Source organism: Adhaeribacter terrigena (assembly GCF_016623615.1).
GTDB classification, from domain to species: Bacteria; Bacteroidota; Bacteroidia; order Cytophagales; family Hymenobacteraceae; genus Adhaeribacter_A; species Adhaeribacter_A terrigena.
Genome location: NZ_JAEHFX010000004.1, coordinates 1 through 57,671 on the forward strand (window position 1 = coordinate 1; position 57,671 = coordinate 57,671).

The window sequence follows — 57,671 nt, forward strand, 5'->3', positions numbered from 1 at the left end:
CAAAGAACGGATCTTCAATTGTGTCGTTTTTAAATAAATTCATCAATTCTTGTTCATTTAAATTCCCTATAACGTACTTGGCTATGCGGCGGCGAAGCTGCCGTATAGGTGTGGTTAGGTAAAGTAATTTATTCTTTTATTTGTTTATAAAAACGAGAACTAAATATATAGTCCTTATAATCAGCTTCATTAAATTTAACCAGCAAAGGTGTTGGAACTTCAATAATAACTCTATCTAATTCCACAAAATAAATTGTAAATTTTGTTTTATCGTATCTAATTTTCTTAGAGGAAATATTCTTGAAAGCATTATTAACTATATTAAAAGTATTGCCATTAAATTTTGCCTTTAATAGACTTACTGCTGTTTCAACTAACTCGGCATTTTCGCTAAAGTTCTCTTGAAAAATATGAGGTAATAAAACCTTTAAGGCTGAATCTGGTTGATTTAATCCAATAAAACTTTTTGCTTTCCTATATGCTAAAAAAGGCCTCCGTGTGCTATATGCATTCACACAAAAATGTTGGAAGGAGCTTTTTTCAGCTAATCGGATATAGTCCAACGCAAGTCCATATTCTTTTTTATTTAAGCTTATTTCATTTAATTGTTCGTAAACAAACCTATAATAATAATTAGGGTCAAGTTCTGAAACAAATTCGTCCTTATACCGGAATTCCTGATATTGCTTCGGAGGTTTTAAGTCAAGAAATAATTTTAAGAGTTTCTCAGCTTTATTAAATTCTTCTTTATCAAAATAGAATTGTGAAGCGTAAAAAACTCCTAATCCAAAATTTGGGTCATTCTTATTAACGTTTGTTAGGAAATTTTCAAAATAGAATTTGGCTGAATCTGATGCAATAAGGTTATCATTACTAAAACTGTTACTCTTATAATGAAACAAAATAGCTCTTTTCAAACTTTCAAAAGGTGCTAAGACTTGTCCTTGAGTAAAGGATGAAATAAAGAAGAGACCAAAAAATAGAAAAACTTGTTTCAAATTCATTAATTTTTATTGTACCTAACGTTTAGTATAAATGGTGAACGAGGCAAAGCCGAAGTTTAATTTTTATACCTTGTTGTATGATGCTTTTTTTATTTTTAAATCCTGCTCTTTCCGAAAATCACCTTTATTATCAAGCTGATTAAGTTTAGCAGAGCAATCACTGGTAAATACATAAATAATCCGATTACATTAAATGTATAGGCCATTCCTACCACATTATATGCAACCATTTCTACATTATTATCTACATAATCTATTTTATCTAATGAAAATGCTGTAAGAAATAATGTTAAACCTAAAACAAACTGTATGAGCAATGCTTTATTGAAAATTCTTAAAATTTTTTGAAAGGTTAACGGCTTTTGCAAACCTTGATTCTTTGCCACAATCAAAATTGGGATTAAAAAAAGAAGGATTGTTGATATCGTTACTATTCCAACATCACCAGGAATCATTTTAAGATTTTTAAATTTAATTTAAGTTACATACAACGTCTCTGCTTTGCGGCGGGCGGGAAAATTTCTTGCATAACAGTTCCTGCCGCCCGCAGCTTGCAGAAAGTTAAACAATTTACACCTGGCACCAAAACCCGCCTGGCGTAAAGCTTTGGTTAGGCAAAGGCTTTCTTATTCTTTTATTTCTACTGGCTTAAAGTTGAATATTTTAAAAATCTGGTCAAGATCCAACTTTGAATTCTTTGGTAAATTTATTACAGCTACGCTGCCAAATCCAACTTCCCAATGTCCGCCTTGTTTTTCTATTTCATCACCGAGTAACTGGTACTCAGATTCTTTAAATTGTGAATTGAGCAGAAATCTTCTTGTCACGAATTTTGACTCTTTTACAATTCTTACAAATTCATTTTTCCCTTCACTATTAATCCTTATTTCAATTTCTGTTCCTAAATTATAGCGGCTATTGAAAAAGTCATTATCAAGCAACTTGAATTTATTTTCTGAAATTTTTTCTACAAGGAAAGTTGTCGTTGAATTTTCCTCCTTATCATAGATTTCTATTTCAATTTGCTTTTCCTTCATACTTTTAGGTTATGCCTAACGGCTGGGCTATACGGCGGCGAAGCTGGCGTATAGGTGTGGTTAGCGATAGTTATTCTTTTAAATTTATTTACCAAGTTTTTTAGAAGAAAGGTAACTAAAATCCAATTTTAATACCTGTTGATCTCTTGTCAGAATTTCCGGTTAAACTCAATTAGCATATTTATGGTCAAATCTTCCCTCGGTAATGCGAACAGTATCGCACCCAGGAGTGGAAACAGTAAAGTGGAAACGGCCAGAGACAATGTAAGGCGAAATGGAATCGAAGCGCGTGATTTCTAAAATCCCAATGTTAAGAGAATCCGTAATATATTCGCAAGCATCTGAATGACTGTAAAGTGCATATTGTGTACCGTTAGTGTTAAAATTGGCACTCAATTGATATAAACCAACGCCATGAAAGTGCTTTGAAATATGAATGGCTATACCTTCACTTAATGGTTCTATTATCTTGTCGGCTGAAATAGAAAATGCCCCTTGATGATATCCTCCTTGCAGATCGCGCGGGCCCCAGACCTCCTCTCCTTGATTTCGCCATACTTGCCCATTTACCAAACAGCCAAATGTGTCTTTACCTTCCTGAGTTTCTGGCGGTAGTTGCGTCAGATCGTCTTGGGGGGGGACCGGTTTAAACCAGTTACAGGAATAAAGAAATAGGGGAAAAACAAATATGAGGTACCTTTTCATTTCTTGTAATTATGGCTAACGTTTAGTATTTGCAAAGCCTGCAGCGTAGCAAAGGTTTTGTAAATACCTTGTTATGAGCGGTTATTTTCGTTTTTATATTATTCCCCAGGCTCTTACTATATAAGTTAATGATGCTCCTTTTACAAATTCCCTAATATCCACATAAGAATCTACTTTTAGGTTAGTAATTTCAACCAAAACTACATCATAACCATAACCTCCTTCTGTTGTATCAACCCAAAGCTTAAATCTCCTACGTTGAGGTGAAATTTTTAATTGCTCCGGTTCTTCAATTAATCCTACATTGATATAATTCTTATAAGTTTTTCCCTTATATCGCTTCACGATCTCACCAGTCTTGGCATCTCTCATTTGCATTGGAGAAGGAGGCCTGCATAAACTATCCAAAGTGCAGTATAAAATTTCACTATTTAAAATTCCACTTGAGAAAATTTCAATAAATTTTATAGCATTAGGCGCAATTCCAACTCTTACAGTATCAAATTGTACTTCAGGAAAATTATCTTCATTTACTATAATGATCTCACCTGAATAACGAGAATATACTTTAGGTTTATATTTCTTTTTGAACACCAACTTTGCAAAGTATGCATCTTTGTCATCATAATCCTTATAATCTCTAATAAGAAATCTTTTATTACCCTCAGTAATTATAGCCCACTTGTAGCTACAAGAAGTGGAGAGTAATGTAAGGACTATTATTATTAAAAATTTCATTATTTATTACTCATAACGGTTAGGTATAAACAACGTGCTAGGCCGTCGGCCGTAGCATGTTGTTTATACAGTGTTAGCCACTGCTCTTATTTCTTTTTATCGCCGTTTTAATTTTTCATGACTTTATCATAGTCGGCAACAGAACCGAAGTATTTAAATCCCTCTAAAGAGTTTATCCTCCATTTGTCGCCTGACTTTACCGCAGTCACTCTAACTTTATGCTGTTCAGGACTTGGCTCCTTGTCCCAAGTCCAATAAAAACTGGCAGTGGAATTTTTAATATTTAGGCTGTCAATGGTAATTAATTCCCAATAATTGTCTGAATTGTCTGGATAGTCTTGGCAGACACACCAATCGTCTGCGCCTGTGTCCCATATAGGTATTCCATCCCGTATATTTCTCCAAGTGATGTCCGATTTCCTAATCGAGGAATCAATGGTTATGGCGATGGCTTTGTGATTAAAAAGAAATTTATCCGTAAAAAATCCAGTCTTCCTGAATTCTTCTATATTCTTATTGTACTTCTCCCAATCAAGGCCAGTGAAAATACTGTCATTTTGTTTTCTGAATTTATAGGGGAAGTCACCGATGCGTTTAGCCGCGTGCCATTCATACACCTCCCTAACCAAAGAAGTAAGTTCCATACTCTCCTTGGTCGTACTGGTAGAAAAAGTCTTCTTTTCAATGGGTTCTAATTTGGATGAGGTGTCTCTAAAGTTCTCGCTTTCTTTGACAGTAACAACTGCCTCTACGCTGGAATCTAATTTGGTTGATTCGTTGCAGGCTGTAAGAGAAGCCAATGTAGTGAGAAGGATAGATAAGCGATATTTTAAATTCATTTTTTGGTGATTAAATGCAATACTCTATCAATTGCAATTCATGATTTGAGTTGTGGCTAACGTGCTAGGCTATGCGGCGGCGAAGCTGCCGTATAGGTGTGGTTAGCGGCTGACGTTTTATTTAAAAAACTGCTTAATTAATTATTTTTCCGCTTTTAAATTCAACTTTTTTTTCAAATTCTCCATCGCGTGTGAAGTATTCCCATGTACCATCTTTGATAAATTTCTTATTCTTTGCCAAGATATTCATCCCTTTGCTTTGAAGCTTGTCTGAATAAAGATGATAAACATTAGTATTGTAGTACAAAAAGTTGTTTTGATTGCTAACTTCCTTTTTTAAAGTTGATTCAACTAAAGGATTTCCATCAGGTCCATAAATAATTTCCTTCAAAACAGTTTCGGATTCGTCATAAAACACAATTGTTTGAATACTATTATCTAATCTCTTTATTTCTTTCCATTCTCCAAACTTGATAATTTTATAACCATCTTTTGAATTTCTAATTATAAGATTTCCAGTTTGATAGAGTTGCTTTGAATTTGAAGGTCCTTGGAAAGATTTGACTAAGGAATCATTTTTAGCTAAATAATTTTTTTCTTCAATTGTAATAGATCTTTTAAATGTTCCTTTTTCAGAAATACAACCATAAAGAAGGAATAATAATAACCCGAATAAAACTTTATTCATTTTCATTTATTTATTCGATTACCGCTAACGTACGTGGCTAAGGCACGTTTTAATGTGCTTTAGGTGTGGTTAAGCTAAGTTATTCTTCTTTTTCTGTAATTTATAAATAACAAAAGAGCTAAAATTCCATTTAAAGTTAAACTCCCAATAAAGAGCGGATTATAAGTTCTTGTTGTTTTTTCCTTTACTTTAAGTTCATTCCTGGGATTAATACCGGTATCGTAATTATAAGCAGGTTTATTAGAAGAAATGGTATCTAAATATGCTAAAAAAGTCTTAGCTTCTGAAAGTGAAGAAGTTCCCATACACAAATCAGTAGTAATAATATCTGAAGGATTGTCAGGCTTATCAACTACTAAATAAGTCGAATCTAAAGAAAAACCAGGACTACAAGTAGTAAAACGATGAACTGAAGTAAGAAGGCTTGCTTTATTTGAATGATCAGTTCTTCTATAACCTTTCCAATACTTCTGAACTTCAAATTCAACAATTGCTAATCCACCTTGACCAAACTTATCAATTAGAGTAGAGTCTTCTCTTATTGATATCACCTTTCCTATAAAGATAAATGGTGATTTCTTATAAATTTCTTGTGGCTTCGGCCAACACCTACATGCAAAACAATTACTTGCCAAAAGAACTATAGCGCAAATAATTGATAATCTCTTCATTTATAATTTTAATTAAGCTTAACGGATTAGGCTATGCGGCGGCGGAGCTGCCGTATAGGTGTGGTTAGCCTAAGTAATTCTTTTATTTTCCAGAATTTTCTTTATCGTGATTTATGGTTTCACGAAGCTTTCCGTTAATGTCGTAATACCTCCAAATGCCTACTTTTTTTCCCATTGAATAATTTCCTTCATATTTTTTTACTCCTGTTTCATAGTAAGCTTCTCCTTTCCCATTAGTAAGACCGTCTTGATATTCGGTAATTTCCCATAGTTTCCCATTAGGATGCCAAAAAGTAGCTTTCCCTTCTTCCTTGTCATTTACAAAACGGCCTTCTGCCTTTTTCTGACCATTTGGGTGCCAATGTTTCCAGATACCTACTCTTTTATCCATTTCATAAGTACCTTCGTGCTTTTTGACACCTGTATCATAGAAAGTTTCGATTTTCCCATTAGCAAGGCCGTTTTTATTTTCAGTTGTCTCCTTAATCTTGCCATTTGGGTACCAAATAATAACCTTTCCGTCTTGTTCGCCATTCAGAAAATTCCCTTCTGACTTTTTCGGACCTTCAGGATACCATATGGTAGAAGGACCATTTCTTAAACCATTCTTAAATTGAGAAACCTGCTGTTTGTTTCCATTATCATAATATGCCCAAGTTTCCCCTTCTTGTTTACCATTTATAAAAGTTCCATTACCTGCTAATTTGCCATTTTCATGATAAAGTTTAAACTCACCATCTTGTACACCATTTTTGAAATAAGCTTCAGTTTTCTTTTTGCCATTTTTATGAAAGTATGTTACTAATCCTTCAAACTGGCCATTTATAATTGTTCCTTTTGATTCAATTTCACCTGTATCATAATAGTTAACCACTTCTTGGGAAGATTGAGCTGTACAGCTACCAAAAGAAACAAAGAAAAAGAAGGGAAGAGTAATTCTTAAAAATTTAAACATTGATAAATAGATTTTTATTTGGGCTAACGGACTTGTGTATGATGTGAGTGAGGCGGAGCCGAAACTTAAATTATACACTTGGTTGGGCTATGGTTTTTTACTTTTTATTCTTCACAACCTTAACCTGAAGCCCTTCAGTTGATTGCTTTATATTAAAACGAATATGTTTTATATCCCAAATACTATCATTTGTTTGCCTATAAAATTTTAAACCATATAAAATGCTATCATAGAACTTAAAGTCTTCTAGAGAAAATTTTACAGGATAATAAAATTGGACAGGTTGATGACTAAGGAATATTGTCTTATACATATCACTATTATAGGTATTCGAATATGAACCCCCAGTGTATTCGCCTTTATTAAAAAGCTCAACACCAATATCAATGCAAGAAGAATCTTTGAACGTTCTTAAAGAGTAAGGATTAGGTGAGATTTGAGCTGCCTGAAATTTGATTAAAAAATTACTATTTTCATTTGAAGGAGATGTAATTCTTTGGTTTTCAAATTTTTCAATTATTACATCAGTAATTATTATTTCATCAGGATCGATTTTTTTCTCCTTTTCATTCCCTTCCTTTTCAATAGGCTTGTTACAGCCAAACCAACTTGCTGATAAAAAGTGTATAACCAAGAGAATTCCTAATCTTCTATTCATAAGTTTTCTGACTGAGTTTACACCTGTTCAAATTTATTAATTTAACTATTGCCCAACGGTTGGGCTAAAAAACGTTTTAATGATTTTTAGCTTTTGTTGTAGTATCGTTATTTTTATTCCAGATTTCTTGCATCAAAGGGGTAATTCTAAATCCTTCAGTTGCCGGATCTTCATTTTCCCCACCTTCATATAAACCCCAATAAAAAATTGTGTATTCGTGAATTTTGAAATCTTTTATTAATAATTCAGATATTTCTTTCCAGTAATATTCAAGTTCACTATTAGTTGTTTCTTCATCTAAGGCATATAAAATGCCCTGCATTAAGACAAATTTTTCATCATCGCTTTGTAGGTTTTTATATTCTTGAAGACAATCCTTTATGTTAATTTCTTGGGAAATTTCTAATGGCCAATCCTGCATCCATTCTTCATATCTCCAATTTAATTTTGAAATTATTCCATCTGCTGCTTGACGTGTGATGTATCTTGGATTAGGTCCTTTTTTCTCCATAATTTTAATGCACTACAACTACTGTATATCCGTAGGAACTACGGTTATCCCCGCTATATCTGTAGGTTATTTGACCGGCTTTTTAACCAAAATCGATGCCTTTGAGGAAATAGCTTTTGTTTCGTTTATAATTCAAGATAATAAATATTCAGAAAACGGCAATTTTTTCCTGTGTTTAAAATTCTGATATCCGTTGTTTGGTTAAAACTGCTCCTCTAATACGAATAATCGGGTTAGCGGTGCCGCCTTTTGTCAGTAAATGGTAAGTTTGAAAGAAGCCTAAGCGTTCTTCTTGCCATGCCTTCCTGATTCCAGAGCTGGCCGATTTATAAAACGGTTTCTTTTTACGCTATAAAAACACCATTTCAATTCTGGAACACCACTTTATCCGTGTTTATATCCGTTTATAAACGGATATAAACACGGATAGACATATCGTAAAACGTTAGTCTTACAACTCCAAAAACTCAGCGTTTCGCCAGGCCAGCATTAGCCGCACGCTCGAACCAGCGCATGCGGTAAGCATTCATAGCGGTAACGCCCAGCTTATTGGTGAGTTTATAATTAGCCACCACGCCCACCGGCGCGCCAATAATGGGAATTAGTTGCGCCATTTTAGCCAGGTCTATGTAATCGCGGTATTCCTGCTGAAAGCTCCGCCAGTCGAACTGGTGAATATCGGCGGGCAGGTTGTGCTTTTGCGTTTCCCAGTTTACCATTTGCAGGTACACTTCGCGGCGTTTTTCGGCACTGCTGAACGCTAACTGAAAAATGTAAAGCAAATAGATGCGTTCGCGGTAATCGTCGGCCGAATAACCGTATAAAGCCGAGATCTCAAACAGCAGTTTCAGTTTTAAACTCAGGAAGATCGGGAAATCGGCCAGGCCCAGTAAAATGCCGCCTGCTCCCGTAATGCCTCCTTCGGCAGCCGCGGCCGTGCGGTAAAAATTTATCCGCTCCAGCACTTTCATTTCCTTTTCCGCCAGCGAAATGCCCGTAACCGGTTTCCGCGAAACGAATTCTGCGCCGAACAACACGCCCCGGATCATTTGCTTCATGGTAGCCGTAATGGCCCGGTGGATCTTTTCAGGAATGAAGCTGTTCATTTTCTGCTGCATTCTGCGCGAAAGCCGGTCGGTAAGCGAAGGCGGGCGCAGCATTTTTTCCTGCCAGGCAGCCAATTCCCGGCGCGCGTTTTCTTCGGAAGCAGCAAAAAGATCGGTCATGGTTCAGCAATTCAGGAGTACCCCAAAAGATACGCAATTCAGCCGGAAGGTTTGTCACACCTGAAAAACGCTATGCTTTTGGCCCGGAAAACTGCCTGACTACTCAATCAGGAACGGCGCAAAACCGGCTGGCTGCTACCAGAAAACCTGGCGCTGCAGCAAACTCAGGGGAATAAAAATGGTAGGGTTTTAAAGTGAAAAAGTGCCCCCGTAGACTTGCCACTCAATTATAGTAGAGTTTAAACTGGTAAACCACGCTGCCGTGCGAGGTAGTGGCAATGTAATACGTGGGGGTTTTGTTTACCAGGCGGTATTTATATTGGTCGCCGGGCGCGCTGTTTTGGTTTATGCCGGGGCTGGTGCTGCCCTGAAAGATGAGCACAAATTCACCGTTGTTTTTCGGTTTAAAAGTGAGCAGGGAAAGGTGTTTCTTTTTTCCTACGGTTTCCTTCCAGGTGCCATTCGCTAAATTCACCCAGGTTGTATCGCCGTTGTCTTCCAGATAATACAACTTCCGATGGCTGGCCAGTTGCTTACACGCATCTTTGGGCAGACAGGATCTCGGGTTCATTTTAATGATCTCCCAGTCGCCTCTGGGCGGGTTCCGTTTATCGTGCAGACGCACGTAGGCAGCGCAGGTCTTTTGCAAGTCTGACTCAATGATAGCGGCCAGTTCCAGCTTTTCATGTTCATTCCTTATTTTTCTGAATTCCGCCGCCAGTATTTTTTCAAAGCAATTATTCAGTTTCGCCGCGTCTGCATTGGCATCAGCTTCCAGGCACTGGCAATACTTACTGCTTATCGTTAAGCGTTGCCCCATTACCGGACTAAATAAAAGGCAGCAAGCCGCCAGAAGCAGAATAGGTTTCATAATTCAGGGATATCAAGTTTTTAGTGCAAAAAATTCTTGATATATGAATATAAAACGAGGCTGTTGAAAATTGAGCCTGCCCCCGATGGCTTTTTTACGTGAAGGGGGCTTTTATTGGAAGTGTACTACAAGCTGCCAGCAGTTAATGCCTCGCATGTTTAAGCCCAAGGAGTAGCCCGCTTTCAGAACCGAAAAAATATTGCCACGGAAAAGGGTATAAAACCGGCGGCCAGTATTCCGGTTTTGCTTAGAATAAGATCGCTGCCGGCGGCCGGTTTTATTAAGTCCGGTCCTCTTTAATTGCTTTCATATGCGTAGGCTGAAACAAGCGTTCGGCCAGGCAATAACGGTAGCCTTCTACCAGGAAATGCATAGCCAGGTTCTCTACCGCCACCGGCGCGCCGAATTCCACTTCGTTCAGGTTGGTGGAAATTATTTTGCTGCCGTCTATAATGGTTACCACGCCCACGCCAAACGCTTCTATCTGGTCGCCCTCTCTGATGATCACGCCCGTGCCTTCGCCTAAACCCACGCCAATGTAATCGGGCCATTTGGCAACCGCCATGGCCAGCCTGCCAAAGCGCCCGCGCTCGGTAAAATGCGAATCGATGTAAACACCGTGAATAAACGAAAGCGCAGTGCTGGTTTTGGTGCGTCCTTTTTCGAGCGAATAAGAACCGTAACCTTCGTAGATCATACGATCCGATAAGGCTACGGCTCCGGCACTAGTTCCGGCAATCACAATTTCGTCGGTTATATAGCGTTCGCGCATAATCTGCAGCACCTGGGTGCCGCGCAGGAAATCGGCAATACGCCGCTGGTCGCCGCCGGTAAAAAAGAACACATCGGCCCGGCGGATGCGCTCCAGGTTTTCGGGCGTATCGGCTTCGTTCTCTTCGTCTATGCGCAGATAATGGGCATTACACAAACCAAGTTCCCGGAAAGCATCTTTGTAAGCCTGCCCCGATTCGTCGGGCTCGGGTGCGGCGGTGGTAATTACTTCCACGTAAGAATCGGTGTGGCAATATGAAGAATGAATGAGTTGCAGCAGGGCATCGTCGCCGCCGCCACCAAGCGCAATCAAAGTACCTTTTATTTTCAGTTGATTCATGTAAGCTGTTTTACTGTTGCATTGCTTCAGCCCGAATACGTAATTATCGTGCTGAAAGTGGTATTCCGGTAAAAATAAGCCTTTTCGCGCGAATTCGCTCAGAAACAAAAAGCCCGCAGACCAATAGTTTGCGGGCTAATAAGCTTTAAAAAGGGCAATATGAAGCTCGTTGCTTAGCCGTTTCCCTGGCGTACCAGCGTTGGAATACCGGCTTTGGAGAGTTCGTCTTTCACGCGGTCAGCAAGCTGGCGGTCGTTAAAACGGCCGGCTAAAACGCGGTGTACGGTTTTGCCGTTCACATTTTCCTGCGTAAGCGTAACCTGCATGTCGTTTTGCAGCGCTTTGATTTTTTGCGATTGCAGTTCCGCATTCTTCAGATCGGCGAAAGAACCGGCCTGGATCACGTAATATACTTCTGCAAGCACTGAATCTGGCAGGGCAGCGGTAGTGGCCACTTCGGAAGCCGGCTGCGAAAGAATCTCCATCTCTACCTTCGCCGTGCCGCTCCTGATCATGTCGATCTTGCGGGCAGCCGCTTCAGAAAGGTCTATCAGGCGACGGCCTTTGAACGGGCCACGATCTGTAATGCGAACAATTACCGATTGGTTGTTAGCCAGGTTCGTAACTTTTACCTGGGTACCAAAAGGCAAAGAAGGATGCGCGGCAGTGAGCTTGTTTTTGTTGTAAACCTCGCCGTTGCTGCTTTTGCGACCGTGGTATTTGGTGCCGTACCACGAGGCGGTTCCGGTTTGCGTTTTGCCTTTACCGGTAGCAAACGCTGAAATATTCAGCGCAAAAAAGATGATAAGAATAAAGCTGAAAACATAATTTAGTCTTCGTAAATCCATGTGTTCCTTTATTGGTGAACCGCAAATCTACGAACCATTTTTTAAAAAACTAATTTTAAAGCCCTACAAGCTCTTGTGCGGGGTAGTTCGGCGGGGGATACGCACTTTGAAAGCCGACGTTTATAAACGTTATAATTCAAAAAAGATGTTTCCATACGGCGCATGAGCGTACATTTTTCCGGTTGTGGTGCAAAACAAGGCGTGAACTAAAAAAGGGCAAAAAAAACTGGAACTTTTTTTCAGAATTTTCTGTCGGAAGCCGTTTTTATTAGTTTTTTAGTAAAAAATGATAGCGCTTTTAGCAAAGTTGTAGTTTCCTGTTTTGGCTGAACGACACCTTCCTTGCCCGGATCAGGATCTTTGTCTGAACACGATTTCAGGGATTTATGGGATTGACAGGATTTTTGTCTGAATCAGAATTTTCAGAAACGATGTTCGGCGTAGCCAATTAAAGAATTATCAGAATCAACAAATAGAATTTGCTGTAAGGATTTCTTTGTAATAGCACTTCTTGAGGGGGCCCTTTCACATTATTGTTTGAACACGATTTTCAGGATTGAAGAGATTATAAGGATTAAGAAGGCAGGATTTAATAAACAAGATTTCACACGCCTATCGCCAGCGCAGCGTACCCTGAAAATTACGTTATCCGGAAAACTAAACTAAAAAGACGCGAGCTACGAAGGGAAGCTGACACTAGTTTCTGTGAGAGCGGCCTCCAAGACTTCCGGTGCCACAGGCAGCCCGCAAGGGCAGGAAGGGTTGCAGCCGCGAACGCAGAAATCGGAGATTCAGCGTAGCTAAATGAAGCCACCCGGCTGGAGGGAGAAAGCTTAATTGAAAGCAAAAGGGAATTAGGTAAAAAAGAAGCAAGCTATAAAAACGATATGCTTTCAAGCTCAAAAACTCATTAATAAACTTTCTTATTAACTTAAATAGATCTCTCCTTTCGTCGAAATGACGATAAAAAAACGGTATCCCTTTGCACTTAAAAACTGCTTTAAAACAACCCATCAATACATTTTCGGCAGCGAGATCCCTTTAATCTTCCTATACAGCGTAATCGCGGCCTGGTCGGTTAAGCCCGAAATGAAATCGGTAACGTTCAGGATCTTTTCGTAATCGGAAGCACTGATCTTGCGGTCCGGCCCAACGAACTGATCGGGAATAAGGTCGAGCATTTTCTGGTTGCGGCGCGATTGCGGAAAGAAAACTGCGTGCAGGAAAACGTCGAGCAAGCCGCCTAAGACTTCAAAACCAGCCGCTTCAATTTCCAGCACCGGCCGGTTCTGATAGATCTTCTGAATGGAAAGTTTCTTGATCTCATCCAGGGCTGGTTTGCAGCTTAATTCCCCGATCAGGGCTTTGTCGAAATTCCCGGCTAAAATGGCCTTTTCCTCGCGCAAAAAGATCTCCGCCGATTCGGCAATCAATTTTCCGATGATCCGGGCCCGCAAGAAGCCTATTTCCTCGCGCCAATCCGAAAAATTGATGCGGGAAACTTTGCCTTCCGGTTCTTCCAGCAGGTCTTTTAACAGTTTTTTGCCTTCCGTAGCCGGAATTAAACCCAGTTTGCAGCCATCTTCAAAGTCTACAATGCGGTAGCAAATATCGTCGGCGGCTTCTACTAAAAATGCCAGCGGATGGCGGTGAAAGAATACGCCCGATTCGGAGCTTTTCCGGAGCAGACCCAGTTCGGTGGCAATGTGGCTGAAACGCTCTTTCTCTGATTGGAAAAAACCGTACTTCTTTTCAGAGCAAAACCGCGAACCCGGAAAATGCGGCACGCTTTCTTTCGGGTATTTGGTGAAGGTGGCCAGTGTGGTGTAGGTTAAGCGCAAACCGCCGGGCGTGTCGCACTGCGCCGGGTAGGTATGCGTCAGGATCCGGAAACCGGCGGCGTTGCCTTCAAAGCGCTGCAGATCGGCTTTTTCAGCTTCCGATAAATTGCGCAGAAAAGGCGCCGATTCCGAACTCTGGAAATAAGCCGAGATAGCATCTTCGCCGGAATGTCCGAAAGGCGGGTTGCCGATGTCGTGCGCCAGGCAGGCGGCAGCCACCGCATCGCCGAAATCGTTATCGGAAATGTTTTTCTGCTGCGTAAGTTCCGGGTGGCGTTCTACGATGCTTTTGCCAGCAATGCGGCCCAGGCTCCGGCCTACGCAGCTGGTTTCTAAACTATGCGTGAGGCGGGTGTGCACAAAATCGCTTTCGGGCAGGGGCATTACCTGGGTTTTGTTTTGCAGCCGCCGGAACGCCGAAGAAAAAACGATGCGGTCGTAATCGCGCTGAAATTCCCCCCGCACCGATTCGTCGGCTTCGTGGTGTTTGGCTTGGTCTTCGAAACGTTTTTTTGAAAGCAGTTTTTCCCAGTGCATTGGCTCCATACGCGCAGATTTTCAGAAATATGCTCCGAAGCTACGGCAAGCCACGCAAAGCTGCAAACCTGCGGCTGTTTTTCCGTAAAAAGGGCAGTAAACTTTCCGGTTTTGGGCTGGTTTACTTTTTGCGCCCCTAACCCTACCGTTTTTAGCCCCGAATTTTATGCGAAACCGCCTTTTAGTTTTTCTGCCCGTTTTCATAGCGTTTTTAAGTTGCAGCAAGCCCGCCGCCAAAAGCAACGACATGCAACCCGCTTCCGCCACTGCCGCCGAAGCTGTTTCGCAAACCTGTCCCGAATTCTTCTATTACTACAACCAGGAGAAAATTACCATGCAGGTGAACCCTACCGTTTTACTGGTAAGTTTTGCCGAAGGACAAACGGCTGAAAACCAGCGGAAAATACTGAGCCGGTTTAAAGAATTTGCGGAACTTGGTTCTGAGCAGCGTTCGGTGGCCGGCACATTTACCATCGTGAAACTCAAGCCCGCCACTTCCTGTCCGCAGGCCCTGGCCACGGCTAAAAAACTGCAGCAGCTTCCCGAAGTTACTTTTGCCAATCCAACTTTTAAATCGCCAGCTACCCTGGGAAATGCTTATGCCTGGGTGGGCATTACGTCGGAATTTATTGTAACCCTGAAACGTGTGGAAGACAAAGCGATGTTTGAAAAAACACTGGCAGAAACCAAAACCAAAATGCTCGACCCGCTGGGTGAAACCACTTTCCTGGTGCAGGCTACCAAAACCGCCCAGGGCAATACCCTGGAAATGGCTAATTACTTTCACGAGCAGCCTTACGTGCAAAGTTCCGAGCCCGATTTTTACCTGGCAAATCCGCAAAATTAAGAACACAACCAGCTTTTTTTCTTTGTTAAAACGCTATGGTAAAGCATGCTAAAACTGATTGCTTGGCGTATAACTGACTGATAATCTATATATTAAAATTAACATGGAGTAAAAATAATTCCGAAATTTTCAGCCATTTCGGAGCCGGTCGCCGTAAAATGGGTAGTATCTCACCAGTAACTGCCCTATACCTATGAAACGACTTATCTACTTAGCCTACCTGGGCCTTTTGGCGCTCATACTTATTTCATGTCAGAAAGAAACCATTGCGCCAGACGGTGCGCTCGCCGCTACCCCGGCTGATGAAGCCCGCACCAACGGCTGTGTTTCTCAGTTTTATTTAACCAAAACCGGAATTGTGCAATTAGGCAATGTGCGCACCGATTATGTGCTCATCGGTTTTAATAGTAACGTAACGCTGGCGCAGCAGCAGGCCATGCTTTCGCAATACAACATTTTCGAGCAGCTGGACGGCGATTTTTTTTCCGATTCCGGGATCATCACCATTGTAAAGCTCAACAGCACCGCTACCTGCGCTTCGGTATCCAGTATGATCAACAGCCTCGAGAGAAAACGGCAGGTTAATTTTGCCGGCCCGGTTTTCGACGATCCGAACGGAATTCTGGCCTGGATCGGGCAAACCAATGAGATCATGGTAACCCTCAAAGACGCTTCTTATTATCCGCAATTGCAGCGACTGGCCCGCATGACCCGCACCACCATTGTTACCAATCTGTGGGATGAAACCTACTTATTAAGCGCCGATAAGCATTCAGCCGGCAACGCGCTGCAAATGACCAGTATATTAAACGTTTCGCCTTTTATAGCGCTGGCCGAACCGAATTTTCTGGCCCAGTCTCCGGCGCTGAGAACCGGCGACAAACCGGAACGGAAGCTGACCAAAGCATTTTTGCCTATGCAGGCTGCGCTTTAAAACGCCAGGCTTTCAGGCATAAAAAGTCAGATATGCGTATTATCCGGCTTACAGAATCATAACCTCGGAAGGGTTAATAACGAAAAGACAGGGTATTTTATCCTGTCTTTTCTTTTGCAGCTACTTTGCCTTCTAATCTAAATCGAACAGGTAACAGGATAACTTTATTTTGAATAATAAGGCCCTTTTTGTCATTCCGGAAGAAACCTGTGCGTTCAGTGCTAGTAAATCATAAGCTTCTGCGGGAATTATAAGGTTGGCAGTTTAAAACGAATGTGGTTTTATTCCTTGCCAGCAATAAAACTACAAGCTCAGAAATAAAAAAGGGAAGCACCATTTATGCCTCCCTTTTTAAAACACCCAAAACAAACTGAATACTAATCTTCGCTTATATTATAAACTTCACTGAATTTTCCACTCTTTTCCAGGCCCGGGTGAAACCGCTTTTTATATTTCTCGAACGTAGCTTGCGGTTGCTTTTTGCCATTAATATAGAGGCCATCGTTGCTGATCCGGTAATTAAACTTCTTGTCTTTTTCTCCTATCAGTTTGTCTTTCCGGAGTTCGGTTTTAATCTGCTCCAGTTTCTGGCTTCGTTCTTTAGCGGCTTTGGCTCTGGTTTCAGCCGCCTTGGCTCTTGCTTCGGATGCTTTGGCTCTTGCTTCGGCCGCTTTTTCCCGTTCTTTCGCGCTTCGTTCTAAAGCCCTGCTGCGGTCCCGGGCGGCAATTTCGCGGTCTTTGGCAGCATGGTTTCTGATTTCCACAGTTCTTTCGCGGGCATCTCTGCGGAGGTTTTCCAATTCTTCGTTGTCCGGAACTGATACGTAAACCTGCTTGCGGATATTTTTAGCCAGGTCTTTGCCGTAAACCGACATCTCCCGGCTGAATTTCTCCATTTCCCGGCCGTATTCTTCCATTTCTTTCTCGTATTCCTTCCATTCGTCGCCGCTGTTTTCAGAATACGCTTTCATTTCAACTTCATATTCCTTTATTTCCTGTTCATACTCCTTCATTTCAGCCTCGTATTCCTTCAGTTCCTGTTCGTATTCCTTTTTATCTTCGGCGGAAGCATTGGGTAACGGGGCTACTGGGGCCATAGGTGCCATAGGCGCCAGCGGGGCTAACGGCACGGGAGGAGCAGGCGGTGCAAGCGGGGCGTGCGGAGCAGGCGGCGAAGGTACATAATTGCGGTGCCGGGAATTGAACTGCGGCCTGGTATGAATTTCCGGGGTGCCATACACGTAAACGCGGGGCTGCGGGGCAGAATAAACCTGCACGTCCGGCATATTCTTGAGCGCTTTGCGGGCTTCCTTCACTTCCTCTTTCGAGGCATATTCTTTTTTCTTCCGTTTATCTTTTCCACCCAGCATCTGGCGCTCATCAATTATTTTCTGAAACGAGGCCATGTCTTTTTTGCGTACTTTTTTGCCGTTCACGTACAGTTTCGCAATGTTGCCTTTCCGGTCCTTCACAATAATAATGTCTTCGCCGTCGCCCTCCGGGGCCACCGAAACCGAAAGACTGTAGCCCTGGGCTTCCAGGTCGCTGGCAAATTCGGGGGCAGTGCGCCTGGCCGGTTCTGCCGAAACTTCCTGCACACCTTTATTTATAGGAGTGGCTTTTGCTTCCAGGTCTGCGGCTGGTTTTTGCGCCGGAATGCTGCCTACGTAATATGGAAACTCTTCGAAGGATGGGTTCAGTTGCGCCATGGCACTTAAGGAAATAGCGCTGATGCTCACCATTAAAATGCAGGCAGCAATAAAGCCTTCGGAAAAACTGGCACTGCGGCGCGGCTGGTGCAGCAGGCGTTTGATGCGACCGAGCAAGGTGCCGCGCTTGCCGTTAAAAGCCATGGCCATAGCCGGACCGGCGGCAAAATTCATTTCTTCCAGTTCGGCCAAAGCCCCCGCAAATGCAATGGAATCGCCGCACAGATTCAGGGCAATATCGTCGCAGCAGTTTTCGCGTTCGGCCCGCACGCTGGCACTGATCCACCACATGGCCGGATGATAGAAAAAGATGGTTTCCACTACCGACTGCACCAGGTTGAAAACGTAATCGTGGCGGTAAATATGGGCCAGTTCGTGCGCTAAAATGGCTTCCACCTGCTTTTCGGTTAACCCGTTTACCGCGCCTATCGGCACCAGAATTACGGGTTTCAGGTAACCAATGGCCACCGGTACTTTTACCTGCAACGATTCCAGCAAGGCCACCGGTTTGGGGAAGTTGAGTTTTCCCTGCAATTCGCTTAGTTTATTCTGCCAGCGCAAGCCCAGCGGTTTTGCCTGGTAATGTTTTAAACGCTGCACGTAAGCCAGGCCACCCAGCATTTTCAGCGCCATTATAAGCAAACCCATAAACCAGATGGTAACGATCAGCGGCAAATGTTTTTCGAAATACGTGGCAAAAAAATCGGCAAACGGCAGGCTTTCGTACCAGGCTTCTGAAGCGATAGCAGCGGTTGAAACGGCAGGGTTTGGGGATGAAAAAGTGCTTAGCGGGGCGGTTTCGGTAATTTTTACGGGCTCGCGGTAAAGGCTGAAGAACGTAAAAATGGCCAGCGCCAGCGTGGTAAAAAGCGCCGTAACCGAAATAAAATACCGCACCTGTGCCGAATGCCGGTTCAGGAAAACCAGCACCACCGAAAGCGCCAGCGCTACGAGTGCCCCTTGCCAGAGCGAATGCAGCAGCGTCCAGCCCAAAGCCTGGGTAAGCTCCTGCGAAAGAAAAGTGTCTGCGTATTTCATTTTTCTTCTTTTTTAAGGTTATCCAATAAATTCCGTATTTCATTTAAGTCCTGCTGCGAGGTTTTTTTATTGCCCAGCGCCTGCATTACCAGTTTTAAAGCCGAACCCCGGAAAGCGGTGTCTAAAAACCGGTCGAGGAGTTGTTTCTGGGTAGCGGTTTCGGTAATGGCGGCGCTGTAAATGTGCGAACGGCCACTTTCATCGCGGTTTACCATACCCTTTTCGTGCATGATCTGCATCAGCTTTAAGGTAGTAGTATAACCGGTTTCCTTGCTTTTTGATAGTTCGTCGTTCACGAAACGCACCGTATTGGGCCCGTGTTGCCAGAGTACCTGCAAAATTTCGAGCTCCGACTCGGTAGGTTTGATATGGGTTGTTTTCTCAGCCATCAGAAAGGTATGTTTAAAGCGTACGAATGTTTTCGTATGCAATTGTACGAAGCTTTTCGTAAAAGGTCAAATGTTTATACGAAAAATTTCGTAAATAAAATCCGGGCTGGTTTAGCCGCAACGGTTCGCAAGTAAATTCCGGAGGGAAGAATCTGAGTAGAAAGGTTGTTTTAGCGCTGCCGAGAATTTTTAAGGGCAAAAGCATAGCGTTTTCGAACGCATTATTTTGCGGGAACGGGGATCTGCGTTTGCGGTTTCCGGCGGAAATATATTTTCATCCGCGGATCATCATGGAATAGAAAGTAACCGGAAAGACCGAATGGTACCGGAGCAGGATTTTCAGTTCCTACAATAACCACGTCGTATTGGCGGCCGGGCTTTGGTGTATTTTCATCGAAAACGTAATCGCCTTCCCCGGAGTAAAGGAATTCGTAGATCACGTTCATGCCATAGGCATTACAATTCGAGAAAACGGTGCGGTAGCCATAGGGATGGATGTTCCGGAGTGCGTTTTCTACTATTTTGCTTTGGGAATGATCCGTACCCGCGTCGCGCTGCTGTTTTGCTAGCTGATAGCCTGCAAAGAGCGCCATGAAAGCCACGGTAAATACCGGTGCGGTTTTTTGGTATTTTGCGGAAAGAAAACTTACAGTTACCTGAAACAATATGCCCAGCATCAGAAAATCAGCAAAAACCAGAAACAACCAGATCCTTTCCGGCGGCATCACGCCATGGAGGACCAGAAACAGAAATGGCAGCAGCGAACCGCAAACCACCCAGCCGAGAATGACCGGCTCGATTGCCGCCTTCTCATAAACTGCGGTCAGCCGGCGCCGGAAAAGGAGCAGGAAAAGGAATACACCTATGCCCAAGAGCCAGACATATTTGCCCAGCGTTTCCTGCCCGAGCATGGCGCCGTGCATATAGCTTATGTAAAACGGCAGTTTCGCAAGAACCGTTTGCCGGTCGCCTGCCTGCACGTAATCGTTGCCGTAAAGCTGGCTGCCGCCACTCACGAGCATGGCTGGCAGGTATAGGAGCGCGGTAACACTGCCGATAAAAAGGCAGGCAATTATTAAATGCTGAAACCCGCAAAAATTCCTGACGAAAAGAAAATACGTAGCTCCAAAAAGAACCAGCGACGCAAACGGATACAGAAAAACCGGAATGGTTAGGAAACCGGCAACGCTGGCCAGCATAAAAATAAACCAGTAAACCGGTGCTCTTTGCTGCACAATTTTGAGCATAGCCAGCGAAGCGATTGCAGTGCAGAAAAGTAAAAGCGTATACCCGCGGCCATGCACGGCATAATAGAGTGCATAATTGGAAAATGCGCAGCCCACTGCCGCAATAAAAGCCACCGGAAATTTAAAAACCGAACGCAGCCCTAAATACACCACCGGAAACAAGGCTAAACTGATCAGCAAAGCGGGCAATTTTAAAACCCAATACGCTTTCCCGATAATAAGATCAAAGGGCAGGCATAAAACTGAATACAAAATGTGGTTATTCGGCAGCGGGTAATACGTAAGGCTTCCTTTCAGGCCTTTGGAAACAAAAAGCAAATACGTAGCGGCTTCGTCGGTAATTACCGGGTGCAGGCGGAGCAGGTAAATTCGGGTTGCTACCAATAAAACGCCAGTAACCAGCAATACTTTTTTTTCCCAGGTGGGCAGTAAAGTCCATTGCTGCCGGAGTTTTTTAAGCGGAAACCCTAGCGTTTTTAAATGCAGGCCAAAGGCTTCAGCAAGATTCAGTACGGCCGGCGGCCGGAAAAAGTAAAATAAAAACCAACTGCCCAGCGTGAGAAAGGCCAACGAACTTATAACGATCTGGTAGGTACGGAAAGAAAAACCAAATGGGTAAGGGTTGCCGGTAAATCTTATTTCATAGCGGAAGACTTCGAAAAGCTGCTCAAACGTGAGAAATGCATTTGCCGCAAAGAAAACCAGTAGCAAGCCGGCTACCGCTGATAGTATTCCAAAACCATAACGTAAGAGCTGTCGGTATTCAGGCTGCATGGGTAACAAAACTACAGAAATTTATGCAGGCGCCGTAATGTAAGAAGCAGTTAAAACGCTATGCTTTTTGGTTGAAAAAGTGCCACTCCACATTGCTGTATAATTTCCTGATTTGTTCTGAAATTTAGTGCTCAGATAAATTACTTCGGACGTTTCAGAAAATAGACCTGCACAAAATTATCCTCATGGATCAGGCGGAAACGCGCAAGATCCAGGTTCGTTTTTACCGGATTGGTACGGCTTAAGATCAGCACGTTGTAGTTTTTTCCGGGCTCTGTCTGAAACTCATCCATTACCGGCGGGCGCTTTGCGTGGGCTAAAAAATCGTAACGGATAAAGAAACTGTAGTAGCCATCGGAAGTGTAAATAACCGGGTCGGGTTGCTGCCGGATAGCCGTAAGAATTTCGTAGAATGGAGCGCTGCTGGTGTGCGGCACCTGGTGGTTGCGCCAGTGTTTAACGGTTTCGTAGGTTCCGTAAAAGGCCATAAAAAGCACCACCATTACAGCAGTTAGTTTCTTGCGCTTCCGCAGGGAAAAGTAAAACAGAATTTGCAGCAAAACGGCAACGGCCAGAAAATCGGAGAAGGCTTTGTAGGTCCAGGTGCGTTCCGGCGGTAAAACACCCTGCACAAAGATCAGCATCCAGGGTACCAGCGCGCCGCATAAAATCCAAATGAGGTAAACCGGTTGCAGGCCGGTATATTGCCAGAAACCTGTCGCTTTCCTGCGGAAGATCAATAACAGAAACAGGCTTAAAATCGCCAGCAGCCACAAATACGCGCTCTTGCTTTCCTGCCCCAGAACCGAGCCCTGGGTAAACGGAAAGAAAAAGCTGAGTTTGCTGAACATAACCGCGTAGGGTTGCCGCACCACATAAACATTGCTGAACAGCAGTTCCGGGCTGCTTACCAGAATTACCGGCAGGTAAAGCAAAAGGGTAGTAATTCCGGCAAAAAAAGCAACGATCATGAACTGCCGTAAGGCCCGGTAATTTTTCGAATAAATAAAAGCCAGAAAGGCGAACACCGAAATGCCGGCAAACGGATACAGGAAAACCGGAACGGTGTAAAAGCCAGTTACGGTGCAAACCAGGAAAGCCAGCCAGTAATCATTTTGCCGGCCTTCGTATAATTTCAGGATGGCAATAAAAGCAAAAGCGGTACATAAGAGCAGCAGGGAATACCCCCGGCCATGCACGGCATAATACAGCAAGTGGTACGAAAAACTAAGCCCCGTTACGGCAAAAAAAGTAATGCCGAATTTAAAAACCGACCGCACCGCCAGATACAAAACCGGAAACCCCAGGGTGCTGATAAGGAGCGTCGGTAATTTATAGGCCCAGTACGGATCCTGAAAAACCGAAAGCAAAGGCAGGCACAGCAGGGAATAAAAAATGTGATTGTTCGGGATGGCATAATAGGTAATTACGCCGGGCCAGCCGCGGTACAGAAATAAAAAATAAGCCGAAGCTTCGTCTATTTCATATTCGTAGAGGTGAAGCAGGTACAGGCGCACGGCGGTAAGCGTTAAAATGGTAACGAGCAGCAGCTTTTTTTCAAAAGCGGGTAATTGCTGCCATTGCTTCCGCAGTTTTTGCCCGAAAAAAGCTACCGTTTCTGAAGGAAGGAAAGCTGAAAAAAAAGAGGCGTGCGAAGTGGATCGTAAGCGGTAAAGCAAAAAAATGCAGCCCGCAAACAAAACTGCCACGCCGGCTTTGGTCATGGTATAAACCGTTTCCGAAATTCCGAACGTATGTTTTATTTCTACCAGGCCTTCGGCCAGCCAGGGTTTGTCGGAATTGAAAGCGGCAAAAACCGGCTGCAGTTCCTGGTAGCTCCAGCTTAAAAAGAATAGCAGCAGAAACCCGGCCGCCACTGCCAGCATTCCCAAACCATAGCGTAAAACCTGTCTGTAATCGTTCTGCATCAAAAGCAAAACTACTCAAATTCCTTTACCCAAATTGCTTCGGTTCACAGTTTGCCAAAACGCCAGGCTTTCAGGTGGAAAAAGTAAAAGCACCCGGCAAGTAAAGCCAGGTGCTTTAAACCAATGCGGCCTTAAATTAAAAACGCTATGGTTTCGGGTGTGAAAAGTGTGAAAGCAAAAATCGTTTATTTCAGGGCAAAAATTTATTCCCACTTCAGGCTTTTTACCGGGTTGGTATAGGCCGCTTTTATGGCCTGGTAACTTACGGTAAGCACGGCAATGAGCAAACCCAGAAAACCAGCCAGCACGAAAACCCAGACCGGGATCGGTACGCGGTACGCAAAATTCCGGAGCCAGTGGTGCATGCCAAAATAAGCCACCGGAAAGGCGATTAAAGCCGCCAGCATCACCAGTTTTACAAAATCTTTGGTAAGCAGGTACACAATGCTCCGCACCGAAGCGCCCATCACTTTTCGGATACCGATCTCTTTGGTGCGCTGCTGCGCGGTAAAAGAAGCCAGCGCAAACAACCCTAAACACGCGATCATAATAGCCAGAATAGAAAAATAACCCACCAGTTTGCCCAGGTTTTCCTGCGTCCGATATTGCTGGTTCAGGCGCTGGTCGAGGAAGAAATATTCCAGCGGGAATTGCGGCGAGAATTTGCCCCAAACCTGTTCCACGTGCGCCATGGTTTGTTCGTGATTTTCCGGGGAAATGCGCAGCGCTAAATACTTTTTCCAGAAGAAAGAATGTCTGCGGTGCGGCAGATCCAGCACGAACGGCCCGATATTATTGGCTACCGAAACGAAATTGAAATCCTTTACCACCCCGATCACTTTTTCCGAGCCGCCCGGCGTATCGAAGCGTTTGCCGATTGCGTTTTCCGGCGTGCCCCAGCCCAGGTGTTTTACCATGGCTTCGTTTATAAGCAAACCTAAAGAGTCGTCGCGCTGGTGGGTTTTGCTGAAATCGCGGCCGGCTACGAGTTGCAGGCCCAAGGTCTTTACGAAATCTTCGTTAATAATCAGCGCCGGGAAATAGATCCATTTGCCGCGTTCCATGCCTTCGTAATTAAATTCGTGGGTGTTGTGGTTTTCGCCCAGAATTTCGTTCATGGTGGTTACGCTCGTAATGTTCTTGTTGCGCAGCAGTTCGTCGGTCAGGGCCTGGGTTTTAGGCGCCAGTGGCGGCCGGAGCGGCAAAATCAATACCTGTTCTTTCTTAAAGCCCAGGTCTACGGAACGCATGTATTGCAGCTGCCGGTTTATTACGAACGTGCCCACGATCAAACCAAGCGAAATGGCGAACTGCAAAACTACCAGGCTCTTGCGCAAAACCGCACTTCCCGAACCCGCTTTGGCAGCGCTGCCTTTCAATACTTTTACCGGCTCAAAGGCCGACAGGAAAAATGCCGGATACAAGCCCGAAACCAAACCCGTAAGCAACCCGATCAGCAATAAGCCAACGAGTAAGGCCGGGTTGGTGAATATATTCGCGTCGAGCGCTTTACCCGAAACTTCGCTGAAAACCGGCAACAGAATTTCGACCAAAGCCAGCGCCAGCATTACAGCCAGGAAACTAAGCAAAACCGCTTCGGCTAAAAACTGCCCGATCAGCTGCGAACGGTACGCGCCGGAAACTTTCCGGATGCCCACTTCTTTGGCCCGGCCGGCGGCGCGCGCGGTAGCCAGGTTCATAAAATTGATGCAGGCAATAACCAGGATAAAAATACCGATCACCCCGAAAATAAAAATATTGTTGATGTCGCCGTTGGGTTGCATTTCGTAATCCAGGTCGGAGTGGAGGTGAATGCTTTTGAGCGGCTGCAAATAATGCGTGATCTGCGGCTGCACAAATTCCGGGTAGTATTTTTTAATAAAGTTCGGGAATTGGGCTTCCAGCTCTTCCGGGCTCACGCCGTCTTTAAGCAAAATATACGTCCAGGCAGGGTTCCAGACCCAGTTCTTATCCAGGTTCGGGCTCATTACATACGCGGTCCGGAAAGAAATTAAGCCTTCGAACGGGATATGCGTGGGGTGTTCAATTTCCGCAAGAACGCCGGTTACTTTCAGGTTGAACTGGCCTTCAAATTTCAGCACTTTACCCAGCGGGTCTTCGTCGCCGAAATATTTTTCCGCCAGTTTTTGCGTGAGCACAATGCTGTTTGGTTCTGCTAAAGCCTTCTCCGGGTTTCCCTTTGCCAGCGGAAAATCAAAAACCTTAAAAAGCGTGGAATCGGCAAAGAACAGGTGCTTTTCGTTGATCTTTTTCTCTTCTAATTCTAAGGTTAAGGTAGGTTGCTGAAAATTAAAAAAGCGGACCGTCTCCTCAATTAAATGCGGGTAATCAGTTTTAAGGGCCTGGGCTACCGGCGGCGGATTGCTGCTCGATTCTTCGCCCTGGCCTTCTTCCGAATCGAGTTTGCCCACCATGCGGTAAATGCGGTCGGCTTTGCTATGGAATTTATCGTAGCGCACTTCATCCTGAATGAACATGAAAATAAGCAGGAAACACGCAATGCCCGTAGCCAGCCCCAGAATGGTAATGGCCGAATAGAACTTGTGGCGCAGCAGATTGCGGTAAGCAGTCTTGAAATAATTCTTCAGCATAGCAGCAAAAAACGGTAGGTGAAAAGGGCAAAAAACCGAAGCAGAAAGCAAACGCTTCGCCCGGGTTTTATACTGCTTACACGAAATATGCCACGCTGAAAACGCTATGTTTTTGGGCTGAAAAAGTGGTTTCTTGGTTGAATTGGAAGAAGTTAGTGTCCGTTTTCAAACAGTAGTTTATCCGGTTTTGGACGGTACCCTAGCCCAATTCTCCCCTAAATCAGGATAGGGAGCTAAGCCGTCAGCTAAAGCAGACGGCAATGAAGTCTGAACACGATTCTCAGGATTTTTGGGATGGACAGGATTTTTGTCTGAATTAGGATTTTCAGAATTAAAAAATTGGCAGAATTGACCTTGTCTAAATAGCTAAATCAGCTACTTTTATCAGATAACGTAGTTAACCACCCCCAGCCCCTCCTTGGTAAGGAGGGGAGCTGCTGCACCGCTTCCATTGAGTTTTGGAGCTTAAAAGCATAGCGTTTCAGGTTCCTTGGTTTGAGGATTAATTTCTGAAATTAAAGTTGGCAACCAACAGCTCCCCTCCTTTTCAAGGAAGGGAGCTGTTGGTTGTTTCACGCATTCCGCCAGCGCAGCGTATCCTGAAGATCAAGGTCTGAAGGAAGCTAGAATAAAAAGAAGCAAGCCACAAAGGAGCATGATACCAGTTTCTGTGAGAGCGGCCTCCAAGCTTACCGGTGGCTTTAGCCAGCCCGGTAGGGCAGGTAAGGTTGCAGCCGCGAACGCAGAAACGAAGCCACCCGGCTTGAGGGAGAAAGCTAACTATGAAAGTTGTGAGTTAATAGTTATGAGTTAAAAGTTGAAAGCCCACTATGAAAACGCTATCCTTTCCGGCTTAAAAAGTAAAGATTACTTCCAACCAGATGAAATCCCTCCTGTCGTCGGGATGACGGAGGAAAAACGATATCATTTCAGGCTTAAAAACTACAGCAACGTTCCTCTTAAAAAGAAAAACGCGAACGAAAAATAAATAACCAGACCAGTTACGTCTACCAATGTAGCTACAAATGGCGCGGATGAAGTGGCCGGATCGAGCTTTAATTTTTTAAGCAGGATAGGCAACATAGAACCCGCCAGCGAGCCCCATAAAACCACGCCCACCAAAGAAAAACCAACCGTATAAGCAATTCCCAGCCAATGCGGACCGTACGAATCCATAAACTTCGCCCAGATAAGAATGCGCAGGAAACCGATTACCCCCAGAATGACCCCCAGCATTAAGCCTAAGATCAGTTCACGCCGCATCACCCGCCACCAATCCGACAGGTAAACTTCGCCAATGGCCATGGCACGAATAATTAGCGTGGTGGCCTGCGAACCGGTATTGCCGCCACTGGAAATAATTAAGGGGATAAATAAAGTGAGCACTACGGCTTTGGCAATTTCATCTTCAAAGAAACCCATGGCCGAAGCCGTAAGCATTTCGCCTAAAAGCAGGATCACGAGCCAACCGGCCCGTTTTTTTACCATTTCTAAAAGCGGAATGGTGAGGTAAGGTTCTTCAAGCGCCTCGGAACCACCCAGTTTCTGAATATCTTCGGTGTCTTCTTCTTCGCGCACCGACAGCATATCATCGATGGTTACGATGCCGAAAAGCAAACCTTCTTCGTCTAAAACCGGCAGGGCGTTGCGGTCGTTTTTGCGGAATATTTCCACGGCTTCTTCCTGGTCCTGCATGGCGTGCAGGGCCACAAATTTATGGTCTATCAGGTCGCGGACCACCGTGCCTTTTGGTGCCAAGATCACTTCGCGCAGCCGGATGTCGTCGGTTAAAATGCCTTTTTCATCTACCACGTACAGCACCGAAATGGTTTCAGAATCGCGGCCGAATGCGCGGATATGATCGATCACTTCCTCCACCGTCATGTCTTCCTTAATGGCCACGTATTCGGGCGTTACCAGGCGGCCCACGCTCGACTCGGGGTAGCCTAAAAGCTCCAGGGTAACTTTGCGCTCGGTTTCCGAAAGAATGGCGATCAGTTCTTTTACCACGCGGTTAGGCAGGTATTCGAGCAAAGCCGTGCGGTCATCGGGCGACATTTCGTTCAGGATGGCGGCAATTTTATCGTTGTTCAGGGTATTGATAAAATATTCCTGGGTTTCGAAATCGAGGTACTCGAAGGTGCGGGCGGCCAGTTTGGTGGGCAGCAGCCGGAAAATAATAAGTTGTTCTTTTTCTTCCTGTTCCTGAATGATCTCTACCAGTTCGGCTGGTTCCAGTTCTTTCAGCACATCTTTCAGCGTATAGAATTCGCCTTCCTCGATCAGGTAATTTATTTCGGCCAGCTTTGCGTGCTCCATTTTGCGGCTACATCTTCGGGTAAAAAATATTGGTGCCGCAAAAGTATTAAGTTCTGGGCACTTCTGGTTACGGGCGCCCAAAATAGTGCAGCCGCCAAGGATTTTTTCTGCCGGAACGGTAGCGTTTGCGCCCGGAAAAGTGCCTTGCCTTAGAAATTACTAAGATTAGCGGAATATTTATATTTAATGTTGCCTGCAGCCTGCTGCCACGCGTAGTTTATAAAAATGTGACTATGGCATCTATGTTAAGAAAGGGAGAAGGCTATGCGGATACGGAGACTAACATCGGCTTATTTGATTTTCATTCATAAAGAACAATATTATGCGCTCGGATATTATCGCAGGAAACACTTTTCCGGATTACGAACTGCCCGACCACACTGGCGTTAGGCGCAAGCTTTCTTTTCTGCAGGGCCGCGACCCGATGATCATCATGATCGGGAGAGGGGTGTGGTGCCCGAAAGACCGCATGCAGCTGCTGGACCTGGTGCCTTTTTCGAAACAATGTGCCGTGGGGTTTACGCGCCTGGTAACCATTACCACCGATAATTTAATGCTGAGCAACGACCTGCGCCTGGGCGTGGGGGCCGACTGGCCGTTCCTGCACGACGAACGCCGCGTTATCATGAAGGATCTGGAGATCCAGGAATTTACCGACGAATATAACAATCCTATGATCCCGCATACGTTCGTGCTGGAGCCCGGCCTTAAAATTTACAAGATCTACAACGGGTATTGGTTCTGGGGGCGTCCGTCTACTGCCGAGCTGCACCAGGACCTGCGCGCCATTACCCAGAAGATCAGGCCGGATTATAAAATAGACACTGCAGAAATGCGCGCCAAATGGGATGCCAAAGAGCGGTCTGATTTTTACCCTTACGGCCAGAGCTGGAAACAGGTATTTGCCCGGATGGCCGGCGAAGTAGACCAATTCGATAAGTAAAAACGGTAGGGTTTCGGGCGGAAAAAGTCTGAAGGGAAATAATATAAAAGAAGCTACAGCTTTGCAGTTTCGGCTTTTGCCTTTCTTTTACTTTTGGAGCTTAAAACCCTGGCGTTTTTGGTGCAGCACTTCGGCCCAGAGCAGGTCTTCGGGCGTGGTAATTTTTATGTTTTCGTAGCTGCCTTCGGTTAAATTAATGTTGATGCCCAGTTTTTCCACCACGCTGGCATCGTCGGTAAAGGTGTTTTCTTCGGGCAGTTCGTAGGCTTTTTTAAGCAATGCAAATTCAAAACACTGCGGCGTCTGGATCAGCCGGAAATGGCTGCGGTCTACGGCCTGGTTGGTTTCCCCTTGCACTTCCCGGATGGAATCTTTCAGCGCCACGCTTACCACCGCATTACCTTTTTCGCCCGCTACCTGAAACGCATCGGCAATAATTTTCTCGGAAACGAAGGGACGCACGCCATCATGCACCGCCACCACGCCTGTTTGCAAAACCGCCGCCAACCCATTTTTTACCGACTGAAAACGAGTATTGCCGCCGGCCACTACCTGGTGTTTTATTTCAAAAGCATGCTGCGCGCAAAGTGCCTCCCAAAGCGCTATCTGATTCTGGGGCAAAACTATTACCAGTTCTATTTCGGGATTGTAATTATAAAACCGGCGGATGGTGTGCATGAGAATAGGTTGGCCGGTCACGGTTAAAAATTGCTTGGGCAGGTTACTTTGCATGCGCGAGCCGGAGCCGCCCGCCACAATAATCGCCGATTCGGGGTTTGCAGTCATGCGCGTAAAGATACGGGAAAATGAAAATGCCGGCGGCGGGTCAGGTTTTTTTATGCCCGAAAATAGCGGCTTTCTTATTTCGTTTGTTATATTTGAAAAACCGGTAGCGGTTGGGCATTCGTTGGTAAACAGCATGCCCAAAATAGCGCCTACCTGGTAAATTATAAACCCTAAATCCGATAATCTTATGAAGCGGTACCTGATCATTTCGTTATTTGCCTTCGCTTTATTTTCCTGTGAAAAAGAAGAAGAAAAGCCAGTTGAAGAAGAGCCTCCGGTTATAGAGTTAAAATCTTCTATTAACTGCGGCGATTCCTGGTCGGTGGGTTGCCTGGATGCGAATTGGGACGTTTCAAAGACATCGGCTGCCAGCCTTACGGTTTTGCCAAGTGGCTACAACGGCAAGAATAGCCTGCTTTTGTATAATCCGCACGATTCTACTGCCGTAAATCCGCAACCGTTAAGACTCAATACCTATATTAAGAATATTAAAAAAGATACCCCTTATAAGATCAGTTTCTACGCTAAAATAAAGGGTTATCCGGATATGAAAAGCAATCCTTCGCTGGCGGCCTATGTGTTTTTGAAAGACGATTGGTACAGCGAAATGTATTACGGGAGCAAGGGCGGCAAATACTTAGATGAAGACTGGAGTAAACATAGTTTTACCATTATCGGCAAAGAGGCGCCTACCGTAAATTTTGAGCTTTACTCACTTTATGACAGTACCTGGATCTCGGATCTGAAAATTGAAGCTATGTAAAAGTTATGTCCAAAACTTGGTACTGAAACACGACCGATGTAAGCTAAAAAAGTCTGCTTCTGAAAAGAAACAGACTTTTTTAGCTTACATGCATAGCGTTTTTCGGCTGGGGTTTTAGTTAGATCTTAATAAATTTGGGGAGTTTTCGTTCGGCCGGCCGGGGGGTACGATAGATGTTGATCAGGCCTCTGGCGTGGTTGGTCACAACCTGAAAGTAGAAAGAAACAATTTAAAGATTAAGAAGACATTGCACTATGAAAAACCAGAAACTGCGTCTGGGGCTTAGCTTATTCTTTCTGGGTATGCTGGGGGTATTATCGCTGCTTACCATGGAAGTAACCTATCCGGAAGAAGTGAAAGCGATCCTGGATAAACGGTTTTCGCCGGTCCAGCTTAAGTTGCTTACGCTGCTAAACCCGGCCATCTATTTGCTGATAGCGGTAGTGGTGGGGGTAAACCTCCATAAAAAAGTAGATTTGCAGGTGCCGGTTCTGGAAGGTTTGTTCACCCGCCGGGAAATTAAATCCATAGGCTCCATTCTGCAATATGGCCTGGCGGGAGGGGTTTTGGCCGGCATCGCCATCACGATCGTCGGGCTGGTTTATGAACCCTGGTTGCCGCGGGAGTTTATAGCGGCCGGAGAAAAAATGGAACCCGGCCTGGCAATGCGGTTCTTGTACGGCGGCATTACCGAAGAGATCCTGATGCGCTTCGGCCTGATGACCCTAATGGTTTGGCTACTCTGGAAGCTAACTAAAAAACTGACGCCTTCGGTTTACTGGACCGGCATAACGATAGCGGCGCTGCTTTTTGGCCTGGGCCATTTTCCGGTCGTGTACCAGGTCGTAGCTTCGCCCGATGCTATTTTGTTGAGCTATATTTTGATAGGGAATACGGCCGGCGGTTTGGTTTTTGGGTGGCTTTACTGGAAGAAAGGCCTGGAAAGCGCCATGGTAGCCCATATCTTTGCACACGTGGTTATGGTGCTGGCCGGTTTGCTGGAAAAGCAGTTTTTAAGCTGAAAAGGATAGCGTTTTGCAGCTTTTATTTAAGTTGAATATTGTTACATTTGGACCGAAACATCCGTTTAGCCGGCTGTTGGTGGCGGGATAAGCCGAATATTCGGTATATACAGTAGTTATGCTTAATTGCGAATGATGAAAGAAATTCCAGAAATAAAATTAGTAACAGTTCCAGAAACCGAAGAAGCAAAAAAAGCTGTAGGATATAAATGGAATGATGAAGCTGGGACACGGCACAAGCTTGGAGGAATACCCGATAGATTATGCTTAGAAGAATACCCAAATTGTAAAGATTGTGGTCAAAGAATGACTTTCTATGCCCAAATCGATTCAATTGGTGACGATTATGATTTAGCAGATACTTGCGCTATTCATGTTTTCGTTTGTTTTGACTGTTTTACAACAGAAAGTCAATTGAACCAAATCTGATGAAAACAATTACTATCAAGCATGTTCAAATTTTTGAAAAGTATCTTGGAGACGATGATGGGTTTGCCCGTAGCGGAACAGGAAAAGAAAAGGAATATTTTCAAAAAGGAGAATGGGCATTAATCGGAAACATCATACAAGATTTAGAGCTGATAGAAAATGGTCTTGCATCTAAAAAATATGAAGAAGAGATAAATAGAAACCTGCAGGAAGAACTTGAATCAGATGCTATTGAAGCACTAAAAAGAAAAACAAAAAAGCATAACCAAAGCTAAAAACCATTAAAACGTTTTTTAGCCCAGCCGTTAAACCCCATAAAAAAGTCTGCCTCGTTCCCGAAGCAGACTTTTTTAGCTTAAAAGCATAGCGTTTTCCTTTACAGAATCAGCATGGTATCGCCGTAGCTGAAGAAGTTGTACTTTTCTTTAATGGCTTCTTTGTACGCTTTCATTACCAGGTCGTATCCGCCAAAAGCCGCTGTCATCATCAGTAAGGTAGATTCCGGCATATGGAAGTTGGTAAGCAGGCTGTTGGCAATCTTGAAATCGTAAGGCGGGAAAATGAATTTATCGGTCCAGCCTTCGTTTGGTTTCAAACGGTTGTTAGCCGATACCGACGATTCCATGGCGCGCATAGAAGTGGTGCCGATGGCGCAAACGCGTTTCTTATTATCGAGCGCGTTGTTTACCATGTTAGCGGTTTCTTCCTTAATAAAGAACTGCTCCGAGTCCATTTTGTGCTTGGTCAGGTCTTCTACATCTACCGGGCGGAAAGTACCTAAACCAACGTGCAGGGTAATAGGCGTTACGTCTACCCCTTTAATTTCAAGGCGTTTCAGTACTTCTTTGGTAAAGTGCAGGCCGGCGGTTGGGGCGGCTACCGCCCCGGTATGCTGGGCATAAACAGTCTGGTAACGTTCTTTGTCTTCCGGTTCGGCTTCGCGCTTAATGTATTTTGGCAGCGGGGTTTCGCCCAGGTCGTGAATGGTCTTGTAAAACTCCTCGTCGGTGCCATCGAATAAGAATTTAATGGTACGGCCGCGCGAAGTGGTGTTGTCAATTACTTCGGCTACCAGGTCAGAATCGCCGAAATAAAGTTTGTTGCCTACGCGGATCTTCCGGGCCGGATCTACCAGCACATCCCACAGGTGAATGTCTTTGTTCAGTTCGCGGAGCAGGAAAACTTCAATTTTAGCGCCGGTCTTTTCTTTGTTGCCGTACATACGGGCCGGAAAAACCTTGGTATCGTTCACCACCATTACGTCGCCATCGTCGAAGTAATTCAGAATGTCGCGGAAGATCTTGTGCTCTATTTCGCCGGTTGCGCGGTTCAGTACCATCATGCGGGCTTCGTCGCGTTGTTTTGCCGGGTGCGTGGCCATCAGTTCTTCCGGGAGGTCGAATTTAAACTCTGAAAGTTTCATTTAATATTACGGTATTAAAAGGTTAATTAGAGATTACGAAACAGAAATCAGGAATTTGAAAAAGGCCTGCAAAAATACAGCTTAGAAAATACGCTTACTGCCCATATAAAAGACAATAGAGCCGCATTAATTTCTAATTCATATTTTCTAATTTTTATTTTCGCAATCAGCCTGCAAAAGTAAGCATTTTTGCCCGGATTATGCTTACTTTTAGGCGATTTAGTTGCAAAGCCTTTTAATACCCATGATCTACCTGCGTTTAGTTCTGGAAAGTTTCCGGTTTGCCGTAGAAGCGCTGCGCGCGAACGTTTTGCGTACTTTATTGTCTTTGCTGGGTGTTACCATTGGTATCTTTTCCATTATCTCGGTTTTCACCATTGTAGATTCGCTGGAACGCAACGTGCGCACCAGTATGAGCTTTATTGGCGAAGATGTGATCTACGTAGAAAAATGGCCCTGGATCTTCGAAGGCAATTACCCGTGGTGGCGTTATTTTAAGCGGCCTGCACCAAATCTGCGTGAATTCCGGGCGCTGGAAAAGCGGCTTACGCACCAGCAGGGCGTGTCTATCTTCTGGAATAAAGGAGGTGCAACCCTTAAAAACCGGTCTAATAGCATTTCTGATATAAATATACAGGGCGTTTCGTTCGGTTTTAATAAGGTAAGCGATGTGCCGGTAGAAACCGGGCGGTATTTTACGCCGCAGGAAATTGAAGGCGGCCGCAACGTAGCTTTAATTGGTGCTGATATAGCCAGTGATCTTTTCCCTGGCCAAAACCCCGTTGGCCGTGATCTGAAGCTGAAAGGTCTGCGGTTCCGGGTGGTGGGTATTATGGAGCGGCAGGGTGAGAATATGTTCGGGGCCAGCAACGATAAAAATGCCCTGATCCCTTACACTGCTTTTATGCGCATCTATCCTGCCGGGCCTAATGGTTTGGAGCCCAGTATTGCAGTAAAAGGACTGGAAACAGATATTGGCCTGCTGGATCTGGAATACGAAATACGGGGCGTAATGCGCAGCCTGCGGAGCTTAAAACCCCGCGATGAAGATAATTTTGCTTTGAACCGGCCCGAATTACTGGCTGATATGGTGACCGGCCTGTTTGATGTGGTTGGGCTTGCGGGTTGGGTGATTGGCGGATTTTCTATTCTGGTAGGGGGCTTTGGCATTGCCAATATCATGTTCGTTTCGGTAAAAGAACGTACCAATATTATAGGTATTCAAAAATCGCTGGGCGCTAAAAATTTCTTTATCCTTTTTCAGTTTCTCTTCGAAGCCATTTTCTTGAGTCTGATCGGCGGGGGCGTGGGTATTCTGCTGGTGTTCCTGATCACGCTGGTGCCGCAGGATGCGCTGGAAATTGTGCTCAGCCTGAACAACATTGTGCTGGGTTTAAGCGTGTCGGTGGTTATTGGTTTGCTTTCGGGTATAATTCCGGCGGTGCTGGCTTCCAACCTTGATCCGGTAATTGCCATTCGTTCCAAATAGTACTCCCATACTTTTTCAGCCCGAAACCATAGCGTTTTTTGCTGTTGAACACCAAATTGATTTCTGAAAGCGCGCAGGCTTTGCGTGTTTATTTCCTTTAGGTTAATTCCATTTTTTATTCCCCGGTAGTGCAGGTTTAGATGCTGCGCTACCGGGGAATTTTGATCTATGAGGCACCTCTGGTAATTCGTGTTTAAAGGAGTAAGACGGTCACGATTCTTGAAGGTTGTAGCCATTACTTTTTAGGATCGTCACTTTTACAGGTTGAAACCATAGCGTCTTCCCTGCCTGCTGTCCTGTTTTCTTTTATACACTTTTACAGCCTGAAAGCATACCGTTTTCTTCCTGCCTGCTCTTTCCGGGTTTCCTTTCCTGAACCGTTAGGGTAGCCTGCTGCTTGGCTTTTTCATCTTTACCAGGCTTGATTACCGCTAGGTTAATAAATTGTGATTTTAGATGATTGCAGTAGGGCGTAGTTTTACCTATTTCGGGAAGTTTAAATATAGAATTTTGTGGATATAGTCTTGACAATATGGTTGATAAGTGCAATTAAACGTGCAAAAGCCGGTTGATTTAAGAATATAACGAAAACCTACATCTTTATGTAATGCGCTTTTGTTGCTTTTCACTTTTAAACTGCGGAAATTAGTATCGGATTTAAGGAAAAGGCCCTTTTTAATTCATTCTGCCTCTTAGATCCGGGAAGTTAAATAGTAGCGAACTTATTACTTAATAAAGTATTTGTGGCTTTAAAAGCGACATGAAAGACTATGCGTCGTGTAAAACAATTACAGTTCAGACGTTTGATGTGCTCCACGGTTCCCTGTTTTATAATTGTGATTATTTTAAAGCAGGTGTATGAATGTTAATATGAAAATAACAGGAAATTAACCCAGGTTTAGCAAATCTTTTTTATTATGCCCGATGAAACGCCTTTAATTACTCATCTGCTTACTGCCAGTAAGCCCACAGTTCTGATTCTTCTGCCGCAGCCCTGTTTTAAAACCTGCGCACTGTGAAAAAAAAGTAGCATACGCTTAAAAAAAACACCAAATCTATAAATAAAGCATCTTAACCCTTAACCTTAAATATATGAGAAATTTTATACCCAACTTTAGTCAGTTCAGATTGCTGGCTTTGGTAATTAGCTTAATCTGCAGTACCGTGGTTGCTGCCTGGGCCCAAGCTTCTATAAGCGGTTTTTCGCCTAATAGCGGCCCGGTTGGAACAGTGGTAACGATTAATGGAAGCAACTTTGTAAATGTTACCGCGGTTAGGTTCAACTCTACTCCGGCTACATCTTTTAACGTGGTTTCTCCAACGCAAATTACTGCCACTGTAGCAACCGGTACAACCATTGGCAAGATCTTCGTAGTCTCGAATGGCGCAACGGTAAGCAGCACCAGCGATTTTACGCCTTATGTAACCTGGACCGGAAGCGTGAGCAGCGATTGGGACAACGGTGGTAACTGGGCCGATGGCGCTACGCCGGGAGCTACTACCAACGTGGTAATTAACCCAGGAACTCCGCATGCACCTCAAATTAACGATGCGGCCATCTGTAATAACTTAACAGTAAGCACCGGTGCTTCTCTTTCTTTGGTAACTGGCGCCGACTTTACAGTAAAAGGCGTATTTTCTAACTTAGGTTCTTACAGCCAAAGCGCAGGTAAAATTACCTTTGCTGCCGATGGCGGTACCCAGCAGATCCCGGCCCTTACGTATTACGATCTGGCAATCAATGGTTCAGGTCTTAAGCAGATTCAGGGCAACATTACGGTGGCTGGCAATCTGACTTTAGCTGGTAATAATAACCTCACAACTGCCCAGCCTTCCAATATCTTAACTTTGAACGGCTCCATTTCAGGCGAGACTGCTACCCGCAACTTTATTGGCAGATTAGAGAAAACCCGCCTGGTAGATCAGAATACTTCTTTTGATGTGTTTGGTAATATCGGGGTTCATTTTGATAATGCCGGCAACGGAAACTGGGGCAACGTAGTAGTAACCCGCGTTACCGGTGCGGCCATTACCAACCCGAATAACCCTACCTACCACAGCATTAACCGCTACTGGGATATTGTACCGCAAAACCCGAACACCAACACCCTTGTTTCGCTTACCTTAACCTGGTTAACATCCGAAAATAACGGCTTGGATTTCGTGAACAACAAGGCGCAGGCCTGGCGCAGCGAAGACAACGGCGGCTCCTGGACCCCGGTAGATGTTCCGCAGACCATTACTCCTACTACAGGCAACGGCGAACGCTCTATTACAGTAGCTACCAATACCTTCTCTAAATGGGGCGTTTCCGACCAGAATAATCCGCTGCCGGTAAGCTGGTTGTATGTAAATGCAAAAGCTACTGCCAATGGCAACGTACTTAACTGGGCAACTGCTTCAGAAAAAAACAGCGATAACTTTGTAGTAGAACGTTCGGTTAATGGTAAAAACTTCGAGGCGATTGGCAGTGTAAAGGCCGCCGGCAACAGCAGCCAGATCCTGACTTACAGCTTTACCGATGCTACGCCAGCCGCTGAAAGAACCTACTACCGCTTAAAGCAAACCGATGCCGATGGCGCTTTCGCTTATTCTACCATTGTAGTAGTGGAGCGGTCTGGCAAAGGCCGCACTGTTGAAGCAGCCGTTTATCCGAACCCGTTTGCCGGCAACCTGAACCTAAAATTACAGCCTGCCGATGGCGTAAAAGAAGTAAAACTGATCTCGCTGGATGGCAAAGAAGTTTACCGCAAAGCAATTGTTGCTGAAACCAATGTAACGCTGAACGATCTGCCAGTGCTGAAACCAGGCATGTATCTGCTGCAACTGCATGGCGCTAACGGCATTACTACTTTAAAAGTAGCCCGCCAGTAATAAACGCTATGGTTTTTAACCTGAAAAGTCCGGGCCGGTAAGGTCCGGACTTTTTTACGTTTACTGGGTTTTATTTCAGTTATTTTGTAAGTTGGGTTTCCGGGTGCGGAATTATGTTTGGCGGAATAAAACAAACCGTGTATCTTGCAGGGTTTTGTGCTCGCGAAAATATAGTTTCCCGGGTATTTTGTAAACCATTAACTTTTTTGCGCAAAAGGCTACCGTTTCTGCAACCCTTACTGCACTTTAGCCGAATAGCGCATTCTGTATCGATTTTTATTATGACTAAACTTAGAAAGACCAGCAAAACCAAGCTGCAGGAAGAAGCTACCAACGTAGGCAGCGGCAAAACCATTATTCAACCAAACGTAAACGATAATAAAGCTACTTCTGTAACCGATCTGACCGGCTCAAAGCCAGTTGCCACCGAAGAGGATATCCGCATCCGGCAGGCATTTGTAGATAAAGACTGGAACGAGATCAAGATCGCCGACTCCTGGCAGATCTTTAAGGTAATGGCCGAGTTTGTAGAAGGTTTCGAGAAGCTTTCCAAAATCGGTCCCTGCGTTTCTATTTTCGGCTCGGCACGTACCAAAGCCGATAACCCGTATTACCAGATGGCCGAAGAAATTGCCTCTAAACTGGTGCGCCACGGCTACGGCGTAATTACGGGCGGCGGTCCGGGTATTATGGAAGCCGGTAATAAAGGCGCGCGCGCAGAAGGTGGTAAATCGGTAGGACTGAACATTGAGTTGCCGTTCGAACAATTCAATAATATCTACATCGATTCTGACAAGCTCATCAATTTCGATTATTTCTTTGTGCGCAAAGTAATGTTTGTGAAATACGCGCAGGGTTTTGTGGTAATGCCGGGTGGTTTCGGAACCTTAGATGAATTATTCGAAGCCATTACCCTGATCCAGACCAAGAAGATCGGCCGTTTCCCGATCATTTTAGTGGGTCGCCGCTACTGGCAGGGCCTTTTCGACTGGATCCATGATATTATGCTTACCGAAGAAAGCAATATCAGCCCGGAAGACCTGAACCTGGTAAGCATTGTAGATACGCCAACCGAAGCCGTAAAAGTGATCGACGATTTCTACAGCAAGTACCTGTTGTCGCCAAACTTCTAATTGAGGTATCTGGTATCAGGTATCAGGATTTCTCCGGAAACGGTATAGAAAAAGCCTCCAAAAGTGTTTGGAGGCTTTTTGTTTTGTGCTGCAAGTTGGAGTTGCATTGGAAAAACGGTAGGGAAAAGGCCTTTAAAACTCTTGATGCAGCCTGAAAGAAAGAATTTAGCTTTTACCGGCCGGCAAAGCGCCGTTGTTCTGCAGCGTTTCAAGGATCAGTTCAAAAGCAGTAGGATCTAAAGGTTTGGGAACAAAATTAAGTACCAGCGGATATTGCGAAGAACGCGCAATTTCGCGGCCATCTACAGCCGAACTCAGAATTACCACGTGGCATTTGCCTTTCAGGCTTGCTTCGTAGGCCGAAAGCTTGTCTAAAAAATCCCAGCCCGACATAATGGGCATGTTCAGATCCAGGAAGATCAGGTAGTGGCCATCGGAGCTTTCCTGTAAGGTTTGCAGGATCTCGGCAAAGGCTTTTATCGGGTCGAGGTAGCTTTTTACACAGTTCAGGTAGCCGTGGCGCTCCAGAATCGATTCGGTCAGAAACACGCTTATCTCATCGTCGTCCACTATAAAAATTCTTTTAAGCATGCCCTATAAACTAAAAGTAAGAAAGAATGTAGTGCCTTTGCCAGGCTCGCTTTGTACGGAAATACGGCCTCCCATGGCTTCGGCCTGCGTTTTTACCAGGTATAAGCCAATGCCCCGGCCCTCGGTGCCCGGGTGAAAGCGTTTGTAAAGTTGAAAAAGCTGGTTATTTACCTGTTCCAGATCCATACCCATACCATTATCGGTAAACAAAATAGTTATTTTTTGGGATTCTGTTTGTCCGCTGATCGTTATTTTTAAATCGGTTTCCTGATTACGGTACTTAATGGCGTTGGTTATCAGGTTATTAAATATGCTGTAGAAATAAGCAATGCTGCCGGTTAACGTAAGGTCCGGCGGCAGCTGATTCTCCAGGGTGGCATGCACGGCCTCGAGTTGCTCCTGCAGGCCGGCGGTTACTGCCTGCACAATGCTGTGAATATTTACTGGTTCCTGCAGGGCATTGGCGGCGTTTTTAAGCGGCGAAAGTATTTTGTTCAGGTCCGAAATAACCATATCCAGGTGATTGGCCGCGGCCGCAATTTTGGTTAAAGCCTTTTCGAATTTGTCGGAATCGCGGTTTTTTTCGGAGTTTATCAAGTAGCTAAGGCCCAGAATATTGGCTACGGGCGCGCGCAGGTTATGCGAAACAATGTAGGTGAACTGCTGCAGATCTTCGTTGCGGCGCAGCAGGTTTTCGGTGAGCTGCAGCATCTCGGTTTCTTTCTGTTTCAGTTCGGTAATATCGTTTTCTATGGCCACATATTTTACCAGCTGGCCGGCTTCGTTAAAAACCGGCGTTACGTCTATATGGAACCAGATTATTTCGCCGTTCTTTTTATAATTCAGCACTTCCTGCGAAAAAGGCTGCTGCGAAGCATATAACTGGTAAATGCGCGCGGATGTTTCGGGGTTGGTTCCGGGGCCCTGAAGTAGTTTGCTGGGCACCTGGCCAATGGCTTCCTGGCGCGAGTAACCGGTAAGCCGGCTGAAACCATCGTTTACCCATTCCACTTTTCCTTCGGCATTCATAATTACTACGCCGTTGGTGGTGCGGCTGGCTACCAGCGAGAGGTCTAATAGTTCCTGCTCTTTCTTTTTCTGCAAGGTTACATCGTCGAAATAAACGGTTAGGCCGCCTGAAAACGGGTATATTGCAAAACGGATATGTTGTTGCCTTTCGGGAAAGTATTCGTTAAAATGGACGGTTTTACCGGTTTGGGCCGCTTGTTGGCAGACCTCAAAAAAGGGGCTGTTATGCAGTTCCGGTGCTACCTGCCAGAGTTCCTGCTCTTTAAAAAACTTTATCTGCAGCCCGAAAAAAAGAATAAAGAACGGGTTGGCGTATTTGATCCGCCATTGCTTATCGATCACAAAAAAACCTTCGGTAATGCTGCTGAACACACTGCTGAGCAATTCAGCCTGTTCTTTTATGGTTATCTGGGCCTGCATTATTTGGGTAATATCTTTTGCAATGCCGTGTATGCCCGTTACTTTGCCGTTTAAAATTACCGGTATGGCGGTAATGCTGAGATAAACCGTTCTTCCCTCAAAATTCAGGGCTTCCAGTTCCATGGTGCCGGAGTAGCCGAGTAAGGCTTGGGAAAATAATTGTTTTGCAGCTTTTATGCTTTGGGACGTTAAAAAATCCGCGTACGGCCGGCCGACCAGTTGCGGAATGGGTAAGCCTAAGACCGGTTCCATGCCCTGATTTGCCGCTTCAATAATGCCTTCCGGGTTTAAATGAAAAAATGCATCCGGATGGTTAAGGAACAGCGAACTGTAATAAGCTTCCCGCATTTCCAGCTGCTGCTCGGCTTCTACTTTATCCGTAATATCGCGGGCGTTGCTTACAATGCCTTTCACGTTCGGGTCGGCGGTCATATCTTTAACCACACAATCTACCCAGCGCCAGCTGCCGTTTTTATGCCGGAACCGGAAAGGCGGAAGATGGATGGTGGGCCGGGATCGTATCTGCTCTATTGCGTTCAGGGCAATTGGCACGTCATCGGGATGCATAAAGGAAAGGGTGCTTTTACCAATGAATTCTTCCGGTGTAATGCCCAGAATGGTGGTGGAAGAATTGCTTACATATTTGTAAACACCAGTCGGCGAAAGAATAGAAATCAGATCGGAACTGTTAAAAACCAGCGAAGCATAAAAGTCGGGATGCGCAATGATCGGGCTGTTCATAGAAGCTGGCGTTAGGGTTATTGGAAAAAAATGGCTGCAGAGTTAAACTGCTTTTGGGGTGCCGGAGTTTTGAACCGGGCGCCGGAAAACCTTAAAAAAATGCTGCCGACTAACCTACTGGGTTTGGCAAAACGGTAGGGTTTTAAAGTTGAAAAGTAAATCCGAAGAAAAAATCCCTGAGCAGTTTTAGTTTCGGAAACCATACCGTTTTTCAGGATGCCAGCAGCCCCAGTTCCTTTTGCAGTTTTTTGGTGAGCTTGCTTTTAACCAGTTCGTAAGACTGCTCCAAATATTGGGTCCATTCGGTTTCGGAAATCTGGCTGGCATCTTCTACCAAAACCCAGTGGTTGCGGGCCATATAAGGCGCGGGAACAATGCCGGGCCGGGTACTTAATTCGCCGAACTGCTCGGGCGTAACTTTAAACGAAACCGTAAATGGCCCTTCAATTCCGGTTACGGCAAACATTTTAGCCCCCACAGAAAAGCAGAGATCATGGCCCCATTTTATATCTTCGGTAACGGCGGGCAGGCTTAAACAAAAAGAGCGTAATTTTTCGATATTCATTTTCGGTTGCTTTTACATAAACGGCTTTCAATTTACAGATTTTAAGAACATGATATGCTGGTATGCTTGAAAATGCTGCCATTTTTCCCGGAAAAATCCGTACATTCGTTGGTTTATTTTTGCAGTGTGTTGGTTTTATATATGAAGCGAATTTTACTTTTTACCCTGTTTTCCATAGTGTTTTCTTTAGCAGGTTTCGCGCAAACCGCCGAAGAGCTTTTCCGACGCGGCAACCAGAAATTTCAGCAACGCGATTTTGCCGGCGCTTTAAAAGACTATACTACCAGCATTTCGCTTAAACCAGACCAGGCGCAAACCTTTTACAACCGCGCCCACGCCCACGAAGGCCTGAAAAATTATGCGGCCGCCATGGAAGATTACGGCCAGGCCATTATGCTGAACCCGAAATACGCCGAAGCCTACCTGGAGCGCGGCCTGCTTTATTTCAACCGCCAGCATTACAAAGCCGCCATTGCGGATTACGAAATTGCCCTTGCCCTGAAACCGAATTACGCTAAGGCGTACAACAACCGCGGCCTGGCCCGGTACCATTTAAAAGAGTACCGCGCCGCCTTAGCCGATTACAACAAAGCGCTGGAATTGCAACCGAATTTCGCCGATGCTTTGTATAACCGCGGCGCTGCGAAATACAATTTACAAGACCGCACCGGTGCGTGTACTGACTGGGAAAGTGCCCGGAAACTTGGCAATGCCGAAGCCGGAAAAATGAAGGCGCAATACTGCCGGAAGCAGTAATTTTACCTTCAAAGACCTACTTTTATGAGCTATCTTTTCCTGATACTAACGGTCATTTTTTCCATTATTTGTCAGGGGCAAACCCTTAAAGTAGATTGTGCTAATGCTTCGACACAGGCCGAGATGCATATGTGTGCCGCCAAAGCATTTCAGAAAGCGGATCAGGAATTGAATTTGGTTTATAAAGAAGTAATTTCCCGCCTGGAAAAGTCTGCTAAAACTTCGTTCGTTACAGCGCAAAAAAGCTGGCTTCTTGTACGCGATAACCATTGCGCAGTTTATGGTCACCTGTATGAGGGTGGTTCTATGGTGCCCCTGGTAATTAATACATGTAAAACCGAGCTAACCCAAAACCGGGTAAGTGAACTGAAAACGCTTTTACGAACTCTAAAAAGCCAGTAATTAATGCTGCAGTTTCCTTTTCATCATCAATATCTTGAATTTGAGATAGGCATACACCCAGCCAAAAATGAGGATCGCGGCGGCTAAAAGCAAGCTCAGCATGCCCTGGAAAAAGTAAACCAACCCGCCCACAATACAACCCGAAAAGAAGAACGCAATGATCGTAAGCCGCAGTTTGATGGAAGACGTGAGCGCTTTTTGCTGTTCGGCGTTGCGGTTAAAAAGCAGCTTCGAAAGTTCTATTCCCAGATCAGTAAACAAACCGGTTAAGTGCGTGGTGCGGACTACCGCATTGCTTAGACTGGTAACCAGCGCATTCTGCAATCCCATGGCGTAAAGCAAACTGCAGGCAATTAAATGCGCATTTCCCTTCACCGCTTCCGGACCTAAAAACGCTATTGAAATCAGGATGAAAACTTCGATGGAAATGGGTAGTGCGGCTCCCAGTTTGAAATCGTGGCGGGAAGTGATTTCGATAAAAAAGTGCGAACTGAAAGCGCCGGACAAAAACGCTAAGATGTACAATAGAAAAACCGAGGCCTGCGCAAAATGATTTTGCGCCACTTCATCGGCGAAATAAGCGAAGTGGCCGGTAACGTTGGTGGTTAAGGTTTGCAGCGCAAAAATGCCCGTTACGTTCACAATGCCCGCCACCAGACTCAGCAGCGAAGCCAGTTGTAAATTGTGCGCCAACGTCCGTCCTTTTCCTACGTGCCTGAACATCTTAATTTCGCTAGTTTTCTGCGCTGTTTCCGGCGGTAAAGTAATGAAACAACTACCGGCAGCGCAAGTTTACCGGGCAGTTAAAATAAGCGTTCCCAACTTTAAAACGCTATGGAATCTTGTAAAAAAAGTCTGATCCCTGAAGTCTTATTTATGCCTTTTCCGCTTTTGCCAGAATATGCTTTACAATCTGTTCGGCGTGCACCCGCGAATTTTCGATAAACCAGATATGCGTGTCTAACCCGCCGCAGATTACGCCCGCCAGAAACACGTTCGGTAAATTCGTTTCCTGCGTTTCTGTATTGTAAACGGGGTGCTTTCGGCCGTCTTCCGAAAGTTGAATGCCGATCTTTTCCAAGAAACTAAAATCGGGCTGGTAACCGGTCATGGCCATTACGTAGTCGTTCTGGATCGTAACTTTTCCGGCCGGCGTTTGAATATCCACTTCCTTTTCCCGGATCCCGGTAATGTGGCTGTTGAAATAAGCCCTGATGCAGCCTTCTTTGATGCGGTTTTCGAGGTCGGGTTTGGTCCAGTATTTTATGCGTCCCAGTTCACTTTCACGGATCACCATGGTTACTTCCGCGCCTTTCCGCCAGGTTTCCAACGCCACATCCGCCGAAGAATTATTCGCACCCACCACCAGTACTTTTTGCCGGAAATAATAATGCGGATCGAAGTAATAATGCCGCACTTTAGGAAGCTCTTCGCCGGGCACGTTCAGCAGATTCGGCACATCGTAAAACCCGATGGCAATAATAACATGTTTCGCGAAATACGTTGCTTTGCTGGTTTCTACGCGATAGACTTTTTCGGCCGTTTCCCCTACCGTTTTCACTTCCTCGAACAAAGCCAGGTTCAGGTTTTGCGAATCGGCTACGCGGCGGTAATATTCCAGCGCTTCGGCGCGGCCGGGCTTGGCGGTAATAGACGTAAACGGAATGCCGCCAATTTCCAGCCGGTCGGCGGTTGAGAAAAAGGTCATGTTCAGCGGGTAGTTGTAAAGCGAATTCACCAGGCAGCCTTTATCTACGATCAGGTAAGATAAGCCCGCTTTTTTCGCTTCCAGCCCGCAAGCCAAGCCAATCGGCCCGGCCCCGATAATGAGTATGTCGAGAATTTCTTTCAATGCTTTTTAGTTTTTAGCCCGGAAAGGATAGCGTTTTCGGTGCTTTTATTTAACGGTATATTCTGGCGCAAGTGTTTAGCGTAAGCGTCACTTGCGCCAGATTCCCAATATCTGCAAAAATTTACGCCGCAATCTTTATCAAATCCTTATTTTCTTTTCTATCAAAAAAACCTATCCTTATTACCTGAAAAAGTAAAAACCTTTGTCTGAAGCAGCCAAAGGTTTTTATGGGTGAGAGCATGTTTTAGAGCGTGGTTGTTAATTCTTAAACTACAAAGCCTTCGCCGTCGTGGTCGTAATCTACTTTCGGGTAAACCTGTTGCAGTTCTTCGAGTTTTTTCTTGCCGTAAGCAAACCTCGTGATCACGATAAACAATACCGGTACCACAAAAATGGCCAGGAATGTAGCGGCGAGCATTCCGCCCACTACCGTCCAGCCGATGGTTTGGCGGGCAATAGCGCCGGCGCCACTCGAGAGAGCCAGCGGAAACACGCCCAGAATAAAGGCCAGCGAAGTCATGATGATCGGACGCAGACGAAGTTTTACCGCTTCAATGGTCGCCTCGACCAGTTCCATGCCGTGGTCAACACGTTCTTTGGCAAATTCCACGATCAGGATGGCGTTTTTCGCGGCTAAACCGATCAGCGTAATTAAACCAATTTGCGCGTACACGTTATTCGAAAGTTTTGGCAGGAATGTAAGCGCCAGAATAGCTCCGAAAGCACCCAGCGGCACCGCCAACAACACCGAGAACGGCACCGACCAGCTTTCATAAAGCGCGGCCAGCAACAAAAACACCATTAAGATCGACAAAGCGAAGATCACAATAGTTGTGTTGCCGGAGGAAAGTTCTTCGCGGCTCAGACCGGAGAATTCGTAACCGTAACCAGCCGGCAGGGTGGCGGCAGCTACTTCTTCGAGGGCTGCAATGGCCTGGCCGGAACTGTAGCCCGGTGCGGCGTTGCCGTTAATTTCAGTGCTCCGGAATAAGTTGTAATGCGAAATTACCGGCGCGCTTTCAATTACTTTGTGCGTTACCAGCGCGCTGAGCGGTACTTGTTCGCCTTGGCGGTTATTCACGTAGAATTGCTTCAGGTCCGAAATATCGTTGCGGTACATGGTGTCGGCTTGCGCTACTACCCGGAAATTCCGGCCGTAAATGGTGAAGTCGTTGATGTACTGCGAGCCCATATAGGCGCTCATGGTAGAGAAAACGTCCGATAGATTCACGCCGAGTTTCTTTACTTTTTCGCGGTCTACTTCTACCTGGTAACCCGGCGTACTGGCAGTAAAGAAGCTGAAAGCGCCCGAAATTTCCGGTCGTTTGCGCACTTCGCCCAGGAAGTTCTGTACCGTGCGTTCGAAGCCTTTAATATCGTCGGTGCTTTCGCGCTGCTGCAGCATGAAACTGAAACCGCCCGTTTGGCCCAGACCCGGAATAGCCGGCGGCGGCACAATTACCACGTTTGCATCTTTTATGGTAGAGAATTTCTGGCGGAGCGTACCAATTATGGCTTCCAATTGCTGGTCTTTGTCTTTGCGTTCGCCCCACGGCTTCAGCGAAACGAAGAAGGTACCGCTGTTCGATTTAATGGAGAAGTTGATCACGTTCAGACCCGCAATGGCCGAGTAATTTCCTACGCCTTTGGTTTCGCTCAGCATGCCCGACATTTCTTCCAGGATCTCGCGGGTACGGCTGCTTGAAGCGGCTTGCGGCAATTCAAAGGAAATAAACAAGCGGCCTTCGTCTTCCGTTGGGATGAACGCGGTTGGTTTGCTGGCAAATAACCCGAACGTTCCTGCGTAAATACAGGCCAGCAAAATGAGTACCAACGGCGCTTTTTTAATGCTTTGCCGCACGCCCACCGAATAATTCTGGGTAACGCGCGCAAACCAGCCGTTGAATTTAAAGAACCATTTGTTCAGGCCTTTGGAACTGGCATCGAGCTTCATGGGCTTGAGCATCAGGGCACAAAGGGCCGGCGTTAAAGTCAAAGCTATAAAAGCCGAAAGCAGTACCGAAATGGCAATGGTAATGGCAAACTGCTGGTACAAACGCCCCACAATTCCCGGAATGAAACCTACCGGAATGAACACTGCGGCCAGAATCAGGGCAATGGCAATAACCGGCGCGGTAATGTCTTTCATGGCTTTGCGCGTAGCTTCTTTGGCCGAAAGCCCTTCGTGGTCGATGTAATGCTGCACGGCTTCCACCACCACGATCGCATCATCCACTACAATACCAATGGCGAGCACGAAACCAAATAACGTCAGCGTGTTGATGGTGAATTCCAGCGGGATAAAGAAGATGAACGTACCGATAATGGAAACCGGAATGGCCAGAATGGGAATAAGGGTGGCGCGCCAGTTCTGCAGGAAAAGGTACACCACAATAATCACCAAAAGCAGTGCTTCCACGAAAGTTTTAATTACTTCCTTAATGGAAACCTCCACCACCGAAACCGACTCGAAGGAAACCTTGTAATCCATATCGGAAGGGAAGGTTTTCTTGATCTGTTCCAGCGCCGCATAAACGCCTTCAGCCGTTTCCAAAGCGTTGCTGCCCGGGGCCTGGTAAATGAGCAGGAAAGTAGCCGGTTTACCGTTCACGAACGACTGGCGGGTGTAGCTGAACTTGCCTAATTCCAGGCGGGCAATGTCTTTTAAATAAACAATGGAGCCGTCTTCGGGCTGCGTGCGCACAATAATATTTTCAAATTCTTCCTGACTCGTAAGCTTTCCGTTTACGGTTATCGGGTATTCGAAGGCCTGGGAATTGTACTGCGGCGCGCCGCCCACCGAACCGGCTGCCACCTGCACGTTCTGCTCGCGCAAGGCAACAGAAACGTCGGCCGGCGTAATGCCCAGCTGCGACATTTTATCCGGTTTCATCCAGATCCGCATACTGAATTCCTCGCCCACGGTATTGATATCACCCACGCCCGGTACCCTTAATAAAGCGTCGCGGATGTAAATGTTGGTGTAGTTATCCAGGAATTTAATGTCGTGGGTGCCTTCCGGCGAAAAGAACGTTACTACCATCATGATCGACGGGTTTCGTTTCCGCACGGTTAAACCCAAACGGCGCACTTCTTCCGGCAATCGTGGTTCGGCAATGCTTACGCGGTTCTGCACGTCTAAAGTAGCAATGTCGATATCGGTTCCAACTTCAAAGTTCACGTTCATGGACATCTGCCCGGTGCTCGTGGAGTTGGAGGAAAGGTAGGTCATGCCGGGCGTACCGTTCACCTGCGTTTCCACGGGCGTAGTTACGGTTTGCTCCACGGTCTGCGCATCGGCACCGGTATAATTCCCGTTGATCGAAACTACCGGCGGCGTAATGTCGGGGTATTGGCTGACCGGCAAATTCAGGATGGCCAGCACGCCGCAGATCACCAGCACCAGCGAGATTACAATGGAAGTAACCGGCCGTCTTATAAATACATCTGATATCATTTGTTTCTTCGCTTCTTAGTGTTTGTCATTCCGAACGAAGTTGAGGAATCTTATAAGGCCAATTTCTGATGCTGGCTTGATAAGTTCCCTCGGCTAGCGCTCGGGATGACGCATTGCTTTATTATTTCATTTATTCAGTTAGGCACTTTTTTGGCCTGAAACCATAGCGTTTTTGTGGTGCCTTTTCACTCCATAAGATGTCATTTCGAACGGAGTGAGAAATCTCCTGAGGAAGGTAGATCAGCCAGAATAAAAACTACTACCAACTTGATGAGATCTCTCCTGACGTCGAGATGACGCGATAATGTGAAATGGAGCGCCTATTTCAGTAGTGCAGGGTTTAAACCCTGCGCTACTGAAAATCTACTTCCCTTGAGGCGGGCCTTGTGGCTGCGGTTGCTCTAAAGTGATTTTGGAATTCGGCCGAAGTTTCTGCGTGCCTTCCACTACTATTTTATCGCCGGCTTTCAAGCCTTCTCTTACTACAATACTACCCTGCAACTTAGAGCCTAAACTGATCTTTTGCTGCAATACCGAATCGCCCTGAATTTTGTAGGCGTAGAATTCGCCCATTTGTTGGGTAACGGCTTTTTCGGGAATAACCAGTTGCTCGCCAATGTCGGCGTTGCGCACACGTAAAACCACGCTCATGCCGGCAATCAACGCCCTTTCCGGGTTCGGGAAACTTACCCGCACAGTAATGGTTCCGGTCTGGCGGTTCACGGCGCGGTCTATGGCCTGAATCTTTCCGGGAAATTTATAAACCGAATTATCGGAGAACTGAATGGTGAAAGTAGAATCTGTAGCGGCCTGCTGGTTTTGCAAACGGGTAAAGCGCGGAATCTCCTTTTCGTTGATCACAATGTCTACCGAGATCGGGTCTTCGGCGGAAATGGTGTTCAAAAGCGTAGTTCCCGGCGAAACCTGCGCCCCGACTTTTACCTGCGAAATCCCTATCGTTCCGTTCATAGGTGCGGTAATTAAGGAATAACTTAGCTCGTTGGCTGCGCTGGAAACCCCGGCCTGGGCTGAGGCTACCTGCGCTTTTGCGGACTGGAGATCGGCTAACGCATAATCAACCCGTTGCTTTGCAATAGCGTCTTGTTTGGCCAGGTTTTCGTAGCGTTCCGCATCTTTCCGTATCTTTTCTAAATTCGCCTGGGCGCTTCTTAAACTGGCCTGCGCCTGGTTGTAATTGGCCTGGTAACGGGTGCGGTCTATTTCGTAAAGCTTCTGGCCTTTGGTTACTTTCTGGCCGTCCTGCACAAATATCTGGGTAATGTAACCGGAAACCTGCGCGCGCAATTCTACTTCCTGCAGCGGCACCACGGTTCCGGGATAGGTATCGGTGCCGACCACTTTTTCCTGGGTTACGGTGTAGGCGTTTACCGGAACGGGCGCATTCATGGGGTTCTGGCCTTGCTGGGCGTCTTTTTTGCCGCAACCGGCCAGCAACGCGGTGGTTAAAATGGCGGCCGCTAAAGCGTTGTAATTTGTCTTCATTTGTCAGGTTATTTCTGTTCGTAGGCAGCTACGTTTATGGTTCCGGTAACGCGTTCCACTTCCAGTTTGCTGGTAAGCACCCGGTACAGCGCGTTGTAATAATTCAGCTGGGTGGCCCGGATCTCGGCTTCGGCCAGGATCAGGTCGAGGTAAGGTTTTATGCCTTCGTCGTATTGCAGCTTAATGATGCGGTACACTTCTTCGGCGGTGGCCACATTGCGTTCCACGGTTTTTAGTTCGTAGAGGTCGCTGCGGTAGGTAGCCATGGCCGCTTCGTATTCGGTGTTTATCCGGTTTTTAATGTTTACAATGTCCAGGTCGAGGCGTTTGTCTATTAGCCGGGCCCGTTTTAGCTCCTGCAGCCGGCGGGTGCCCGTAAACAGCGGCACCGACATGCTTAAACCGATGGGTGAATTGGGGTAAGACTGGTTATAAAGCTGCTGAAAATCGTTGTTCTGGTAAACAATATTGTAACTGAAAAACGCAGAAAAACTCGGCACGAAACTCCATTTATAATAATCTACCGATAACTGCTGGATCTGCTTCTGGGTTTGCAATTGCCTGAACTCGATGCGGTTGTCGTAGTTTACCGGCTGCAGCGTATCTACCAGCATGTACTGCAATTTTTTGTCCCGATCGAAGGTGAGCTGGAAATCCTTATCTGCGGGGTAACCGATCAGTTCTTTCAGGAACGTGTATTTCGGTTTTATGGCTTCTAAGGTACGTTTGCGGGTGCTGCGCACATTGGTAAGCGAAATATCGGCGCGCTGGTAATCGGTTTTATCTACCAGGCCTTGTTCATATTGCGCCCGTGCGTCTTTCAATTGCTTTTCCTGCCGGATAATGTCCTGATCCAGGATTTTTAGCTGTTCTTCCGATAAAAGTACGTCGTAATAAGCCCGGCTCACCTCCACAATGGTATTGATCTTCTCGTTGTAAGTATTCTGTTCGCTTTGCCGGCGCAGGTAGCGACTACCGCGGGAAGCAAAGAAGACATCGTTATTGAAAATTACCTGGTCGACCACCAGCGAAAGGTTGGAACTGTTTACCGTACCGATCTGCCGCGGCACCAGCACGCCGGCTTCATTCGGGAAAATGGTAACCGGCATTTTGAGGTAATGTTGCACGTTACCGGCCACGCCCACCTGGGGAAGCCAGGCGGCCAGTTCGGCCTTTATTTCGCGGTCGGTTATTTGTTCGTCTATGCGCGCCTGTTGCATGACCGGCCGGTTTTGGAGCGCCAGTTCCAGGCATTGTTCCAGGGTAAGCGCGCCGGTTGCCGCCGGTTGGTTTCCCTGCGCGACCAGTTCCGGCGAGGCAAAAACACCGGAAAGCACCAGGAAAAGCATTCGTTTCAAAAATTTCATATTCAGCAATTCGGTATTAAAAAAAAGTGAGGGAAAAGGAAGGCCTGAGTTTGCCGGAAAAATGGCTATGGTAATACTCTTAAAAACCCTGATTGTTGCGGATGCCGTCCCAGACATATTGCGCTACTTGCTGGAGTTCCGTTTCGGTTATTTCCACTTTGCCGGTGAGGTGTATTTTGGCGGAAGTTACCACGCTGCTGTTTACCAGAATGCTCATGAGTTTGCCGTTCATTTGCTTCAGAAAGCCTTTTTCCATGCCTTCATTCAGAAAAGTGGCTATAATATTCTGGCAGCGGTCATTCCCTTTTTCGGGGCAGCGTTCGTAGTAAGGCGAATTCACGAACTGCTCGAAGAAATAAAGCACATCGGTGTGGCGCAGGAAATAATGGAAATGTTTTTTCCAGAGGTTGAAAAAGCGGGTCTGGTAATCCAAAGTCTGGTCGTCGTCGCGGAGCATTTCTTCAGCCATTTTTCCGCGCAGGTAACTGTACAAAGCAATGATGAGGGCATCTTTGCTTTCGAAATAATGGTAAATGGTGCCCGCCGCCACGCCTGCTTTTTTAGCCACCAGGCTCATGGGCGTGCCGTGGAAACCGTTTTCGCGCACCAGCTCCAGGGTGCTGGCAAAAATGGCCTTTTTCTTCTCCGCAATAATTTCTTCCTGACTCATATATTCACCAATTGAACGTTCATTCGGTAGGCAAAGGTAAGGGAGTTTTTGTGAATGTTCTGAATAAGGCTGTTATTTTTAATGAAATTGTTTTTGGTTGCCGGGTAAATGTGCTCGGAAACGGTAGGGTTTTGCGCTGAAAAAGTGCCCGTCAGCAGCCCGTTAGCTAAAGCAGACGGCAATGAAAATTTGGGTTGTAATTTAAGTCAGGCTGACTTTTATATCGCAAAACCATAGCGTTTCCGGAAAATTTGTAGCTTCGCTTTCTTTTATGCGTCCCTTAAACAGCTCCGCCAAATATTTCCTGGTTCAGAAATTGCGCCTTTCCAACAAGGAAGCCACCGCCCTTATTTTAGCCAAACGGTTATTGGTAAATGGCCAGCCCGCGCAACTAAACCAGCCTTTAAACCCGGAAGATGAAGTTACCTTGGACGGCAAAATCTTGAAGGAAGCGCACCAATTTCATTACCTGGCCTACTACAAACCGCGGGGCATCGAAACCACTCTCAACCCGGAAATCCCCGATAATTTAGCCCAAGCGCTGAATTTCCCAGAACGCGTCTATCCCATCGGCCGACTTGACAAAGAATCGGAAGGTTTGCTGCTGCTCACCAACGACGGCTCCATTTTCGACAAGATCCTGCACAGCGAACAAAAACAGGAAAAGGAATATATGGTGCGGGTAGATAAACCGTTGACGGAAGAAGCCATAGAAACGTTGGCTTCCGGCGTGGAAATTATGGGAAAGAAAACCCGTCCGGCGCAGGTAAAGCAACTCGATGAATTTACATTTAATATTATTCTTACGCAGGGTTTAAACCGGCAGATCAGGCGAATGTGCTATAAGTTAGGATTTGAGGTTTTGGCGTTGAAGCGGGTGCGGATTGTGAATGTGGAATTGGAAAATTTGCAGATTGGAGAATGGCGGGAGTTGGGAAAGGGAGAAGTTGAGGAGTTGAAAAAATTGACTACTTAAAAACTAGGTTACCGCAACAACTTGGTGATTCATCTGTTTTAACCTTCTAACCCAGAAGCTATAACTATGAAAAACCTAACTAAAACCGATCAGGATTTTAAAGCCGGAAAAGGCAGCATAAAAGCAATAGCCATCGGTGCATTTTCAGCGGGAGCATTTGCGGCTGGTGCCATGGCGGTTGGGGCTTTAGCCGTTGGCGCCTTGGCAATTGGCAGTATGGTTATTGCCCGCATGGGAATTAACCAGGCGCGCATCCAGAAACTGCAAATTGATGAATTGACGGTAAAACGGCTGGTGATTGAGGAGGAGTTGGTGAGACCGGAAGCGTAACACTTTTCTCAGATATTGCTATCTTAGAGCTTTGTCTGATTTATGAGCTTCAAATTTCAACTGTTTACTTTAGCCTTCATGCTATTTTGTAGCTTAACGGCTTTAGGTCAAAAACTCAAATTTTCTTATCATTTAAATGATAAGGGAGAGGCATTAAATATAACTGACTGCCTAAATCAAAAACACTTTTATCCACAGCAGCTCTTTGCACACTTCTCAAATCATGGCAAACCTTTTTTAGAGCCTCTTAAACTGAACAATGATATTTATGCTCAGAACAATATCCAAAAAGTTATTAAGGAGTTTTCTAATGAAGTTTCAAGAGCGCAAGTTATTACTGAAGTTTATGGTGTAGATGGATTTATAAGAAAGATTTATATCCAGAACTTATCAGGTGAAGACAAAAGAATAGATTCTGTTTCATTTGTATACACGCAAAATCACAGTGTTGTATTAAGAATAGGTACTCGAAAAGAATTTCCTACTTCCAACAAGCTTCCAGATACTATTGCCTATTATTTAAACCCAAAGCACCAAATTACTAAAGTAGTTTTTAATCATCCCTGCTATTTATCCTTTTTAACTCAAAAAAAAAATCAACTAAACTTTAATTGTCGCTTTGAGGCGCTGGAATTTAAATTTGATGACAAGGACAGAATCATAGAATTTGTCAAAAGTTATCCGGATGGTTACTTAGATTCAGGTGGCGGGAAGATGGCAATTAAAATAAACAAGGAACCTAGAATTCGGTATGAATATATAGACTATCCAAGAAGAACAGAAGTTAACAGTTTTTTTTCTAGCCCGGGAAAAGGGTTTCGGATTGCTGAAATCTTTAAAGATGTTTATAACCGACCAGACTCAATCCGCTATTCAAGTCATTACGATAAAAATTATTCATATAAAAACACTGAGAAGATTTTTTATACAGATCAGACCAGTATGATTTTAAAACGAAAAATTTCTAATAGCTTCAAAGCTGTTGGTGGTTATGATCAGGACTCTTTACCAACTACCTATTATCCTGAATATTCAGAATTAATTTATAACAACAATGGGCTTTTAAGTCACGCTTTTACAGTAAGAGATTACAGAGATCCTTTGGTTTTAAAAGCCGTATTCTATAAAGACTTTGACATGGAATTTGCAGGTAAGAATAAAATGAAAGAAGTCAATAAAGCAAGGAAAGCTGTCAAGCAGTTAAAAAAATCATTAGAAATGGCCAAGAAAAATAATGAGCTGGAGAAATATTATAAACGCTTTCCTGTTTTAACGATCACCTATATTCAAAGGGAAGATTAATTTTTCTTCCAAAAAACGCTACCCTTTCCCCATAAAAAACTCCTCCCTCCCCACAACCCAAACCCCGCCAAAACAGTTATCAGAAGTTATGCAAACCACCTGCAAATCTGCGCGTTTATGCGTACCTTTGCAGATTAATTCAGACCTGATAAATGGCTACCAAAAAGCTTGATCCGGTTGAAGCTACGGGCTTAGACGTGCCTTTTATTGAAGTCTACGGCGCCCGCGAGCACAACCTTAAAAATATATCTGTTACCATTCCGCGCAACCAGCTGGTGGTGTTTACGGGCATCAGCGGCAGCGGCAAATCGTCGCTGGCCTTCGATACCATTTACGCCGAAGGGCAGCGCCGCTATATGGAAACTTTTTCCGCCTATGCCCGCTCCTTTTTGGGCGGTATGGACCGGCCCAACGTCGATAAGATCGAAGGACTGTCGCCGGTAATTTCCATCGAGCAGAAAACCACGAGCCGCAACCCGCGCTCCACGGTGGGCACCATCACGGAAATTTACGATTTTATGCGCCTGCTTTTTGCGCGTACCGGCGAAGCGTTCAGCTACGTTACGGGCAAGCTGATGATCCGGCAGAGCGACGAGCAGATCGTAAACCACATCCTGGAAAACCTTAACGGCAAGAAATTAATCGTGCTGGCGCCGGTGGTAAAAGGCCGGAAAGGCCACTACCGCGAACTGTTCGAACAGATCCGGAAAATGGGTTTTGTGCGCGTACGCGTAGATGGCGAACTACTGGAACTGGTGCCCAAAATGCAGCTCGACCGCTACAAAATTCACGACATCGAGATCGTGATCGATAAAATTGTAGTGAACCCGGAAGATCGTTACCGCTTGTCCAATTCGGTGCAGAATGCGCTCACGCACGGCAAAGGCACCATCTTAATTCAGAACGCCGAAACGAACGAAACGCAGTTCTTCTCCCGGTTTTTAATGGACCCGGAAAGCGGCATTGCTTATGATGATCCGGCCCCGAACACCTTTTCCTTCAACTCTCCGTACGGTGCCTGCCCCAACTGCAACGGCCTGGGCGAAATTCAGGAACTGACCGAAGACGCGATTATTCCGGACAAAAGCAAAACGATCCGGCAGGGCGCCATTGCCCCGCTCGGCGAATACCGCGACCTCTGGATCTTTCACCAGGTGGAAGCCTTGCTGAAGGAATTCAAAGCCAAACTGACCACACCAATAAAAGACCTGCCGGAAGAAGCTTACAAAATCCTGCTGTACGGTCTGGACGAAGAACTGGAAGTTAAAACGAAAAAAGGCACCTACGCGGTAGAGTTCGAGGGCATCGTGAATTTCCTGCGCAAACAAATGGAATCCGATTCGGAAAATATCCGCGAATGGATCTCAGAGTATACCCGCAAAGTTACCTGCCCAGAATGCAATGGTTTGCGCCTGAAAAAGGAATCGCTGCACTTTAAAATTGACCAGAAAAATATCGGCGAACTTTCCATTATCACCATCGATAAACTGGCCGCCTGGTTCGAAGGGCTGGAAGACCGGATGAATGAACGCCAGAACGTAATTGCCCGCGAACTTCTGAAAGAGATCCGCAAACGCATCGGTTTCCTGCTCGATGTTGGTTTGGATTACCTGAGTTTGCACCGCTCCGTTCGTACCCTTTCCGGCGGCGAAAGTCAGCGGATACGGTTGGCTACGCAGATCGGGACGCAGCTGGTGGGAGTACTTTACATTATGGATGAACCAAGTATTGGTTTGCATCAGCGCGACAACGAAAAACTGATCAAAGCCCTTCAAAACCTCCGCGACTTAGGGAACTCGGTAATTGTGGTAGAGCACGACAAAGATATGATCCTGAATGCGGATTACGTGCTGGATATTGGTCCGGGCGCGGGTGTACACGGCGGCCAAATTGTAACCGCCGGAACCCCGGAGGAAATGATGAAATCCGGCAGCTTGACCGCTGATTTTTTAAGCGGCCGGAAAGGCATTGAAGTAGACAAAACCAAACGCGAAGGCACCGGCAAAGAACTGAAACTTTTCGGCGCGACCGGCAATAATTTGAAGAATGTAACGGTATCGTTTCCACTCGGAAAATTCATTGCGGTAACCGGCGTTTCGGGCAGCGGAAAATCGACTTTAATTCACGATACGCTTTACCCGATCCTGAACCAGTTCTTCTTCAACGCCAAACGCGATCCGCTGCCTTACAAAAAAATCGAAGGCCTGGAATTCATCGATAAAGTTATTGAAGTAGACCAGTCGCCAATTGGCCGCACGCCACGTTCCAACCCGGCAACTTATACCGGTATGTTCACCGATATCCGGAACTTGTACGCGCAATTACCGGAATCGAAAATCAGAGGGTATACCGCCGGAAGATTCTCGTTCAACGTGAAAGGCGGCCGCTGCGAAGTGTGCGAAGGCGCCGGTATGCGCACCATCGAAATGAACTTTATGCCCGATGTGTACGTGCCTTGCGACGCCTGCAAAGGCAAACGCTACAACCGCGAAACTTTAGAGGTTAGATTCAAAGGCAAATCCATTACCGACGTGCTGGAAATGACGGTAGAAAAAGCCGTAGAATTCTTCGAAAATCAGCCGCGGATTCAACGCCGGGTAAAAGTATTAAGTGAAGTTGGTTTGGGTTATATTACGTTGGGCCAGCAGGCTACTACTTTATCGGGTGGAGAAGCGCAACGGGTAAAACTTTCAACCGAACTCTCAAAGAAAGATACCGGCCGCACCTTCTATATTCTGGATGAGCCAACTACCGGTTTACATTTCCAGGATATTCAGCATTTAAGCGAAGTACTGCGCAAACTGGTAGATA

50 protein-coding genes (1 of these 50 running past the window's edge) are annotated in these 57,671 nt (G+C 45.5%); 16 read left to right on the forward strand and 34 right to left on the reverse strand.

Going from position 1 to position 57,671, the window contains the following annotated elements; translation table 11 throughout:
• Positions 1-128: 128 nt before the first annotated feature.
• From I5M27_RS09135 to I5M27_RS09210, 16 genes are all read right to left on the reverse strand, one after another.
• The gene (locus I5M27_RS09135; RefSeq protein WP_200505907.1) at positions 129-1,004 is read right to left on the reverse strand and encodes a hypothetical protein; all 876 of its coding nucleotides are present in this window, start codon (positions 1,002-1,004) and stop codon (positions 129-131) included.
• 95 nt (positions 1,005-1,099) lie between these two features.
• Entirely contained in the window at positions 1,100-1,459 is a 360-nt protein-coding gene (locus I5M27_RS09140; RefSeq protein ID WP_200505908.1) for a hypothetical protein, read from the reverse strand.
• Positions 1,460-1,630: 171 nt separating this feature from the next.
• On the reverse strand, positions 1,631-2,041 hold the full coding sequence (locus tag I5M27_RS09145) for a hypothetical protein (protein WP_200505909.1): 411 nt from the start codon (positions 2,039-2,041) through the stop codon (positions 1,631-1,633).
• Positions 2,042-2,209: 168 nt separating this feature from the next.
• Positions 2,210-2,746: a DUF6252 family protein gene (locus tag I5M27_RS09150; RefSeq protein ID WP_200505910.1), complete on the reverse strand. Its 537-nt coding sequence runs from the start codon at positions 2,744-2,746 to the stop codon at positions 2,210-2,212.
• A 93-nt stretch (positions 2,747-2,839) separates the two neighbouring features.
• Entirely contained in the window at positions 2,840-3,484 is a 645-nt protein-coding gene (locus tag I5M27_RS09155; RefSeq protein ID WP_200505911.1) for a hypothetical protein, read from the reverse strand.
• Positions 3,485-3,591: 107 nt separating this feature from the next.
• A complete protein-coding gene (locus I5M27_RS09160) occupies positions 3,592-4,323 on the reverse strand; it encodes a hypothetical protein (RefSeq protein ID WP_200505912.1) in 732 nt (243 codons plus the stop codon).
• Between the two features lie 133 nt (positions 4,324-4,456).
• The gene (locus tag I5M27_RS09165; protein WP_200505913.1) at positions 4,457-5,011 is read right to left on the reverse strand and encodes a hypothetical protein; all 555 of its coding nucleotides are present in this window, start codon (positions 5,009-5,011) and stop codon (positions 4,457-4,459) included.
• A gap of 74 nt (positions 5,012-5,085) precedes the next feature.
• Positions 5,086-5,682, reverse strand: coding sequence for a hypothetical protein (locus tag I5M27_RS09170; protein WP_200505914.1), 597 nt, complete (start codon positions 5,680-5,682; stop codon positions 5,086-5,088).
• Between the two features lie 82 nt (positions 5,683-5,764).
• A complete protein-coding gene (locus I5M27_RS09175; protein ID WP_200505915.1) occupies positions 5,765-6,637 on the reverse strand; it encodes a toxin-antitoxin system YwqK family antitoxin in 873 nt (290 codons plus the stop codon).
• Between the two features lie 97 nt (positions 6,638-6,734).
• Positions 6,735-7,295, reverse strand: coding sequence for a hypothetical protein (locus I5M27_RS09180; protein ID WP_200505916.1), 561 nt, complete (start codon positions 7,293-7,295; stop codon positions 6,735-6,737).
• Between the two features lie 76 nt (positions 7,296-7,371).
• Positions 7,372-7,806, reverse strand: coding sequence for a hypothetical protein (locus tag I5M27_RS09185; RefSeq protein ID WP_200505917.1), 435 nt, complete (start codon positions 7,804-7,806; stop codon positions 7,372-7,374).
• Between the two features lie 467 nt (positions 7,807-8,273).
• Positions 8,274-9,032: an EcsC family protein gene (locus tag I5M27_RS09190; protein ID WP_200505918.1), complete on the reverse strand. Its 759-nt coding sequence runs from the start codon at positions 9,030-9,032 to the stop codon at positions 8,274-8,276.
• Positions 9,033-9,255: 223 nt separating this feature from the next.
• A complete protein-coding gene (locus I5M27_RS09195; protein ID WP_200505919.1) occupies positions 9,256-9,903 on the reverse strand; it encodes a hypothetical protein in 648 nt (215 codons plus the stop codon).
• A gap of 280 nt (positions 9,904-10,183) precedes the next feature.
• Positions 10,184-11,014 carry a cyanophycinase gene (locus I5M27_RS09200; protein WP_200505920.1) on the reverse strand — a complete coding sequence of 277 codons (831 nt, stop codon included), beginning with the start codon at positions 11,012-11,014 and terminating at the stop codon, positions 10,184-10,186.
• Positions 11,015-11,187: 173 nt separating this feature from the next.
• Positions 11,188-11,862, reverse strand: a complete 675-nt coding sequence (locus I5M27_RS09205; protein WP_200505921.1) for a septal ring lytic transglycosylase RlpA family protein — start codon at positions 11,860-11,862, stop codon at positions 11,188-11,190.
• Between the two features lie 1,013 nt (positions 11,863-12,875).
• The gene (locus I5M27_RS09210) at positions 12,876-14,249 is read right to left on the reverse strand and encodes a deoxyguanosinetriphosphate triphosphohydrolase (RefSeq protein ID WP_317193576.1); all 1,374 of its coding nucleotides are present in this window, start codon (positions 14,247-14,249) and stop codon (positions 12,876-12,878) included.
• 157 nt (positions 14,250-14,406) lie between these two features.
• Here I5M27_RS09210 and I5M27_RS09215 point away from each other — a divergent pair, with 157 nt between their 5' ends.
• Positions 14,407-15,087, forward strand: a complete 681-nt coding sequence (locus tag I5M27_RS09215) for a hypothetical protein (RefSeq protein WP_200505922.1) — start codon at positions 14,407-14,409, stop codon at positions 15,085-15,087.
• A gap of 193 nt (positions 15,088-15,280) precedes the next feature.
• Positions 15,281-16,021, forward strand: a complete 741-nt coding sequence (locus tag I5M27_RS09220; protein ID WP_200505923.1) for a hypothetical protein — start codon at positions 15,281-15,283, stop codon at positions 16,019-16,021.
• 377 nt (positions 16,022-16,398) lie between these two features.
• Here the strand turns inward: I5M27_RS09220 and I5M27_RS09225 are convergent, their stop codons facing one another.
• The 6 genes from I5M27_RS09225 to mgtE form a co-directional block, all read right to left on the reverse strand.
• A complete protein-coding gene (locus tag I5M27_RS09225) occupies positions 16,399-18,768 on the reverse strand; it encodes a M56 family metallopeptidase (RefSeq protein WP_200505924.1) in 2,370 nt (789 codons plus the stop codon).
• Entirely contained in the window at positions 18,765-19,157 is a 393-nt protein-coding gene (locus I5M27_RS09230) for a BlaI/MecI/CopY family transcriptional regulator (protein ID WP_200505925.1), read from the reverse strand. The genes I5M27_RS09225 and I5M27_RS09230 overlap by 4 nt, the downstream gene beginning before the upstream one ends.
• A gap of 221 nt (positions 19,158-19,378) precedes the next feature.
• On the reverse strand, positions 19,379-21,178 hold the full coding sequence (locus I5M27_RS09235) for a glycosyltransferase family 39 protein (protein WP_200505926.1): 1,800 nt from the start codon (positions 21,176-21,178) through the stop codon (positions 19,379-19,381).
• Between the two features lie 140 nt (positions 21,179-21,318).
• A complete protein-coding gene (locus I5M27_RS09240; RefSeq protein WP_200505927.1) occupies positions 21,319-23,106 on the reverse strand; it encodes a glycosyltransferase family protein in 1,788 nt (595 codons plus the stop codon).
• 203 nt (positions 23,107-23,309) lie between these two features.
• The gene (locus tag I5M27_RS09245) at positions 23,310-25,718 is read right to left on the reverse strand and encodes an ABC transporter permease (protein WP_200505928.1); all 2,409 of its coding nucleotides are present in this window, start codon (positions 25,716-25,718) and stop codon (positions 23,310-23,312) included.
• 942 nt (positions 25,719-26,660) lie between these two features.
• Positions 26,661-28,037, reverse strand: a complete 1,377-nt coding sequence (gene mgtE, locus I5M27_RS09250; protein ID WP_200505929.1) for a magnesium transporter — start codon at positions 28,035-28,037, stop codon at positions 26,661-26,663.
• Between the two features lie 322 nt (positions 28,038-28,359).
• Between mgtE and I5M27_RS09255 the strand changes: the two genes are divergently transcribed.
• Entirely contained in the window at positions 28,360-28,980 is a 621-nt protein-coding gene (locus tag I5M27_RS09255; protein WP_200505930.1) for a redoxin domain-containing protein, read from the forward strand.
• Between the two features lie 87 nt (positions 28,981-29,067).
• Here the strand turns inward: I5M27_RS09255 and I5M27_RS09260 are convergent, their stop codons facing one another.
• On the reverse strand, positions 29,068-29,973 hold the full coding sequence (locus I5M27_RS09260; protein WP_317193577.1) for a 2-C-methyl-D-erythritol 4-phosphate cytidylyltransferase: 906 nt from the start codon (positions 29,971-29,973) through the stop codon (positions 29,068-29,070).
• Between I5M27_RS09260 and I5M27_RS09265 the strand changes: the two genes are divergently transcribed.
• The 4 genes from I5M27_RS09265 (at position 29,954) to I5M27_RS09280 (ending at position 32,255) form a co-directional block, all read left to right on the forward strand.
• Positions 29,954-30,529, forward strand: coding sequence for a carbohydrate binding domain-containing protein (locus I5M27_RS09265; protein ID WP_200505931.1), 576 nt, complete (start codon positions 29,954-29,956; stop codon positions 30,527-30,529). The genes I5M27_RS09260 and I5M27_RS09265 overlap by 20 nt on opposite strands.
• A 254-nt stretch (positions 30,530-30,783) precedes the next feature.
• On the forward strand, positions 30,784-31,551 hold the full coding sequence (locus tag I5M27_RS09270; protein ID WP_200505932.1) for a CPBP family intramembrane glutamic endopeptidase: 768 nt from the start codon (positions 30,784-30,786) through the stop codon (positions 31,549-31,551).
• Between the two features lie 132 nt (positions 31,552-31,683).
• On the forward strand, positions 31,684-31,980 hold the full coding sequence (locus I5M27_RS09275; RefSeq protein ID WP_200505933.1) for a hypothetical protein: 297 nt from the start codon (positions 31,684-31,686) through the stop codon (positions 31,978-31,980).
• Complete coding sequence (locus I5M27_RS09280; RefSeq protein WP_200505934.1) at positions 31,980-32,255, forward strand: hypothetical protein; 276 nt, start codon at positions 31,980-31,982, stop codon at positions 32,253-32,255. The genes I5M27_RS09275 and I5M27_RS09280 overlap by 1 nt, the downstream gene beginning before the upstream one ends.
• 101 nt (positions 32,256-32,356) lie before the next feature.
• On the opposite strand, the gene queA is transcribed toward I5M27_RS09280, so the two are convergent.
• Complete coding sequence (queA, locus tag I5M27_RS09285) at positions 32,357-33,403, reverse strand: tRNA preQ1(34) S-adenosylmethionine ribosyltransferase-isomerase QueA (protein ID WP_200505935.1); 1,047 nt, start codon at positions 33,401-33,403, stop codon at positions 32,357-32,359.
• Between the two features lie 244 nt (positions 33,404-33,647).
• Here queA and I5M27_RS09290 point away from each other — a divergent pair, with 244 nt between their 5' ends.
• Entirely contained in the window at positions 33,648-34,892 is a 1,245-nt protein-coding gene (locus I5M27_RS09290; RefSeq protein ID WP_200505936.1) for an ABC transporter permease, read from the forward strand.
• 306 nt (positions 34,893-35,198) lie between these two features.
• Here I5M27_RS09290 and I5M27_RS09295 read toward each other — a convergent pair whose 3' ends face one another.
• Positions 35,199-35,423: a hypothetical protein gene (locus I5M27_RS09295; protein WP_200505937.1), complete on the reverse strand. Its 225-nt coding sequence runs from the start codon at positions 35,421-35,423 to the stop codon at positions 35,199-35,201.
• Positions 35,424-35,984: 561 nt separating this feature from the next.
• Between I5M27_RS09295 and I5M27_RS09300 the strand changes: the two genes are divergently transcribed.
• Both I5M27_RS09300 and I5M27_RS09305 read left to right on the forward strand, forming a co-directional pair.
• Entirely contained in the window at positions 35,985-37,766 is a 1,782-nt protein-coding gene (locus I5M27_RS09300; protein ID WP_200505938.1) for a T9SS type A sorting domain-containing protein, read from the forward strand.
• A gap of 281 nt (positions 37,767-38,047) precedes the next feature.
• Positions 38,048-38,899 (forward strand): LOG family protein, encoded by an 852-nt coding sequence (locus I5M27_RS09305; protein ID WP_200505939.1) that lies wholly within the window; start codon positions 38,048-38,050, stop codon positions 38,897-38,899.
• Positions 38,900-39,064: 165 nt separating this feature from the next.
• Here I5M27_RS09305 and I5M27_RS09310 read toward each other — a convergent pair whose 3' ends face one another.
• The 3 genes from I5M27_RS09310 to I5M27_RS09320 all read right to left on the reverse strand — a co-directional run bounded on the left by I5M27_RS09310 (position 39,065) and on the right by I5M27_RS09320 (position 42,245).
• Positions 39,065-39,490 (reverse strand): response regulator, encoded by a 426-nt coding sequence (locus tag I5M27_RS09310; RefSeq protein WP_200505940.1) that lies wholly within the window; start codon positions 39,488-39,490, stop codon positions 39,065-39,067.
• 3 nt (positions 39,491-39,493) lie between these two features.
• Positions 39,494-41,680, reverse strand: a complete 2,187-nt coding sequence (locus I5M27_RS09315) for a PAS domain-containing sensor histidine kinase (RefSeq protein WP_200505941.1) — start codon at positions 41,678-41,680, stop codon at positions 39,494-39,496.
• A gap of 211 nt (positions 41,681-41,891) precedes the next feature.
• Positions 41,892-42,245 (reverse strand): MmcQ/YjbR family DNA-binding protein, encoded by a 354-nt coding sequence (locus tag I5M27_RS09320; protein WP_200505942.1) that lies wholly within the window; start codon positions 42,243-42,245, stop codon positions 41,892-41,894.
• 141 nt (positions 42,246-42,386) lie between these two features.
• On the opposite strand from I5M27_RS09320, the gene I5M27_RS09325 reads away from it, so the two are divergent.
• Positions 42,387-43,001: a tetratricopeptide repeat protein gene (locus I5M27_RS09325; RefSeq protein ID WP_200505943.1), complete on the forward strand. Its 615-nt coding sequence runs from the start codon at positions 42,387-42,389 to the stop codon at positions 42,999-43,001.
• 24 nt (positions 43,002-43,025) lie between these two features.
• Positions 43,026-43,403, forward strand: coding sequence for a lysozyme inhibitor LprI family protein (locus tag I5M27_RS09330; RefSeq protein WP_200505944.1), 378 nt, complete (start codon positions 43,026-43,028; stop codon positions 43,401-43,403).
• On the opposite strand, the gene I5M27_RS09335 is transcribed toward I5M27_RS09330, so the two are convergent.
• The 6 genes from I5M27_RS09335 to I5M27_RS09360 form a co-directional block, all read right to left on the reverse strand.
• Entirely contained in the window at positions 43,404-44,126 is a 723-nt protein-coding gene (locus tag I5M27_RS09335) for a YoaK family protein (protein WP_200505945.1), read from the reverse strand.
• Between the two features lie 151 nt (positions 44,127-44,277).
• On the reverse strand, positions 44,278-45,255 hold the full coding sequence (locus I5M27_RS09340) for a YpdA family putative bacillithiol disulfide reductase (RefSeq protein WP_200505946.1): 978 nt from the start codon (positions 45,253-45,255) through the stop codon (positions 44,278-44,280).
• Between the two features lie 265 nt (positions 45,256-45,520).
• Entirely contained in the window at positions 45,521-48,712 is a 3,192-nt protein-coding gene (locus I5M27_RS09345; protein ID WP_200505947.1) for an efflux RND transporter permease subunit, read from the reverse strand.
• 363 nt (positions 48,713-49,075) lie between these two features.
• Positions 49,076-50,215 carry an efflux RND transporter periplasmic adaptor subunit gene (locus tag I5M27_RS09350; RefSeq protein WP_200505948.1) on the reverse strand — a complete coding sequence of 380 codons (1,140 nt, stop codon included), beginning with the start codon at positions 50,213-50,215 and terminating at the stop codon, positions 49,076-49,078.
• A gap of 8 nt (positions 50,216-50,223) precedes the next feature.
• Positions 50,224-51,582, reverse strand: coding sequence for a TolC family protein (locus tag I5M27_RS09355; RefSeq protein WP_200505949.1), 1,359 nt, complete (start codon positions 51,580-51,582; stop codon positions 50,224-50,226).
• A 79-nt stretch (positions 51,583-51,661) separates the two neighbouring features.
• On the reverse strand, positions 51,662-52,252 hold the full coding sequence (locus I5M27_RS09360) for a TetR/AcrR family transcriptional regulator (RefSeq protein ID WP_200505950.1): 591 nt from the start codon (positions 52,250-52,252) through the stop codon (positions 51,662-51,664).
• Between the two features lie 271 nt (positions 52,253-52,523).
• Here I5M27_RS09360 and I5M27_RS09365 point away from each other — a divergent pair, with 271 nt between their 5' ends.
• From I5M27_RS09365 to uvrA, 4 genes are all read left to right on the forward strand, one after another.
• On the forward strand, positions 52,524-53,228 hold the full coding sequence (locus I5M27_RS09365; protein WP_200505951.1) for a pseudouridine synthase: 705 nt from the start codon (positions 52,524-52,526) through the stop codon (positions 53,226-53,228).
• A gap of 66 nt (positions 53,229-53,294) precedes the next feature.
• Positions 53,295-53,558, forward strand: coding sequence for a hypothetical protein (locus tag I5M27_RS09370; protein WP_200505952.1), 264 nt, complete (start codon positions 53,295-53,297; stop codon positions 53,556-53,558).
• A gap of 42 nt (positions 53,559-53,600) precedes the next feature.
• A complete protein-coding gene (locus I5M27_RS09375; protein WP_200505953.1) occupies positions 53,601-54,860 on the forward strand; it encodes a hypothetical protein in 1,260 nt (419 codons plus the stop codon).
• A 152-nt stretch (positions 54,861-55,012) separates the two neighbouring features.
• A protein-coding gene (gene uvrA / locus I5M27_RS09380) for an excinuclease ABC subunit UvrA (RefSeq protein WP_200505954.1) crosses the window boundary here: on the forward strand, positions 55,013-57,671 show its 5' portion. The gene runs 218 nt beyond the window's last position; the window shows 2,659 of its 2,877 coding nt (coding positions 1-2,659); the start codon lies at positions 55,013-55,015; its stop codon lies beyond the right edge, outside the window.

What these genes read in the sequence shown, in the direction of transcription:
- I5M27_RS09240 (WP_200505927.1), bottom strand. Translation starts at nt 23,106, where the DNA reads ATGCAGAACGATTACAGACAGGTTTTACGCTATGGTTTGGGAATGCTG.
- I5M27_RS09150 (WP_200505910.1), bottom strand. Translation starts at nt 2,746, where the DNA reads ATGAAAAGGTACCTCATATTTGTTTTTCCCCTATTTCTTTATTCCTGT.
- I5M27_RS09215 (WP_200505922.1), top strand. Translation starts at nt 14,407, where the DNA reads ATGCGAAACCGCCTTTTAGTTTTTCTGCCCGTTTTCATAGCGTTTTTA.
- I5M27_RS09265 (WP_200505931.1), top strand. Translation starts at nt 29,954, where the DNA reads ATGAAGCGGTACCTGATCATTTCGTTATTTGCCTTCGCTTTATTTTCC.
- mgtE (WP_200505929.1), bottom strand. Translation starts at nt 28,037, where the DNA reads ATGGAGCACGCAAAGCTGGCCGAAATAAATTACCTGATCGAGGAAGGC.
- I5M27_RS09160 (WP_200505912.1), bottom strand. Translation starts at nt 4,323, where the DNA reads ATGAATTTAAAATATCGCTTATCTATCCTTCTCACTACATTGGCTTCT.
- I5M27_RS09325 (WP_200505943.1), top strand. Translation starts at nt 42,387, where the DNA reads ATGAAGCGAATTTTACTTTTTACCCTGTTTTCCATAGTGTTTTCTTTA.
- I5M27_RS09315 (WP_200505941.1), bottom strand. Translation starts at nt 41,680, where the DNA reads ATGAACAGCCCGATCATTGCGCATCCCGACTTTTATGCTTCGCTGGTT.
- I5M27_RS09270 (WP_200505932.1), top strand. Translation starts at nt 30,784, where the DNA reads ATGAAAAACCAGAAACTGCGTCTGGGGCTTAGCTTATTCTTTCTGGGT.
- I5M27_RS09330 (WP_200505944.1), top strand. Translation starts at nt 43,026, where the DNA reads ATGAGCTATCTTTTCCTGATACTAACGGTCATTTTTTCCATTATTTGT.
- I5M27_RS09200 (WP_200505920.1), bottom strand. Translation starts at nt 11,014, where the DNA reads ATGAATCAACTGAAAATAAAAGGTACTTTGATTGCGCTTGGTGGCGGC.
- I5M27_RS09260 (WP_317193577.1), bottom strand. Translation starts at nt 29,973, where the DNA reads ATGATCAGGTACCGCTTCATAAGATTATCGGATTTAGGGTTTATAATT.
- I5M27_RS09175 (WP_200505915.1), bottom strand. Translation starts at nt 6,637, where the DNA reads ATGTTTAAATTTTTAAGAATTACTCTTCCCTTCTTTTTCTTTGTTTCT.
- I5M27_RS09345 (WP_200505947.1), bottom strand. Translation starts at nt 48,712, where the DNA reads ATGATATCAGATGTATTTATAAGACGGCCGGTTACTTCCATTGTAATC.
- I5M27_RS09145 (WP_200505909.1), bottom strand. Translation starts at nt 2,041, where the DNA reads ATGAAGGAAAAGCAAATTGAAATAGAAATCTATGATAAGGAGGAAAAT.
- I5M27_RS09195 (WP_200505919.1), bottom strand. Translation starts at nt 9,903, where the DNA reads ATGAAACCTATTCTGCTTCTGGCGGCTTGCTGCCTTTTATTTAGTCCG.
- I5M27_RS09255 (WP_200505930.1), top strand. Translation starts at nt 28,360, where the DNA reads ATGCGCTCGGATATTATCGCAGGAAACACTTTTCCGGATTACGAACTG.
- I5M27_RS09375 (WP_200505953.1), top strand. Translation starts at nt 53,601, where the DNA reads ATGAGCTTCAAATTTCAACTGTTTACTTTAGCCTTCATGCTATTTTGT.
- I5M27_RS09290 (WP_200505936.1), top strand. Translation starts at nt 33,648, where the DNA reads ATGATCTACCTGCGTTTAGTTCTGGAAAGTTTCCGGTTTGCCGTAGAA.
- I5M27_RS09280 (WP_200505934.1), top strand. Translation starts at nt 31,980, where the DNA reads ATGAAAACAATTACTATCAAGCATGTTCAAATTTTTGAAAAGTATCTT.
- I5M27_RS09320 (WP_200505942.1), bottom strand. Translation starts at nt 42,245, where the DNA reads ATGAATATCGAAAAATTACGCTCTTTTTGTTTAAGCCTGCCCGCCGTT.
- I5M27_RS09370 (WP_200505952.1), top strand. Translation starts at nt 53,295, where the DNA reads ATGAAAAACCTAACTAAAACCGATCAGGATTTTAAAGCCGGAAAAGGC.
- I5M27_RS09230 (WP_200505925.1), bottom strand. Translation starts at nt 19,157, where the DNA reads ATGGCTGAGAAAACAACCCATATCAAACCTACCGAGTCGGAGCTCGAA.
- I5M27_RS09365 (WP_200505951.1), top strand. Translation starts at nt 52,524, where the DNA reads ATGCGTCCCTTAAACAGCTCCGCCAAATATTTCCTGGTTCAGAAATTG.
- I5M27_RS09135 (WP_200505907.1), bottom strand. Translation starts at nt 1,004, where the DNA reads ATGAATTTGAAACAAGTTTTTCTATTTTTTGGTCTCTTCTTTATTTCA.
- I5M27_RS09350 (WP_200505948.1), bottom strand. Translation starts at nt 50,215, where the DNA reads ATGAAGACAAATTACAACGCTTTAGCGGCCGCCATTTTAACCACCGCG.
- I5M27_RS09205 (WP_200505921.1), bottom strand. Translation starts at nt 11,862, where the DNA reads ATGGATTTACGAAGACTAAATTATGTTTTCAGCTTTATTCTTATCATC.
- I5M27_RS09360 (WP_200505950.1), bottom strand. Translation starts at nt 52,252, where the DNA reads ATGAGTCAGGAAGAAATTATTGCGGAGAAGAAAAAGGCCATTTTTGCC.
- I5M27_RS09165 (WP_200505913.1), bottom strand. Translation starts at nt 5,011, where the DNA reads ATGAATAAAGTTTTATTCGGGTTATTATTATTCCTTCTTTATGGTTGT.
- I5M27_RS09245 (WP_200505928.1), bottom strand. Translation starts at nt 25,718, where the DNA reads ATGCTGAAGAATTATTTCAAGACTGCTTACCGCAATCTGCTGCGCCAC.
- I5M27_RS09155 (WP_200505911.1), bottom strand. Translation starts at nt 3,484, where the DNA reads ATGAAATTTTTAATAATAATAGTCCTTACATTACTCTCCACTTCTTGT.
- I5M27_RS09225 (WP_200505924.1), bottom strand. Translation starts at nt 18,768, where the DNA reads ATGAAATACGCAGACACTTTTCTTTCGCAGGAGCTTACCCAGGCTTTG.
- I5M27_RS09335 (WP_200505945.1), bottom strand. Translation starts at nt 44,126, where the DNA reads ATGTTCAGGCACGTAGGAAAAGGACGGACGTTGGCGCACAATTTACAA.
- I5M27_RS09310 (WP_200505940.1), bottom strand. Translation starts at nt 39,490, where the DNA reads ATGCTTAAAAGAATTTTTATAGTGGACGACGATGAGATAAGCGTGTTT.
- I5M27_RS09210 (WP_317193576.1), bottom strand. Translation starts at nt 14,249, where the DNA reads ATGGAGCCAATGCACTGGGAAAAACTGCTTTCAAAAAAACGTTTCGAA.
- I5M27_RS09300 (WP_200505938.1), top strand. Translation starts at nt 35,985, where the DNA reads ATGAGAAATTTTATACCCAACTTTAGTCAGTTCAGATTGCTGGCTTTG.
- I5M27_RS09140 (WP_200505908.1), bottom strand. Translation starts at nt 1,459, where the DNA reads ATGATTCCTGGTGATGTTGGAATAGTAACGATATCAACAATCCTTCTT.
- I5M27_RS09275 (WP_200505933.1), top strand. Translation starts at nt 31,684, where the DNA reads ATGATGAAAGAAATTCCAGAAATAAAATTAGTAACAGTTCCAGAAACC.
- I5M27_RS09190 (WP_200505918.1), bottom strand. Translation starts at nt 9,032, where the DNA reads ATGACCGATCTTTTTGCTGCTTCCGAAGAAAACGCGCGCCGGGAATTG.
- I5M27_RS09220 (WP_200505923.1), top strand. Translation starts at nt 15,281, where the DNA reads ATGAAACGACTTATCTACTTAGCCTACCTGGGCCTTTTGGCGCTCATA.
- I5M27_RS09305 (WP_200505939.1), top strand. Translation starts at nt 38,048, where the DNA reads ATGACTAAACTTAGAAAGACCAGCAAAACCAAGCTGCAGGAAGAAGCT.
- I5M27_RS09185 (WP_200505917.1), bottom strand. Translation starts at nt 7,806, where the DNA reads ATGGAGAAAAAAGGACCTAATCCAAGATACATCACACGTCAAGCAGCA.
- I5M27_RS09355 (WP_200505949.1), bottom strand. Translation starts at nt 51,582, where the DNA reads ATGAAATTTTTGAAACGAATGCTTTTCCTGGTGCTTTCCGGTGTTTTT.
- I5M27_RS09235 (WP_200505926.1), bottom strand. Translation starts at nt 21,178, where the DNA reads ATGCAGCCTGAATACCGACAGCTCTTACGTTATGGTTTTGGAATACTA.
- queA (WP_200505935.1), bottom strand. Translation starts at nt 33,403, where the DNA reads ATGAAACTTTCAGAGTTTAAATTCGACCTCCCGGAAGAACTGATGGCC.
- I5M27_RS09170 (WP_200505914.1), bottom strand. Translation starts at nt 5,682, where the DNA reads ATGAAGAGATTATCAATTATTTGCGCTATAGTTCTTTTGGCAAGTAAT.
- I5M27_RS09180 (WP_200505916.1), bottom strand. Translation starts at nt 7,295, where the DNA reads ATGAATAGAAGATTAGGAATTCTCTTGGTTATACACTTTTTATCAGCA.